The organism is Halobacillus sp. K22 (genome assembly GCF_052246795.1).
Taxonomy (GTDB): domain Bacteria; phylum Bacillota; class Bacilli; order Bacillales; family Halobacillaceae; genus Halobacillus.
Window position 1 is genome coordinate 1 of record NZ_JBQQCN010000028.1, and the last position, 57,001, is coordinate 57,001.

A 57,001-nucleotide genomic window follows, 5' to 3' on the forward strand; every position below is an offset into this window, starting at 1 on the left:
TTTCCCCTTACGCCAAGTAAGTAAGATCCCTCAGAGACGATGAGGTTGATAGGTCCGAGGTGGAAGCGTGGTGACACGTGGAGCTGACGGATACTAATGGATCGATGACTTATCTATCCTTTAAAAAGAAGTCGGAAGAGACGTTCGCTCGTCCGATGGTTGAATGATCCTTATCCAGTTTTGAGGGTTCACCTCAAACTGTATATGATGTGGTGGTGAAGGCGAAGAGGTCACACCTGTTTCCATGCCGAACACAGAAGTTAAGCTCTTCAGCGCCGATGGTAGTCGGGTCGATCCCCGTGAGAGTAGGACGCCGCCACGTTGTATCAATTTTTTATCGAGAATACTTTTTCCTTAACTTGGGAATAATATAAGTATGACTCACACATTAGCATAATTTTATGGGAACATTTTTAATAACTTCCCACACTATCGCGGGGTAGAGCAGTCTGGTAGCTCGTCGGGCTCATAACCCGGAGGTCGCAGGTTCAAATCCTGCCCCCGCAACCAATTAATATTGATGTACTACGTCGAACTTACATCCTTGTTCATCAATAATGGTAGCACTGTAAGTGCAACCAAATAATTTCAACTAACTACGTAGACAAATTTTATGTGAAACTGCCTTATTCTTCAACTACTCTGTTTTAGTTGATTTTTTTAAATTTTATACATATATTTACTTTTACTGGTCCGGTAGTTCAGTTGGTTAGAATGCCTGCCTGTCACGCAGGAGGTCGCGGGTTCGAGTCCCGTCCGGACCGCCACTTTTAAATTATTTTTCCAACCTTAGGAAGCATTCCTAAGGTTTTTATTATGGATTTTTTTATAAAAGGTGTTCTCTTGGTATAATAGTTAGAAGGAGCTATGCTATATAGGAGGCACAACATGGACGAATGGCAATTTATTAAATCAATTCAGCCCAGTTATTACCGTCAGTCCACACTAATTAAAGGTGTGAGTGATGATGCTGCGGTTTTTAGACCGACAGATAAAGATGTGGTTACCGCTGTAGATACGATGGTGGAAGGGGTTCATTTTTCAAGAAAAACAATGGAGCCTTATCATATCGGGTACCGCGTGCTGGCAGCCAACTTAAGTGATTTAGCTGCGATGGCCAGTACTCCAGCTTTTTATTTAGTTTCTATCGTGATCCCAGAAGGGTGGAGCGAATTGGAATTGAAGGAGCTCTATTCTGGTATGCAGGATTTAGCCTCCTTTTATAAGATGGACCTGATTGGAGGGGACACCGTGTCTGGCAGTGAGCTCTCAATTTCGGTTACAGTGATTGGTTACGTCGAGAAGGAGAAAGCGAGGTATAGATCTCAAGCAGAGCCCGGGGATATTGTATTTGCAACCGGGACCCTTGGAGATTCGAGAGCCGGGTTGGAAGTTCTGTTGAACGGTTTATCTAAAGAAGTAGCTTCAGAGGAATTTTTCATTGAAAGACATCGGACACCGGACCCTCGAGTTTCTTTTGCGCTGGCGCTTGATAAGATTCCAAGAACCGCTCTTAATGACATTAGTGATGGTGTTGCCAATGAAGCAAATGAAATAGCTGAAGCCTCCTGTGTTGATGTACACTTGGATATGGACAAACTTCCCTTTACGTCCGCTATGAAAGAACTCTTTCCAGATACATATAAAGAATGGATGCTTTCCGGAGGAGAAGACTTTGAACTGGTTGGAGCCGTGGAGAAGTCCTGGTGGCCGACAGTCCAACAAATTGCAGAAAAGACGGGAGTAAAGGTAAGCAAGATTGGATCGGTACAGACTATGGAGAGAAAAGAGCCTTGCGTATATTTACATGAAGATGGAAAGAAGAAGGTATTAACGAAATCCGGATACACACATTTAAAGAAAAAGGGTGAGTAGATGGCCGTACATCAATGGAAAAGTTCTTCTCCTGAGGAAACGATGGCTTTTGCTGAGAAGCTGGGTCATCGACTTCGTGCGGGAGATGTATTAACATTAGAAGGAGACTTAGGTGCTGGTAAGACAACTTTTACAAAAGGTCTGGGGATAGGCCTTGGAGTGAAGCGTACCATCAATAGTCCAACTTTTACTATTATGAAAGAATATATGGGACGCCTGCCTTTTTATCATATGGATGTCTATCGTCTTGAAGATAGCGATGAAGATTTAGGTTTTGAAGAGTTTTTTGAAGGGGAGGGCGTATGCGTCGTAGAATGGGCGCATTTCATTGAGGAATTTCTTCCTGAAGAACGGCTGGATATAACCATCTCATACGATAGTGAGTCTAGCCGGACCATTTATCTTAAAGCTGCTTCTGCACATTTTGACGAGGTTTGTAAGGAGATTACGTAATGAATATATTATCAATTGATACTTCTAATTATGTTATGGGAGTAGCAGTCGTAAAAAGCGGCACGGTCGTAGGTGAATATACGACGAACATTAAAAAGAATCACTCGATCCGTCTAATGCCGGCGATTGATCATCTAATGAAGGAAACCAATACTCGACCGGAGGATCTGGACAGAATTGCCGTAGCTCGTGGACCTGGATCCTATACAGGAGTAAGGATAGGTTTAACAACGGCTAAGACGATGGCGTGGGCACTGGATATATCGGTTGTAGGTGTTTCAAGCCTTGAAGCCGCAGCCAGACAAGGTGTATTTTTTGACGGTTATGTATGTCCTTTTTTTGACGCGAGACGGGGCCGTGTGTACACCGGTCTTTATAATAAAAACATGGAAATTGTAAAGCCGGAGACAAATATTTTGATGCAAGACTGGTTAAAAGAAGTACAACATCTGGATAAGCCAATTTTATTCTTGAGTCAGGATGTACACGTCTATGAAGAGATAGTCAAAGACACGTTAGGAGACCAGGCGGTTATCCCGGAAAGCCCTTATAACTTTGCCAGGCCTTCTCTTATTGCTCTGGCAGCACAAATAAAAGAACCTGAGAGTCTTCATGAGCTCGTACCTAATTACCTTCGCCTGCCGGAAGCAGAAGCTAAATGGCTGGCCCAGCAGGAGAAGTAAGATGACTTCTATACGAAAAATGACCTTAGAGGATATTGATGAAGTAATGGAAGTGGAACGTGCTTCCTTTGCTGTACCCTGGACGGAGGGTACGTTTCGGCAGGAAGTTGAGGATAACCCGTACGCGCATTATTATGTGATTGAAAAAGATGATCATGTGGTGGGTTACTGTGGGCTCTGGCTCGTTATTGATGAAGCACACGTTACTAATATCGCCATCCATCCAGAGGCACGCGGGAATAAATTTGGGGAACAGTTATTTAAGCACTCGTGTGACGAAGCAATCCAGCATGGAGCGATTCAGTTATCTTTGGAAGTAAGAGTTTCGAATACGGCTGCGCAGCATATGTACCGGAAATTCGGTTTAGTCCCAGGGGGCATCCGGAAGAGGTATTATACAGATAATGGAGAAGATGCGCTAGTCATGTGGGTGGGATTAAAATGAGTGAAGATCAGTATATCTTAGCTATTGAAACGAGCTGTGATGAGACAGCTGTAGCCATTGTGAAAAATGAAAGAGAGCTCATTACAAACGTAGTGGCCTCTCAAATTGAAAGCCATAAACGTTTTGGCGGCGTAGTTCCTGAAATTGCGTCTCGCCATCATATTGAGCAGATTACAATTACACTTGAGGAAGCTTTGAGCGAAGCAGACCTTACGATAGACCATATGGATGCTATTACAGTCACAGAAGGACCAGGATTAGTGGGCGCGTTGCTGGTAGGGGTAAATGCGGCCAAATCCATCGCGTTTGCCAAACAGAAACCGCTTGTCGGGGTGCACCATATTGCTGGTCATATTTACGCCAATCGTTTGGAGAAGGAATTCGAGTTTCCTTTACTATCTCTTGTCGTTTCCGGAGGTCATACCGAGCTGATTCTTATGAGGGAGCACGGATCCTTTGAGATCATTGGAGAAACACGTGACGATGCAGCAGGCGAAGCTTATGATAAGGTAGCTAGAACATTAAAGCTTCCTTATCCCGGCGGACCAGAAATTGACCGTCTCGCTGCAGAAGGGGAAGAATCGATTGATTTTCCAAGAGCATGGCTTGAAAAAGGGTCTTATGACTTCAGCTTTAGCGGATTGAAATCAGCAGTCATCAATCGTCTCCACAATGCTGAACAAAAAGGAGAAATATTAAGACCGGAAGATGTGGCTGCCAGCTTTCAGGCAAGCGTGGTGGACGTGTTATCCACAAAGGCTTTCCGAGCCGCAGAAGAGTATGGTGTAAAACAGCTAATTGTGGCTGGAGGAGTAGCGGCTAATAAGGGACTTCGCAAAGCACTTGTTGATAAGTTTGAAAAATCTGAAACGGAGCTGTTAATTCCGCCCATGCATTTGTGTACGGACAATGCGGCTATGATTGCTGCCGCAGGAGCCGTGGCTTATAATCAGGGACATCGTTCAGGCTGGGACTTGAATGCCAATCCTGGGTTTGATCTAGAGCAATATGGCGAGCGGAAACGTACAGCTGAAAACTCTCCTTAAGTTCATTAAGGAGAGTTTTTTATGGGGAATTATAAGATAAGTTATGCACAAATGTATATTTATACTGTTGATAAGTTAGAAAGGTTCTATTAATAAAGACAAAGAAAACGGTGCCAAAAATGTGGATAACATTTCGTTTATTTGTGGATAATGTGTATAAACCTGTTGAGAACTATTAAAAACGGTGCACAACTGTTGAAAAATGTGTGGATAAAATGTATTCAATCATACACGCCTATACAAGGGTAATTTGGATAAAAATAGGCACCTCAGGTCATCCAGTTTCTGGATGACCTGAGGTGCCTTTCATTTTCTATTCTTTTAGTTAAGTTATTCGTGGAGAGATTCCCATTCTTCCATCAGCTTTTCCACACGCTGCTGGGTTTGTGTGCTGCTTTCTGTAAGCTCAAGGGAGCGTTCATGGTCTTGATAGACTTCAGGGTCGCATAACAACTCTTCGATTTCTTCAAGTTTAGCTTCCAGTTCTTCAATTTCTTCTTCAATTTCAGCTATCCGGCGGTTTTTCTTGCGCTCTTCCCGTTTCACTGCTTTATCTTCCTGAAAGCTGTTTTTTGCCTGCGGCTCTTTAGTCTGCGGTTCATTTTCCAGCCGTTCAGCTTCTTCTATTTGCTGAAGCTCATACTCTTCCTGCTTTTTATTCACATAATAATCATAGTCACCGAGGAACAGACGAGTTTCTTCCGGCAGCATTTCCACAACGTTTGATGCGATTTTGTTAATAAAGTAACGGTCGTGGGAAACGAACAGCAGGGTACCCGGATAATCAATAAGAGCTGCCTCCAGCACTTCTTTACTGTCTAGATCCAGGTGGTTGGTCGGCTCATCGAGTACAAGGAAATTGGCTTCAAGCATCATCAGTTTCGCTAATGAAAGACGGGCTCTTTCGCCGCCGCTCAAAGCGGAAACCGGCTTCAGCACATCTTCACCTGAGAACAGGAAGTTTCCAAGTACGGTACGAATATCTTTTTCATTTTTAAAAGGATAGTCATCCCAGAGCTCCTGCAGTACATTCTTCTTAGGGTTAAGCTTGGTCTGTTCCTGATCGTAATAGCCAATTTGGACATTGGTTCCAAGCTTGATATCACCTTTAGCGGCTTTTAATTCGCCAAGGATTGTTTTAAGAAGGGTTGTTTTACCAACACCATTGGGCCCAACGAGCGCAACCGAATCCCCGCGGCTTAAGTCGAAAGAGACATTATCAAATACGTAGGACTCTTCATTGTACTTGAAACCAAGGTCTCTCAGCTTCAGAACATCATTACCGCTTTTTTTAGAAATCTGGAAGCTGAATTTCGCCGATTGATTATCATCTTTAGGCTTATCCAGCTTGTCCATCTTCTCAAGCTGCTTCCGCCTGCTTTGTGCTCGCTTACTCGTGGTCGCACGGACGATGTTCTTTTGAATGAAATCTTCCATCCGCTTAATTTCTTCTTGCTGCTTTTCAAAGTGCTTCATTTCAATCTCAAAATCGGCTTCTTTTTTCTTCAAATAGTCACTGTAGTTCCCTGGGTACTTCTTAGAAGATTGAAAGGCGATCTCATAAACGGTGTTTACGATCTTGTCCAGAAAATAACGGTCGTGGGAAACAATGACGACAGCGCCTTTGTAGCCTTGTAAGTATCCTTCCAGCCACGAGAGAGTATCGATGTCCAGGTGGTTGGTTGGCTCATCGAGAATTAGAACATCTGGACTGGTCAATAATAACTTACCAAGAGCGAGACGAGTTTTCTGCCCGCCGCTTAGTGACGTAATCGGTGTGTTCCAGTCAAAATTATGGAAGTTCAATCCATTCAGAACGGATTTAATTTCCGTCTCATATTGATAGCCGCCCGCCGTTTTAAAATACTCCTGCTTCCGGTCATAGCTGGACAGGAGCTGTTGATAGCGCTCGGGGTCATCCATAAGATCTGGGTCAGCCATATCAACTTCCATGGCACGCAGTTCGTCCTCCAGACTCTTCAAATGAGAGAATACCTTCTCCATTTCGTTCCATATTGTTTCCTCGGACTGCAGACCTGTATCCTGAGCCAAGTAGCCGACAGTTGTTTCCTTTGGTTTAAAAATGTCCCCGGAATCATAACTCATTTCACCGGCCATCATCTTCAGCAACGTTGATTTTCCTGTGCCATTTCGGCCGACAATCGCGATGCGATCATTCATTTGTACTTCCAATTTAATATTAGATAAAATCAATTCCGCTCCAAATCGTTTGGTTAATTGATTTAATTGCATGAGAATCATGTCGTTTCACCTCAATGAGATAAGTGTATCGTATCGGGGATTCTTCTAGCAAGGTAATGACCCTGAGTTTGTGAAATCTTTAACGTCTAGCCGTTGATTTTTTGTTAGAATAAGAGTAATGTAACTAACAGTTAGTTTGTGAATTTGTTCGAAAAGGGGAAAGAACATGTCAGAGTTTACACACTTTAATGAACAGGGACGCGCCCGTATGGTGGACATCTCTAATAAAGGAGAAACGGTACGTACGGCAGCGGCCTTCACAAGTGTACAAGTCAACGAAGAAATTTATCATAAAATTACCAATCAGGAAATGGCCAAAGGCGACGTACTCGCGGTGGCGCAAGTGGCAGGCATTATGGCTGCGAAGAAAACATCGGACTGGATTCCCATGTGTCACCCGCTGTCTTTAAGCGGGGTCGATGTTTCGTTCAACTGGGAAACAGGCAATTCTTACACGTTAGAGATTCAAGTGGCTGTCAAAACAAAAGGAAGTACAGGCGTAGAAATGGAAGCGTTAACTGCTGCTTCCGCTACAGCATTGACGGTTTATGATATGTGTAAAGCTCTTGATAAGGGAATGGTTATCGGGCCGACCTATCTAATCGAAAAAACAGGCGGCAAAACCGGTGATTATCAACGAGAGAGCCGGTAAAGGAGGCAGAGTCATGGATTTAGAAGAACATACTAAGATCCCTCAAGCTACAGCAAAGCGATTGCCGTTGTATTACCGCTTTTTAAACAATCTGCACAGCCAGGGAAAAATGCGCGTCTCATCGAAAGAGCTGAGCGAAGCGGTGAAAGTCGATTCCGCTACGATCCGCCGCGATTTTTCCTACTTTGGAGCCCTCGGGAAAAAAGGGTATGGCTATAATGTAGAGTACTTATTATCATTTTTCCGAAAGACGCTTGATCAAGATGAAACCACGAAGGTTGCGTTAATCGGAGTAGGTAATCTGGGGACCGCATTCTTGAATTACAATTTCACAAAAAATAATAATACGAAAATAGAAATTGCCTTTGACGCCAGTCGTGAACGTGTAGGAAGCGAAGTGGGAGGCGTCCGTGTCGAACACATAGACGATTTGGAAGCGAAGATGGGGGACCTGGCTGTTGCCATTCTTACCGTTCCAGCTTCTGAAGCTCAAGGTATTGCGGATCGTCTCGTGGATGCAGGAGTCAGCGCGATTCTGAACTTTACTCCGGCGCGGATTACTGTGCCGTCCCATGTCCGTGTGCACCATATCGACCTCGCTATCGAACTGCAGGCGCTCGTTTATTTTCTAAAACATTATCCTCTGGATGAGGAAGAAGAATAATGAAGAAGAACAGTCCAATGATGATTGGGCTGTTTTTTTGTGGGAGAGAGGGGCCTGGCTGACTAATAAGATAGGCTCAGAGTTCTTCACCCTGAGCCAGATCTAATTAATCGGTAGTTTTTTTCCATTGATCATCGATCAGCATTTTACCTGGCCACGTGTAAGCCATAATGCCGCCATCTACTGTAATATCCTCCCCGGTGATATACGAGCTCTCGTCTGAGGCTAAGAACAGCGCGACATTTGCGATTTCTTTAGGATCACCCAGACGCCCCATCGGAGTGACCCACTTATTGGCTTCACGGAATTCACGGCCCTGCTCCTGTTGTTTCGAACCGGCAAGTTCATCGATCAGCGGTGTTTCAATCGTACCTGGAGCGATAGAGTTCACGCGGATGCCTTCACGTGCATAATCGATGGCCGTGGCTTTCGTGAAGTTCGTAATCCCGCCTTTAGCTGCATTATATCCGGAGCGGTCCAGATCAGCGGCCCTTCCGGACATCGATGACGTATTAATAATCGATCCGCTGCCTTTTTCCAGCATGAGTGGGAGTAAGTATTTGCTTGTTAAGAAAGTACCACGCAGATCCACTGCGATAATTTGGTCGAACAGCTCTACGGGATATTTGTGGACTTTTCCACCTTCTTCGTCAATCCCGGCATTATTGAATAAGACATCTATGGATCCGTATGTTTCTTTTACGTGATTGGCTAAGCTTGTTACGCTTTCTTCTTTTGATACGTCTACATATACAAATTCGGCTTTTCCACCGTTTTCTTTCACTTCATTAACAGTGTTTTGAACTTCATCTTCGTTTACATCCGCACAGACTACCGTCGCACCTTCTTCAGCAAAAAGCTTGACCGTTGTCTGGCCGATTCCTGTAGCAGCCCCTGTTACCACGGCTACTTTTTGATCTAGTCGTCCCATTTTTCGCTAACCTCCTTCAAATCGTTCTTCTACTGCATACCCCCCTTTTTTATAGAAAAAACTCTCCCTATCTCTTTAAAACGCTTCCAACCGGCTGAAAATGTTTTTTTAATTTCTGAAGTGGAATAATCTAAAAGGAGCTTTGAAACGCCTGTGAAAAAGGGTAAGCATACACGTGGAGAAACACGATAATCAGTGATATAGTTATAAAATAATTCGAGTTCCGAAGTAATCAAGAGAGGAGGCATCTGATGAGTAAACTGCCAAATAAATGGCTGGTAGTTGTATCAGTTCTATTCGGTACATTCACAGTCATTCTTAATAACAGTATGTTAAATCCAATCCTTCCGAAGTTTATTGAGATCTTCGACTCCAATGCGGTAGCTGTTGGGTGGATCTTAACCATTTTCATGGTCTCTATGGGAATGACAATGCCGCTGACGGGTTATTTTGGAGACCGTTTTGGCAAGAAAAAAGTGTACGTGACCGGACTTGCCATTTTTATTGCGGGTTCGCTGTCCGGCTTTTTTTCAGAAACATTAGCCATGGTTATCATCTCCCGTGCCATACAGGGGATGGCTGGCGGATTAATGCTTCCTATTGCGATGGCGTTAATCTTTAATTCCTTCCCTAGACATGAGCGTGGTCTGGCTGTGGGGGTATATGGCATCGCTGCGATGGTCGCACCAGCGATCGGACCAACGATCGGTGGCTTCTTAATTCAATACCTTGAATGGCCCTGGCTGTTTGCGTTTAACATCCCATTCGGATTAACAGGATTAATACTATCTTCTAAATTCCTGGAACGAACAGAAACGCATCCCGAGAAGAAATTCGATTTAGTTGGATTCTTAATCATCACTTCGGGCATTGGCGCGGTTCTGTTTGCCCTGGGGCGGGGACGAACCGTCGAAAATCTATTCGATCCTCTAAATATAACTTTGATTGTCGGGGGACTGGTTGCCGTTGTTTTATTCGTATTCTATGAAAACCGCCAGGACGATCCGTTACTGAACTTATCTGTTTTCAAAGTACCTACGTATTCGGTATCTATCATTGTAACGAGTGCAGCTTCCATTGGGTTGTTTTCAGGTATATTCCTGCTGCCTTTACTCATTCAAAACGTTTATGGAATGAGTGCGGTCATGACCGGACTGCTCTTCCTGCCGGCAGCGGCTGCGAGCGGTGTCTTCATGTCTCTTGGGGGACGGCTGCTCGATAAAAAAGGACCCAAGTACGTCGTGCCACCGGGTCTCACGATTATGGCACTTGCGACACTTGGATTAAGTTTTCTGCAGCTAGGTACGCCTTACTGGCTGATTCTTGCGTTGAACACAGTCCGAGGCATGGGTATGGGAATGAGCAATATGCCAGCGACGACTTCCGGTATGAACTCGATTCCGGAGCCGCTCGTAGCGCAAGGGTCTGCAATGAACAACATTATCCGGCAGATTTCTTCTTCCTTAGGTATCGTGTTCTTTTCCATTTATTATGAAGTGAGACGCGCTCAGGTGTCGGCAGCTCCTGACATTGATATGCAGGCGGCTACCTTGCAGACACTGAATGAAGCTTTTCTCGTATCTGCGATCGTGCTGCTGATTGCCCTGCCATTTTCCTTTATCTTAAAAGGGGTGCAGGACGATAAAAGTACAGATCAGCAGGAAAAAGAAGCCTAATAAAAACGCAGGGATAAGACAATGAAGTCTTATCCCTGCGTTTTTTGATTCCAATCTTTTCGTAATAGTCCGTACAGCAGCATATCGTAGGCCCGTCCATCACGGAGAATAAACTCCCGGTGTGAACCTTCGTGTACGAAGCCAAGCTTTTCATATAAACGGCGGGCCGCGGTATTGTATTCAAAAACGGTAAGCTGCAATCGATGCAAGTTAAGCTCGTGGAAGGCAAACTGGATTAAAAGCTCCATGGCCTCTGTTCCATAGCCCTTACCGTACATATCCGGGTCACCGATTCCAATAGTCAGCCAGGCATTCTGCTGGGTCCAGAGAATGCCGTCAAGCTCGACAAACCCGATAAACTGATCAGCTTCCTTAATCGCAAAGAGGAAATGGCTGTCGTGCTCGTGCGCTTCGTCCCGCCATTTCCGCAAGTCTTCCGCTCGTTTCGGCTTTGCAGGAAGGGCATCCAGATGCCTCGCGTAATCGGTTGTATTGTACCATTTCGTCATGTGATCAATATCATGATCGTCGAGCAGTGTCAGCCTGACACGTTCGCCAGCAAGTAAAGGTTCCAACGCCATTCCCTCCTTAGGCTTCATCATTTATTATTCGACTTGTTCATACGAACATGCAGATTATACAAACGGATCGCCACGATGAAATTTACTGTAGCGACACCCGATAGGACAATCGTGGTAACGTTCCAAATCGTTTCCACTGCGGCCTGGGAAGCGAGAAACATAAATGCGATTCCCACACCGAAGTAAAGCACAGCCATAAGCAGTGGTGAAGTCCTCATATTATAAAAATCCTCCAATAAAGATGGTTTCCAATTGTTCCTGCATTCGCCGGATATCTTCCTCATCCACAAAGTATTGTGTAATGACAACAAACGAGTTCATGGCCATATGAGCAATGATTGGGGTAATAATTCGTTTAGTTTTCACATATAGGAAGGCGAATACGACTCCCATGGAGAAGTAAACAAGCATGTGCTTAAAATCAAAGTGAAAGGCACCGAATACCAGCGCAGAGACTAAGACGGCAAGCAGGAAATTCGTCCGCTTATAGATCGAACCAAAAATCACCTTCCGGAAAATGATTTCTTCAGTAATCGGAGCGAATAATACAGGGAGCAGAATAAACAATGGAGATTCACGGGCAATCTCCATAAGCCCCATCGTATTTTCTGAGCCAGGCGCAATCCCGAATAATTCTCTTTCAATAATAGCGGCAGTACCCTGGGCCAGTAAGGCTAAGAAGACCCCGAGGATGGACCACAGGACGATACCACCCGGTCCTGCCTTATCTTCCCGCATCGCGGTTTCTTTCATATCAGGTTTAAGCAGAACGATGATAATGATCGTTGCGGCTAAAAAGCTCAGCACGGACCAGATCGCAATCGCATCATAATTGCTGACGCCAAACAGCTTGACGATCGGTACACCAATTAAGGCAGAGAGCTGAGCGGCGACGTACGTTAAAATAATATACCAATAGCGATTTGGCATAGGTGAACGACTCCTTTTATCTATATATATGATGAAAGTTCATGCATGCGATATTCAACAAAGCTTACGCCTTAAAATATCTCACAATTCATACTTTATGTATTTTATCATAGTTTCAAAACCATCCCTAAGGATAAAGGGTTATCGTACATAATTTGTCGAAAAAAGATGTGAAAATTTTCTAGGTTTTCTACTTGAAAAATGAAAGTGAATTGATTATGATAAGAATTGTGTTAGCACTCATGTATCACGAGTGCTAATAAACGACAAAAATTGAAATCAACCTTATCAAGGAGGGTGTCCTAATTGTTAAAGCCACTTGGTGATCGTATTGTTATTGAACTAATCGAAGAAGAACAGACTACTGCGAGCGGTATCGTACTTCCGGATTCTGCGAAGGAAAAGCCGCAAGAAGGTAAAGTCATTGCTGTCGGTACAGGCCGCATCACGGATAACGGAGAGAAAATTGCTCTTGAAGTCGCACAAGGCGACCGTGTGATTTACTCGAAGTTTGCCGGTACTGAAGTTAAGTATGAAGGCAATGAATACTTGATTCTGCGCGAATCAGATGTACTAGCTGTTATTCAATAATTACAACCATCTCATACTTATAGATGAAGAATCGGTACGATTTTAATAAGGAGGGCATTTTTAATGGCTAAAGAAATTAAGTTTAGTGAAGACGCACGCCGCGCGATGCTTCGCGGAGTAGATACATTAGCAGATGCTGTAAAAGTAACACTGGGACCAAAAGGACGTAACGTTGTTCTAGATAAGAAATTCGGTTCCCCACTAATTACAAACGATGGTGTAACCATTGCTAAAGAAATCGAACTTCAGGATCACTTCGAAAACATGGGCGCTCAGCTTGTGTCCGAAGTAGCTTCCAAAACAAACGATGTTGCCGGTGACGGTACAACAACTGCAACGGTTCTAGCGCAAGCGATGATCCGTGAAGGTCTGAAAAACGTAACATCCGGTGCGAACCCAGTAGGCATTCGCCGCGGAATTGAAAAAGCAACAGAAATCGCTACTCAAGAACTACGCAAGATCTCTAAGCCAATTGAAGGCCGTGAGTCCATTTCTCAGGTTGCTTCCATCTCAGCATCCGATAACGAAGTCGGCCAGCTGATTGCTGAAGCGATGGAGCGCGTAGGAAACGACGGCGTTATTACTATTGAAGAATCTAAAGGTTTCAACACAGAACTAGAAGTGGTTGAAGGTATGCAGTTCGACCGCGGCTATGCTTCTCCATACATGGTTACAGACCAGGATAAAATGGAAGCGGTTCTTGAAGATCCTTACATTTTAATTACTGATAAGAAAATCAACAACATCCAGGAAGTACTTCCTGTACTTGAGCAAGTGGTACAGCAGTCCAAGCCATTGCTACTGATCTCTGAAGACGTAGAAGGTGAAGCACTTGCTACACTTGTTGTGAACAAACTGCGCGGTACATTCAACGCTGTATCCGTAAAAGCACCTGGATTTGGTGATCGTCGTAAAGCTATGCTTGAAGACATCGCAACTCTAACAGGTGGCCAAGTTATCACAGAAGATCTGGGTCTTGAACTGAAGAATACAACAATTGATCAGCTTGGACGTGCGTCCAAAGCGGTCATCACGAAAGAAAATACAACAATCGTTGAAGGGAACGGAGATCCACAGCAAATCGCTTCCCGCGTAGCTCAAGTCCGTGCCCAGGCAGAAGAATCTACTTCTGAATTCGATAAAGAAAAACTACAAGAGCGTCTTGCGAAACTAGCAGGCGGCGTAGCTGTTATCAAAGTCGGCGCAGCTACAGAAACAGAATTGAAAGAGCGTAAACTACGCATCGAAGACGCCCTGAACTCTACAAGAGCAGCTGTAGAAGAAGGAATCGTTGCCGGTGGTGGTACAGCTCTAGTAAATATCATCAACTCTGTTGAAGGACTTGGCTTAGTTGACGACGAAGCAACTGGCGCAAGCATCGTACTTCGTGCTCTTGAAGAGCCTGTACGTCAAATCGTCCACAACGCTGGTCTTGAAGGATCCATCATTGTCGAGCGTCTGAAAGGCGAAGAAGTCGGCGTAGGATTCGATGCAGCTACCGGCCAGTGGGTTAACATGGTTGAAAAAGGTATCGTAGACCCTACGAAAGTAACACGTTCTGCACTTCAAAACGCAGCTTCCGTAGCCGCTATGTTCTTGACTACTGAAGCCGTAGTCGCTGATCTTCCTGAGGAAGACAACGGCGGTGGCGGCGGTATGCCAGACATGGGTGGCATGGGCGGAATGGGCGGCATGATGTAATCATGCCCCCACAGCCCTTGATATCAAGGGTTTAGCTTCACCCTGAGAGTCAAAATGACATACTTTTGACATACCTGGCGGGGAAAACACTATAAATCTAATGAGCCTCTCATAAGTTCACTGAACTTTTGGGAGGCTTTTTCTTCCATGTTTTCAGTTATATGTGCGTATATATTCATGGTTGTGTTTATATCACCATGACCTAATCGCTGCTGAATTTCTTTAATTCCTACTCCAGCTTCAATTAATAGAGATGTGTGCGTGTGTCGTAAGGAGTGAGGGGTAAGTTCCTTATCGATACCACTAATCTTTAGTAGGCGTCTCATATGGGTATTTACGGTCTTTAAGAATTCAGGGTATCCAAGGTTCTTAACTTCCTTAGCAAAAACAAAATCCAATTGAGTATATTTCGTTCTTCATTTTTTCAATGAGATCATCCTGGTGTTCCTTGTGTTTTTTGAGGACCTCCATAACTCCAACGTCCATTTTTAGCGTTCTAATCGATCCTTTAGTTTTGGGAGTCAGTAATTGATAATCTTTTGTTCTATTGTTGGGATTGTAATACGTTTTTGTTACTCTTAAGGTTTTTTTATACATATCTATATCCGACCATTTTAAGGCGATCAGTTCACCTACCCGTAACCCACTATAAGCAAGTGTCAGAAACATGGGGTAGTCTTTATCAATGCCACTTTCCTTGGCAGCATTAAGAAAACGAATAAGTTCTTCTTTTTCCATAAATTTAATTTCACCTTTACTGCTTTCTACCTCCTCAACGGTTTCCACTTTACGTGGAATTTTTGCAAAATCGCAAGGACTGTCCTTAATGATGTTAAACTCCACAGCTTTTCTAAAAACCATTCTACCTGTTGCATGAATGCCATCCAAAGTATTAAACGCATAGCCTGCACTATGCAGCGAAGCAAGCATGGCTTGATACTGTTTACGCGTGATATTTTTTATTTTTTTATTTCCAAAAAATCTATTTAAGTGATCCAAGTTATGCTTCCGATTTCTCACTGAACTAATTTTAGCGGTTTCACTATAAGTTCCGATCCATTCTGCAGTAAATTCTTGAAAAGTAATGTTCTGTTCCTGAACATATGTGTTTTCAAATACTTCTTTTTCTACTTCAACCGCAGCCATTTGAGCTTCTTTTTTTGCCTTAAAGCCCCCTTTAGATGTGAATTTCTTTCGGCCTGTAGTTGGATCAATACCTGTATATATTTGAAAGTACCAGCTACTTCCTCTTTTTCGGTAATTAGCCATAATTATCCCTCCTTTTTTATATTAATAAATTTAGAGTTAACGGACGGTACAATTCGACTTTTAATTTTCTCTAAGCGTTCAACACAAACATTCTTTGGGATCACAAAATCTCGTGACAACTGGTCAACAATTGTTGGGTTAGCGATGTTATATTCATTAATCATATGAATAGGAAGTGAAGCGTAAAGAGTGAAATGCCGGGCGTCTCTTTCCTGAAGTTCGTAAAAAGAGTAAGGCATGATAGATTGACGACCTGCATGCCTTACAGCGTGGCATAGCTCATGAAAAAATTGTTCTCGTGGTTGTATATACGGTAGACGACTATCCAAGACAATTTCCTGAAACTTCCCTACTTTCATGTAACTAGCTTGAGTAGGTCTAGAAGTGACAAAAATTTGTGACTCTGTTCCAATGCTATATACATTTAGATCATTCGGTTCTGTAAATTTGTGTTTTTTATACCACTGAGTTATTAGGTCTTCTAGAATTGTGGTTGTGTAGTAAGGAAACCTCAAACTAATCACCATCCTTACAAGCATTATACGAACGTGTGTTCCGTTAATCAACAACTGGTTACAAAAAAATGGGATAAAAAGTAGGGGTAATCGTAAATGGGAATTTAGATTTTTTATTTCAAAAAACCTTAAGTATTGGAATTCATCTCCAAACAGAAGAGGTGGCTATTGATCAATTAAAGAGTTATTTGGTTGAGGTGGGCGAACACCTAAAACCTTCTAGTCTTGGACATGAGGTTCGTTTCCTTCGATCTTTTTTTCAAGTGACTACATGAATAGGACGTTACCAACGAAAATCCCGCGATTAATTTAAAAGAACATTAAGTTGGTAAAAGAATCCCTAAGTTCCTATCAGATGGAAATTGAACAATTTAGAGAACCATACTTAACATACATGAAAACGGCTCTATTCGAATTTTTTATTCAATTGCGTGTGGTATCCGGAAGTTAGTAAATCTGAATTGCGAGGATATCAATTTTTTAGCAAGTACGGTTATTTTAAAGCGAAAAGGAGATACCACTATCTTTATATGAGTTATAAAAACCGGGACGCTTTATTATCATGATGTCCGGAATAAAAAGAATAGTGTACAAGACGGATAAATACTTGAATTTAGACAGGATTAAGGAAGGTAAAGTGGCTAAAGTATCCTTCGACTCTCACTATTGTTTAAATAAGTATAGGGCTATATTGCCTCAATTGATTTATTATAATAGAATTAGACATATTACTCGATTATTTTATTAGGAGGATGAAAATGGACGATTTAACAATAAACAAAAATCCAGGTTTTTCAGCAAGAAGTAAAGTAGCATTTGTAAAATTAAGAGGATCAGAAAGAAAAATTGTAGAATTTATTGAAAAGCATCAAGATGAAATAATCCATCTATCAATTACTGAAGTAGCTGAAAGAAGCGAAACCAGTGAGTCTTCGGTTGTTCGTTTATGTAAGAGGCTTGGTTATAAAGGTTTCCAAGACTTAAAAATTAATTTAGCTAGAGAAGTAATTAAACCAGAGAAGCAGATACATGAAGTTATTGAAAAAGATGATGATGTTATTTTAATTAAAAGAAAAATTTTCCAGTCAAATATTCAAGCTTTATATGACTCTGTAGAAGTATGCGATAATGAGGAACTTATTCGTGCTGTTGATGCTATTTCAAAGGCTGAATTTATTGAATTTTACGGTTCAGGAGGGTCAGGAACAGTTGCATTAGACGCTCAACATAAATTGTTAAAACTTGGAATAAAGTCTTTTGCTTACAATGATTCAACTCTACAAGCAATGTCTGCCAGCGTTTTAAACGAGAAAGATGTAGTTATTGCCATATCTCATACAGGGTCAAGCAAAGAAGTTTTAAATGCTATAAAGTTAGCAAAAGACGCTGGCGCTACTGTTATATGTATTACTAATTCTTCAAAGTCACCTATCACTAAGGTATCTGATATAGTGCTTCAAACTGCATCTAAAGAAACGCTATTTCGTACAGATGCAATTTCCTCAAGAATTGCTCAATTAACGATCATAGATATCCTTGTAGCTTCAATTGCAAACACTAAATACGATTATTACCTTAACAATTTACAGAATACAAGAAAATCTACGATTGATAAAAAGCTTTAGTGGTTATATGAAGGAAATATTCATTTTTTTTACAAAAATGTTGAAGGAAATTACCACCATATGTTACGATACCTTTAACAGATTAGTTATCTGAAATTTCAAACTAGGCACGTTTTTTAGACCTTTTTATGAAAGCGTTGCCAAAAAGGGGAGGAAACCTTGAAGAATTATTTTTTTGCAATTTCAATCGTATTTTTTCTAATGTTTTTGGTAGCCTGTGGAAATAGTGAGGATGCTAGTAGTTCAGAAGGTGAGGGATCAGAGGGTAATGAAGAAACGGTCAGTTTTAATTTATCAACTCCAGATCCTGAAGAAGCAAATGTAACAGTGGCCGCAAAAGAATTCGCCAAGGTTGTGGAAGAAAAAAGTGAAGGATCTATTGAAATAAAAGTCCATCCAAATGGAACGTTGTATGGTGGCGATCCATCAGCAGCTGTAAAACAACTAGGGTCGGGAAGTCTTGATATGTTGGTTTTATCAACTTCTTTATATGCCAACTTTGAGCCAAGGTTTAGTGCAATTAGTGTTCCATACTTATTTGATGATACCGAACAGTTTGTATCTTTTTTGAACGGAGATTTAGGTGAAGAGTTGTTAGGGTCAGTATCTGAACTTGATATTAAAGGACTCGGTTATTGGACTCGTGATTTTAGACAAATAACAAATTCTCAACGTCCAATAGAAGAGCCTGAAGATTTAGACGGTCTTAAATTGAGAGTTCCAAACAACCCGCTATGGGTTGAATTTTTCAAAGGAGCCGGTACTGCAACTACTCCAATGGATTTTGGAGAAGTATATAATGCGCTCCAATTAGGAACAATTGATGGCCAAGAAAATCCTCTAGGAGTGATTTCTTCAGCTAAAATGTATGAGGTACAAGAATATTTAACTATTTCTAATCATATGGCAGATGGGTGGCTAGTTGGAATAAACCAAAGTAAATATGACCAATTAAGTGATGATCAAAAACAAATTTTAGAGGAAGCAACAAAAGAAACACAAGGGTGGTCATTAGATTATAACCAAGAGCAGGCTGAATCTATAATCGAAAACCTTGAAAAAGAAGGAATGAAGGTTAATAGTTTAACTGAAGAACAACAACAAAAGTTCATTGAACTTTCACAAGAGGCTTATCCAGCCTTTAAAGAGGTTGTGGAAGATGAAGAATTCTTTGAGAAAGTACTGAAATCTGTAGGGAAAGACTGATTTATCTTAAATGGCGGCCTTGAAATATATAGGCCGCCTCATAACTAGAAGGAGACAAATCATGAAAAAGAGAAAATTAAGTAAGTTGGATAAGCTTTTTCATATTTTTAATAAAATAACTTTTATTTTTGCGATATTAACCTCAGCATCAATTTTTATTGTTGTTATATGGCAAATCGTAGGAAGATTGATAGGGCACCCAGCTCCATGGACAGAAGAACTAACTCGATTCATTTTTATTTGGATGATATTTTTAGGGATTGGGATTGGATTTAGAAAAGTTGAATCTGCTAGAGTTACAGTTTTCCTGAAAATATTACCTAAATTTATACAAAAGATTTCGGTGTGGATTTACTCAATTGCTACCATTTCATTTTTTACCTTCATGGTTGTATATGGAGTGGAATTCATGTCGCAACAAATATCTACAAACGAAACAAGTTCTGTTGTTTCATTACCTATGTGGCTCATGGGGATGTCTGTTCCAAGTGCAGGTGCAATAGGTATCATTAATGTAGTTCAGTCTCTAGTTTATGACCGAGAGCTAATATAGGAGGTACCCCAAGTTATGTCTATATTCCTACTAGTAATGTTTTTCCTTCTAATTTTCATAGGAGTTCCAATAGCTATATCTCTCGGGCTCTCCGTAGTAACGACGATAGTATTATTTACTGATGTACCAGTTAGTATTGTTATTCAATCTATGTATAGTTCCATGAATAGCTTTATTATGGTAGCAGTTCCTCTATTTATCCTTGCCGGAATTATTATGGATGAGGGTGGTATAGCTGAGCGGATTTTTGACTTTGCGAAGAGTATTGTAGGCTGGATAACAGGTGGATTAGGGCACGTTAATATATTTGCAAGTCTTATCTTTGCAGGAATGGCTGGATCCTCGGTAGCAGATATCGCAAGTACTGGGAGAATAACTATAAATGCAATGAAACGTGATAATTATCCCTTAAAATATGCTGCGTCGCTTACACTTATCACTTCAATATTAGCTACTATTGTCCCACCTAGCATTTTAATGATTGTAGCTGCCTCTACTGCGGGGGTATCTATTAGCGCTGCATTAATAGGTGGACTTGTTCCAGGGGCTATCATTGCGGTTATCTTTATGGTTTATAATTATCTTTATAGTAAAAAGCATGGACTTGGTACAATTCAAAAATTTGAATGGAAAAATGTAAAAAAAGAGTTTATTCGGGCTTTCCCGGCGCTTCTTGCGCCTATTATACTAATCGGAGGTATTCTAAGTGGGTATTTCACCCCTACTGAAGCCGCAGCGATAGCCGTTTTATATACTTTACTTATAGCTATGTTTGTGTATAAAGGTTTGCCTTTTAGAAAACTTCCTAACATCTTTCTTAGAACAGTAAACCTTACAGGGACCATTTTATTCATAGCAGTTGCGGCAATGCCAGCAGGATGGGTGTTTGAATATGATGGACTACCAACTAGATTGGCGAGTTTCATCAGTGGATTGAGTGACAGTTCTCTAGTGATTATGCTTCTACTCTTTGTTTTTTTAATTATTGTTGGAATGTTTATGGATGCAACAGCCGCAATATTTATCTTAGTTCCAATATTAATGCCAACGGTTATGGTAGCTGGGATTGATCCTGTATTTTTTGTCATTTTCATGGTTATATCTCTTTCAATTGGCTTAATCACACCACCTATCGGTGTTTGTCTATATGCTGCTTGTAACATTACAGGTTTAAAAATAGAAGAATTAAGTAAGGCAACATTACCTTGGTTAGGAATTACCTTTGGAACATTAATACTATTTGTGTTGTTTCCAGAGGTGATTATGACTCCACTTAGTTGGCTAGGATTCTAAATTAAAAAAGAAAATTATTTTCTTTTTTTTAAATTATTTATGGAGGAAATCACCACCATTCAAAGAAGAAAGTATATTGAAAAGGATGGATGTATAATGAAAGCTGCAGTATTTCACGGTCCTAATGACCTGAGAATGGAAGAGGTTAAAAAACCAGTAATTAACGAACATGAAATTTTAATGAGAGTTAATGTAAGTGCAATTTGTGGAACGGACGTTCGTATTTATGAGGGAAAGAAAACTAAAGGAGTGAGAACCCCTTCGATTATTGGACATGAGCTCGTGGGCACAATTGCAGAAAAGGGATCTGAAGTTTCGGGTTTTACTGTCGGAGAAAGAGTGGGAGTCATTCCTGTTATACCCTGCGGTCGTTGCTATTACTGTATGAATGGTCGGGAAAATGTTTGTGCAAATCGAACAGCAATTGGTTATGAATTTGATGGGGGTTTTGCTGAATACGTAAAAATACCGAAAATTGCTTTGCAATCTGGAAACTTAGTTAAGTTACCAGATAATGTATCACTTGAAGAAGCAGTTATAACGGAACCTCTTGCTTGTTGTTTGAATGGTCAACGCAAAGCTAACGTCAAAACGGGAGACACAGTCGTTGTTATTGGAGGTGGTCCAATTGGCCTTATGCATGTACAGTTAGCAAAAATAGCTGGAGCAAAAAACGTAATATTAAGTGAACCCATTGTTCATAGAAGAGAAAAAGCATTGTTAGCAGGTGCAAATTTTACAGTTAATCCAGAAACGGACTCACTAGAAACAGTAGTATTAGATAATACCGACAATTTAGGTGCTGATGTAGTAATCATGGCAATTGGCGTTCCGGCTCTAGTGAATTCTTGTGCGAAATTATTAAAGAAGGGAGGGACATTAAACTTGTTTGCTGGTTTTACTAAGGGTGTATTGGGTGAAATTGACCCGAATGTTATTCATTACAATGAAATCACTTTGAATGGAACGTCAGCTCTAACGCGATCCGATTATTATAATTCACTTTCTCTAATTGCTTCAGGACAAATCAATACAGAAGTATTAACGACCACAGGTTATAAATTAGAAGATATTCAAAAAGCAATATTGGATGTCCGAAATGGTAACGGTATGAAATCCGTTATTAATATATAATAAAGGAGAGAACACAATGGGACTATTAGGTAAGGAAATTAGAATGAATCGTTTAATCAATCAGGATTCTGGTAAGTTGTTAGCAGTAGCTGTGGATCAAGCAATGGCTAGAGGTGTTTTTGATGAGTTAATGCCTATTGACAGGAAAGTAAATGAAATTATTGCTGGTGAGCCTGATGCAATAACTATGCATAAAGGAATTGCTGATACATGCTTCAGAAAGCATGCAGGAAAAGCAGGATTGATTCTAAAAGCTTCTACTTTCTCTCCTTGGCAACCTAATTACGATACATGGGTTACAGAGGTAGAGGAAGCAATAAGGTTAGGTGCTGATGCTGTTTCTATGGGATGTATTGTAGGAGGAGATGATCAGCCTGAGCAATTACGTAATTTAGGAATCATTTCTGGTCAAGCTTCAAAACATGGACTACCTTCAATTGCTCATATTTATCCAAGAGGGAATCAAATTCCTGAGGATGAAAAAAATGATTGGAGACATGTGGCTTATGCAGTCCGTGCTGGTGCAGAGCTAGGTATTGATATCGTTAAGACAAAATATACGGGGGATCCAGAATCTTTTCATAAAGTTGTATCTTCTACTCCAGGTAAAGTTGTTGTTGCAGGAGGAGATATAGGAAATAATGTAGAGGACTATTTCCAAATGGTGCATGATGTGATTGAAGCAGGAGGGGATGGAATTACGTTTGGTCGGATCGTTTGGAATAACAATAATCCAACAGCAATTGTGAAAGCATTCAGAAACATCATTCACGAAAAAGGAACAGTAAAAGAAACTATTGAACTTTACAATGAACTAATTAATCAACCAGCAAACTTTTAAAATAACTAACCTATAAATTATTAGGGTGGTGTGTTTATGTCTCATGTGATTGGAATAGATATAGGGACAAGTGGAATTAAAGTAGGAGGAATGAATGCAAATGGGGAGCTAGGGTTTATTGAGTATGAACCCTACCCTCTTCACCACCCCAAAAAGGGATGGGTTGAAATTGACTTAGAAGATATATGGGGAAGAACCAAAGAATTGCTACTGAAAGTTATGAAGAAAATACATAAAGATGGGTGTATTGAAGCTATCTCTCTATCTTCCTTTTGCAACTCTTCCGTTTTTCTAGATAAGGACGGTGAACCGCTCTATCCAGGGATTATGTATTTGGATCAAAGAAGCAAAGAAGAATCAGAATGGATTAAAGAGGTCGTTCCAGAAGATAAAATCTTTGAAATTACTAAAAACAGATTAGAACAGGGTATGTATTCAATTACATCACATTTATGGTTCAAAAACCATCAATCTACTAAATATAAACAAACATATAAGTGGGGGAATTTATCCACTTATATATTGAATAAACTTACAGGTAGTTTCGTCATGGATTGGACCCAGTCCTCTTTTTCCGGAATGTATGACGTTGAAAAATATGAATGGTCCAAAGAAATCTGTGATGAAGTTGGAATAGATATGGAAAAACTCCCTGAGGTGGTTGATCCATGTTCGATAATAGGTTATTTAAATTGTTCGGATATTCCAGTAAGTGGAGTGCCTGTAATAGCAGGAGGCGCAGATACAGCTTGCTCTACATTGGCTTTAGGCATTCAACCAGGGGGAGTTTTTGAATCAGTTGGAACTTCTAATGTGCTGACCGCATGCACCGAAGACCTTTCTCTACTAGATAAGAGGTTCTTAAATAGATGTCATATTATTAAAAATCAATGGTTATCACATGGTGCTATGTCTTTTCCTGGCGCTGCTATTGAATGGTTTTACAAAGAATTCCTTAAGGAAGAAAATGACTCTAAACAAATTCTTGAAAGCCTTCCGATGAGATCGAAAGTTGGTTCTAATGGAGTGTTTTTCCTTCCTTATATGCAAGGAGAAAGATCACCGATATGGGACCCTAATTCCAGGGGGACTTTTGTAGGTATATCTTTGAATACAACTAAAGCGGATATGCTCAGAGCTATTTTAGAAGGTTGTTCTTTTGGAATAAGACAAATTCATGACATCTTTACAGAAACTTATAAATTTAAATATGAAAAACTTCAATCAATAGGAGGCGGTTCGAAGAATCAAACTTGGGCACAGATAAAATCTACTATTTTAAATAAAAATATTGAAATCAAAAGCGTTTCTGAGACAGGAGTTTACGGGGCATGTTTAATCGCAGGGACTTCTGTTGGTTATTATAAATCATTAGAAGAAGCGTCCTCTCTTATAGAAAATAAAACAACTCAGCTCATCAAGCCCAATTTAGATGAATTGAACACTTATAGTGATCATTATAAGGTTTTTAATGAATTGTACCCATCTTTAAAACAATTTTTCGCTAAGAGTATGGAACTCTAAAATCGATTCAAAAAGAATTGAGAATATAATACAAGATAAGTCACTTGATTCTATATAAAGGATTGTTCAATTTTATTTTAATTTCATATAGCGGTGTAAAAGTATTGCCGCGGACGAGGGAATAAGTTCATTAAAATTTCACATTGGGGGATTAATTAAATTGACTCGTAGTTGTAGTAACGATGTTAAAATTTTTTCATTAAATTCAAATAGAAGTCTAGCTGAGGAAATTGTGAATATCTTAGGGTTTGAACTTGGAAGAAGTTCAGTTACCAAATTTAGTGATGGGGAAACGCAAATAAATATAGAAGAAAGTGTTAGAGGAAGTGATGTCTACTTAATTCAGTCCACTTCCGATCCGGTTAATGAGAACACTATGGAACTCTTAATTATGGTTGATGCTTTAAAAAGAGCCTCAGCTAAAACTATAAATGTTGTCGTACCTTACTATGGATATGCAAGGCAAGACCGTAAAGCGCGAGCACGTGAACCTATAACTGCTAAATTAATTGCAAACCTGTTAGAAGTATCTGGCGTTAACAGGGTTTTATCTATAGACCTTCATGCACCCCAAATTCAAGGATTTTTTGATATCCCTGTCGATCAACTATTAGGAGTTCCTATTCTGTCATCTTATTTTGAAGAAAAGGGACTAGAAGATATAGTAGTTGTTGCTCCAGACAATGGTGGTGTAACGAAAGCCAGGAAAATGGCAAGTAAACTTAACGTCCCAATAGCTTTCGTAGATAAACGAAGGCCATCCCCTAACGTGGTTGAAATGATGAATATTATCGGAGATGTTGAAGGTAAGAATGCAATTATTATTGACGATTTGATAGACACAGCAGGGACTATTACACAAGCGGCTAATCTTTTAATTCAAAAAGGAGCAAAATCAGTATGCGCGTGTTGCACTCATCCCGTTTTATCTGGTCCTGCTATTAAAAGAATTAAAGATTCTACCATAAATGAATTAGTAGTAACTAATACTATTCCGTTGCCGTTGGATAAGGACATCGATAATATTACTGTATTATCAGTAGCGCCACTATTAGCTGAAGCTATTGAAAGAATACAAAGTGAAAAATCAGTTAGCGTGTTGTTTGATTAAATTATATACATTCAACCAAATGATTTTAAAGGATACTAGTTCATAATATACCCGCCCGTGTTTTACTAAATAAAAGAGAGTTTGGTATTGTTCTTTTCAAACACGTCGAATAATCTTCATCCTTACTCGTGGATCAGACGACAAAAAGATTAGCAATAATGAATAGAAACCTTGACGGTAGAAATCCATAACCCATCCTATAGGAGTGAACTTTCCCTACTTAAATGGCGGATATTAGGTTCAACAGATCTTGAAACCTCTGAATTTGCTTGTAATATCCTCATTAATTTCTTATTTATCCCAAAGCTAATTAATGTTTAAAAGTTTACTTAAATAATGCTTTTGAATAGGAGGCCAAAATGTGAAAGTAGTTATAGCCTCAGACTCCTTTAAAGGATCTGCTTCTGCAAAGAAAGTATGTGAATCTGTGAAAACTGGAATTCTAAATGTGATTCCCGGAGCACAGGTAACTTCTTTACCTCTAGCAGATGGTGGAGAAGGAACTATGGAAAACTTCGTTTATTCCTCGAATGGAAAAGTAATTAATGTAACAGTTACTGACCCTATTGGTAGGGCAGTGAGTGCAGCTTATGGGGTTATGGGGGATGGGGAGACAGTAGTTATTGAAATGGCCCAGGCATCCGGTCTTCCATTACTTGAAAAAGAAGAAAGAGATCCGATGAATGCTACAAGCTATGGAACAGGTGAATTAATTAAGCATGCATTGGATGCAGGGTTTCGTAAGTTCATCGTAGGGCTGGGTGGAAGTGCAACAAACGATGCTGGTGTGGGAATGCTTAGGGCACTGGGGGCTGAATTTTTTGATATAAATAAAGATAGACTTCCTGATGGTGGATTTCATCTAAAGCGTTTGGCTACTATTGAAGAAAGCAATATAGACAGACGTATCAAAGATTCATCTTTTGTTATTGCAAGTGATGTAACCAATCCTCTTTGTGGTCCACGAGGAGCATCGGTTATTTACGGTCCCCAAAAAGGAGCTAGTAAAGAAATGGTTGAAGAGCTGGACCTTTCCTTGAACCATTTCGCAAAAGTCGTGTTGAAAAATAAAAAGATAGATATGCGGAAACTGGAGGGGGGCGGAGCTGCAGGGGGAATGGGCGCTGCATTATTAGCTTTTATGGGTGCCGAATTTAAATCGGGAATTAACTTAATGATGAAAGAGATTCATTTTGAAGAAGCCATTATAGATGCTGACCTAGTGATTACCGGGGAAGGGAAACTTGATGATCAAACATTATCAGGGAAAGTCATAGATGGAGTTGTCAAGCTTACTAGCAAATTTAATGTTCCAGTCATTGCTTTGTGTGGACGAATGAACATTGAAGCAGAGAATCTTAATAATCTAGGGTTATTATCCGCATTTTCTATCGTTCCCGGACCTTGTTCTTTAGAAGAGGCAATTGAGAAAGTGGATTACTGGACTATTCAAAGAACCGAAATGATAATCCGTCTATTTTGTTATCATGGCGTCTGCAATAAAGATGATGAGGAGGCGAGTGTATGAAGCCGAAAGTGTATATTACAAGAAAGATTCCAAGTAGTATAGTAGAAAAAATTGAAAATACTTGTGATGTAGAGATGTGGCAGGAAGAGAACATCCCCGTTCCGAAAGAAGTTATTGAAAATAAGATACAAGAGATAGATGGTTTGTTTTGCTTGCTGACAGAAAGTATCGACGAAAATTTGTTAGAGAGAGCGAATAACTTAAAGGTAATTAGTAATATGGCAGTAGGTTACAACAATATAGACATCGAAGCTGCCAAGCGAAAAGGAATAACCGTGACGAATACACCAGGAATACTAACGGATACCACAGCAGACTTAACTTTTGCTCTGCTAATGGCTACAGCACGACGGTTAGTGGAGTCGTCTGATTACTTGCAAAAAGGAGAATGGGATACATGGTCACCCATGCAATTAACTGGTCAGGATATTCATGGAGCAACTTTAGGTATAATCGGTATGGGGAGAATCGGTGAAGCTGTTGCCAAAAGAGCTCTAGGATTTGATATGAAAGTTATCTACCATAACAGAAGCAGAAAATCGGATATTGAAGAAAATCTCCATATAACTTTTGTAGAAATGGATGAACTTTTAAAATCATCTGACTTCCTTTGTATCCTTACTCCATATACAAAAGAAACTCACCATTTAATTTCAAAAGACGAACTTTCTATCATGAAAAATACAGCTGTATTGATCAATACAGCCCGAGGGGGTATTGTGGATGAGCAAGCACTATACCAAGCGTTGGTAAATAAGGATATTTGGGCAGCGGGATTGGATGTATTTGAGGAAGAACCAATACCTGTAACTCATCCCCTACTATCGTTACAAAACGTAGTAAGTTTACCACATATAGGAAGTGCAAGCGTAAAAACACGCTTGAAAATGTGTGAAGTAGCTGCTGAAAATCTTACTAGAGGATTAAATAATGAAAAACCTAAACATGTGGTAATATAACATTAATTTTAATATTATGGGAAACAACAGAATGAAGGTGTTCTTTTTAACGTAATCGTAAGAAAGTCAGACCTTGAGGAAGGAACAAAATTTAAAAAAGAAATCATAAATTAGCTTCAATTTTACAATAAATCAGGTGAAAGAATTTCATATAAGTGTTTAAATAAACGTTAACGATGGATCATTGTTTTCAAGTGTAGTTATTTTAAATATAATAGTACACTACTCCGAACAATGTTTATATCTATAACAAAAAACAGGGACTTCCTATAAGTGAAGTTCCCTGTTTTTAATTATTTTCTTTTTCCTCGAGCTCTTTAGATTTTTTCACTAAATATTGAAAGTAACTTTCCAATTCCCTTATCTGCTCTGGACTCATTGATTTCCACTTTTCCAATACTATGTCACATAGTATTCACTTAAATATAACTTTACAGTGAATGAGGGTAAACAACTTTATCATGAAGAGGATTTGAATTTATATTTTTCCCACTATTTCTGTTGCAAATGGAAGAATATTAAATAATGCATAATTACTAGGGAGGACATTTATATGGGAAATAAAGCAAAAGAAGAATTCAGGTTGTTTCCAGGTTTCCATTTTGCTATTACCACACTTATTGAACATTTAGGAAAAGAAGATAGAAAATTTTATGCTATAAAAGCTAATGAAGAAAAATTCTATGAAATGCTTTCAGGTGAAGAAGAACAAATTAATAAAACACAAAAAGAATTGGAACTAATTAAAGAGGAAGAAGAACAAAAGATGCTTTCATTAGAAGCTTTAAGCGGATCCCTTCTACAAATTCTAAAAGCAAATATTTATACCAATTATAGAACTGCCCAAAACTCTCCAAAAGGACGCTTTATATTTTCTAGACTTCCAAGTGACCACCCTATCTCTGTTAGGGATATAATATTGTCTGGTAGAATTCAATACAATCATCCTGAAAGGATTGACGACGAACAAACAATTAATGTTTTTAATGCTCTTGCTTTGAATTTTGATGAGGGAATAGAAGATGAATCTAAAAAAATGTTCACTTTAGAAGAGGGAAAGGTTTTAGCTTATAATATTGTAAGCTTACTTAACTGGACAAGCTATAAAGGTGAGTTTGAAAAAGATATGATCTTAATATTTGACCCGAATTTTGAACGAGTTAAGAGAGCGATTCTAGGGGATAAAAGATATTTATACGAAGATCGTAAACGTCTACTATCCTATTTAAGATGGTTTGCTATGTATAAAAATAACAACAATATGGAAAGCACTGAAGAAGTTTTGAAGGTTCACGACGCGATTGGGGTTAAAGCAGAACTCGTACTAGGAGAGATTAAAACCAATCTCCTAGGAAAGAGTGGAAATAACAACAAACAAAAAAAGGAACTAGCAGAATTGTTGAAGATTTGCGACCTTAAGCAAATGGCTCAAAGTGTATATAAGTATAATTAAGGCTTGTATGGTTAATTTTTACAATATTTCTATTTAGATATAGAAGAAAACAAGGGAATAATAATTTATTTCATGAGATTCTCAGCGATTTATTAAGTGGGGGGGGGACGTTTATAGTGAGAAAAAGTTTAAAGGAATGGTGTTGGGAAAGTAACCGAATGGACATTTTAGAAGAGTGGCATAAAGATAATAACATAGTATTATCACCAGATACAGTTAGTTATGGCTCTGAAAAAGTAGTAACCTGGATGTGCTCGAAATGTAAAAATGAATGGGAAGCAATGATTTGTAGAAGAACTAATAAAAATGGAACGGGTTGTCCTAAATGTTCTAAAATAAACCAAGTAAAAAAAACAAATAGGGCTAAGCTATTAAAATCAGGTTCATTCCAGGAGAAGTTTCCTCAACTTTTAAACGAATGGGATTATGAATTAAATAAAGAAATTGTTCCATCTGACTTTTCTTCTGGTTCGAATAAAAACGTTTGGTGGAAGTGCACAAATTGTAAAAAGAGTTATAAGTCTCGTATTTCTTCCCGTACTCATGGGTCAGGTTGCCCTAAGTGTAAAGTGCTTCGTAGGAATAAAAGTTTTATAAAAAGTAATGGAAGCTTGTATAGTTTTCATCCAGAGTTGGAAAAAGAGTGGCATCCAACGAAAAACAGAGAATTAACTATTAAAAATATAACAAGAAACTCAAACAAAAAAATATGGTGGTTATGTGAAAATGGACATGAGTGGTCCGCATCAGCAGCAACAAGAAACAAGGGCCATGGTTGTCCATATTGTGCAGGAATATACCCGACGAAAGAAAATAATTTACTATTAAAAGCTCCGGATCTTGCTAAAGAGTGGCACCCTACAAAAAATAGAGATCTTATTCCTGCAAATGTTTCGCCTTTTTCCATGAAAGAAATATGGTGGAAATGCGAAAGAGGCCATGAATGGAAGGCAAGTGCTAGTAATAGGTATCAAGGGCGGGGGTGTGCTCAGTGCTCTGCAGAGTTAAGGAGTTCTTTTCCAGAACAGGCTATTATTTTTTATTTATCTGAATTTTTTAAGGTTGAAAGTAGAAGTATTCATAATGGTTGGGAAATAGACGTTTTTCTACCTGAATATAATTTAGGAATCGAATATGATGGAATTGCTTATCATAATAAGCAACATCATAAAGATCGCGAAAATAAAAAAAATAAAGCTTTTCAAGATATTGGTTTGGACCTCATTAGAATAAAAGAGTCATATAATACTCAGGATGTGTCTGGACAGACAATATTCTTTATTGTTGACTATTCATATAAATATCTCCCTAAAGCTTTAAAGCAATTATTTCAGCTAGTAGAATTTAAAACTAAAAAGAACATTGATGTTAAGGTTGATATTGAAAAAGATAGAATTGATATTCTTAGTCAGTACGTTTTGATTGAGAAGAAGAATAGTTTTGCTGAAAAATTTCCTAACCTTATATATTTGTGGAATGAGAAGAGAAATTTGAATTTAAGACCTGATTCTGTTTTATCAATGAGCAATAGAAAAATATGGTGGGTATGTGAAAAAGGACATGAATGGGAAGAAACAGTAATTAACGTTGCTAAAGGAAACCGTTGTCCATATTGTTCTAACCATAAAGTGTTAACTGGTTTTAATGATTTTCAAACTGAATACCCAGATCTATCAAAGGAATGGGATTATGAAAAAAATAATCTTAAACCTTCTGATGTGACTTCTGGAAGTAATCAAAAGGTATGGTGGATTTGTGGAAAAAATCATGAGTGGAGAGCTACAGTGGCTAGAAGGACCAGACGATCAAACTGCCCGTTTTGTAGCGGAACGCATAAAAAAACTCCTTTAAACCATACGCAATGGATGCAAAAATATAAACAAGCAAAAGACTATTATTTCAAACATAATAACCTTGATGTTAAAGCGACATACGTATGTAATAACGGATTTAAATTAGGAAACTGGATTAGAACTCAACGAGTTAGTTATAAAAATGATGATCTTACACAAGAAAGATATAAGTTGCTTGAAGAAATTGGTATGGTTTGGAGCTCATCACCTGGAAGCAAGAAAAAGTAAATCCCACAAGCCACTCATGGATTGTACCTTGGCTCATATAGGTTAAAGGTTTAATAGCAAGGTTTCTATTATTGCAACTAGTCTTGCAATTACGTTGAGGTCATATCTCCGGGATTTGTCTCATGTGGGTTTGTTAATAGTAGTCAATATCCTAAAAAGGGTTAATTTGTAAGTGTTTAAATCATTTTGAATAATAGCGATTTTACATGTACCAACTTCCTTCTAATCTGGAGGTCGTTATTTGCCGGTTAGAGGAGTTATTTCGACTGGATATTGACTGGGTTTTTTTAATTAATACTGATACCGTATTTAATCTCATACTAATATCGTAAAGTGGAAAATCCGGGTATATATGGTTTTTTACATCTTATCTTACATTATTCAGTCGATACAGTGAATGGGCGGCATGATGTGTAGCCCCAAAACCCTTTTAACATAGGGTTTGAGAACAATTTGACTGGATTTTGACTGGTTTTTAAAATCGACTACTAAAAATCAACAGGCCACTCAAGAGTTTATAAACTTTTGAGTGGCCTTTCTTTTATTGCTTTCTTTTATTGTAAGAGAAGCATGTGGTAAAGGGCTGATTTTGAAATAATTGCTATTAAGTGACAGGACGATTATCTAGAAACTGAGTCTTCAAGTATAGGGCAGGTTAGTTGAAGACTCAGTTTCGAGATAACGGAAAATAAATTTAAGTTTATTTGTTAATTAGTATTATAAAGGTCCTTCAAATAAATCAAAGAGCAATTTCCCTGAGCAAGTAGAGGGGCTTTTTTGAAGGAGGTATTTTAATTAAGGAAAACAATTTTAAGCATTGTAAATATTGATAATTTTCTTATGTATAAATTTGTATGGCGTCGTTAGCTAAGCATTGGTCAAAAAATAGGTGAAGTTGTTGCATAAGTATGTTACAGTTTATGGTATAATGTAATAATTTTGAATATTTTGTAAATTTAAAACAAAGGAGAATTGAAATGGCTCATAAAAAAACAATTTTTATCGCTTTTGCAATTGAAGATGAAAAACAAAGAGATTTCTTAAAAGGACAATCACTAAACACAAATTCACCATTTGAATATATTGATATGTCAGTTAAGGAACCTTATGACACAGAATGGAAAAAACGTGTTAGAACAAGAATTAAAAGGTCTGATGGTGTTATTGCACTGGTTAGTGAAGATTCATTAAATTCCAGTGGACAGAAGTGGGAAATTTCTTGTTCCAAAGAGGAGGAAACGAAAATATTAGGAGTTTGGGCTTATAAGAATGATAGAACAAATATTGAAGGTTTAAATACAAAAGTATGGACTTGGGATAATATAAGAAACTTTATTGATAGTCTTTAGAAGGAGGAGTATTTATGCGTGCAGCATTAATTGTAGGTATAGATTATTATAAACATGTTACTCCATTATTTGGTTGTGTAAACGATGCACATAGCGTAAATGCTATATTAGAACGAGATGACGGTGGTAGTTTGAATTTTGATTGTAATCTACTTACTGGGACAGGGCCGAATAAGTTAATACAAAAAAATGAGCTTAAAGATAGTATTGAAGATCTATTTAAAAAAGATATGGATGTTGCTTTGTTTTACTTTGCTGGTCATGGATATATTGAATCCTCTGGAGGGTATATTATAGCTAGTGACTCTGATCGTGGTGATAATGGTATTTCTTTGTCTGATATATTAACTTATGCCAATAATTCACCAGCAAAGAACAAGATAATTATATTAGACAGTTGTCATTCTGGAAAAATGGGAGATTCCCCCGATAAAGATATAGCTAATTTAGCAGAAGGAATAACAGTCTTAACTGCATCATCCAAAGATCAATATGCATCAGAAGAAAATGGAAGAGGCGTTTTTACATCGCTTTTAGTTGATGCATTGTATGGAAGTGCAGCTAATCTTACTGGCGACGTTACCCCAGGCAGTATCTACGCACATATTGACCAGTCACTAGGAGCTTGGGAACAAAGGCCGGTTTTTAAAACTAATGTAAAACAGTTTGTCTCTTTAAGAAAAGTGTCACCAAGAATATCAACAAATGATTTGAGAAGAATCGCTGAGTTTTTCCCTGTTCCAGGATTTGAATATTCTTTAGATCCAACTTATGAACCGGAAGAAAAGGGACGGGATGAGGGCATGCCCTCTCCAATAACAGAAAACACAGAAGTATTTGCAATTCTTCAACAATATAACAGATTAAATTTATTAGTACCTGTGAACGCAAAGCACATGTGGAATGCAGCAATGGAAAGTAAATCCTGCAAGCTCACTGCATTAGGGGAACACTATAGAAGGCTTGCAGAGAAGAAGAGAATATAAATAACTAAGAAACTAAAGTATATTCATGAAAATGTTAGAAATGTTTTCTATTATAGATTGTGATCAGCAACCGTCATTTCAATATCGTTTTCATAGGGTATGTGACCATCGTGGTCACTCTCGCATACCCTTCGTAGAAGGAGTAGTGGCGCCAACAAGGAATCTTTACTAGATACACAGCCGAAAAATATGAAAAAGGCGGTACGACGATGATTGTCAGAAGAGGACTCGGGAATAGCATCACTCCTAAACGTTCCTTTAAGTGGCCTGAAATTTTTTTTAAATTTAAAAGAACATAAAAGGGGGCGCATCTGTTGCGTCCTCTTTTATGTTCTTTTGTTGCAAAGTAATTTTAACGAGGTACTGTGTAACATGAGGGTCTCAAATTTGGACGCCTATTTTGAATGGATTAGTTTATACAAAAGGTTTTTGGAATAGGATATTGAAATAGGTATTATGATGAGGTGATGTGAATTGGACAATCTGATATCAGCTATAGCGTTATAAAGAGGACTTCCATAAAATTGGAAGTCCTCTTTTGTAGGTAATATCAGCACTAAACTTTAACAGAGCCTTTTTATTAGAAAATTGATCACGTGGTCACACAAATGGTCACACAATGGAAAATAGTCACTAAAAGTGAGAATACTAAAACCTAAATGTTGCAGGGTTTTAGCTTAATTATTATGCTTAATCAAAGAATAGTAAATGTGATTAAAAAGGTAACCGCAGACGAGTCAACTGAGGCAATCCATAAATTCTAACTGCTTAAATTTTTGACGAACGTTCCACAACGACCAAAAATTGATCTTAATTAAACCTAAAACGATTCGGTTAACCACTTAAGAGTTTCCATTTTAAAGGAATTTGTGGAAGATAAAAATACAATATCATATCGGTACCATCTTCGTGATTTATTTATCTTATGGCTCATTTTTATATCTTTTCAACCTATCCATGTGGAGTATCTAAAAATTGACATACTTTTTGGCATACTTTTACTCACATTTGGTCATAACATTATTTATTCGATATGGTAGATTAGCCTAACTTTGCCTATAACCAGCATTGATTTTAGCACTATTATTCATTATTTATCTTAAGGAACCTATGGGCGGCATGATGTAGGAGAAAATCCTGCACTTCCCCTATCCAGCTAATATGAAGCTGTCCAATGTATAAATAGTTAGTAATTAAAGGATTACTTCCTAAATAAAGGAGGTAGTCCTTTTTTGCTTTTAAAATTTGCATTTCAGGTTTTTTAGAAGACCGTAAATTCTAGCCTTGTAAAAACATTGCTAAGAGAGTGGCAAAACTATGGTAATAATGCTGGAGCGATAAATACAAAATTACAACGAATCAGGGCATTTTTAAATTATTTGGTTGAAGAAGGTGTCATTAAGGAAAATGTAGTTTCTCAATTGCTTGGTATAGATTTCAGAGGCATAATGGCCCCATAGGAGAGCTGATATTTCGTGAGGATTTATAAAACTATCTAAGTAACAAATCCTTTTCATAGGAGCTGTATTTAACTTCGTTACAATCCAAATAACTTTTTCCAAAAGGATTTGTTTTTAATTCCCTCTACTTTATTTCGGGCATCTGGCCATCGTAAACCGAGTGAACGATGGCACCTGCCACTGTTCCGAACGCCAACAGAAAAAATAGCAGATATTAATAATATCTAAAGTCCCCATAGCCGAATGGTTTACACATTCAAGAAACCCGGGTGTGGAAAAGAACTAATGCACACCTAGGTTTCCTGACAGTTCTTTTATCATTCATCGGCAGAAGACTCCCTCTTCAAGCGCCGTGTCGAAGACCGGTGGTAAGGGGGAGATGAATGCCGTCGCCGTAAGGCGAATGCCTTTGAATATTCTCCCCTCCGTGATATCCTAAAGTAAGAACGTATGTTCCTAATTAGGAGGTGGAAAGGTTGAGGCATAAAGCGTATAACTTTCGTATCTATCCAAATAAAACCCAAGAATCGCTCATCGCCAAGACAATCGGTTGCGCTCGTTTTGTCTTCAATCATTTCCTCTCCGAATGGAGCAGTGCCTACAAGGAAACCGGAAAAGGTTTGAGTTACTCTACTTGTTCCAAACAACTACCCAAGCTTAAAAGAGAATTCCTTTGGTTAAAGGAAGTGGATAGCACGGCCCTCCAAACTTCGGTCAAACATCTTTATGACGCTTATAAACGTTTTTTCAAAAAGCAAAACCAAGCTCCATGGTTCAAATCAAAGAAGAACAGAGTCCAGTCTTACACCACAAAATGCACAAACGGAAATATTGCCATCCAGGATCGCAAAATCAAGCTGCCTAAGCTGGGGCTTGTGAGACTTGCCAAGAGCCGTGAAGTGAAAGGTCGCATCTTGAGTGCGACGGTTCGCCGCAATCCGACCGGAAAATATTCTGTATCCATTCTTGTTAAAACAGATATTCAGGAACTTCCTAAATCCAACGCTTATGTTGGCATTGATCTCGGATTGAAAGGCTTTGCTGTTCTCTCGAATGGCACCACCTATGAAAACCCACGATACCTACGTAAGACCGAAAAGAAACTAGCAAAAGCTCAACGTATCCTTTCCCGAAGGGAAAAGGGATCTTCGAATTGGCATAAGCAACGTATTAAAGTAGCTAGACTTCACGAGAAGATAGCGAACTCCCGCAAAGATTATCTGCATAAGATTTCTACCGAAATCATCAAAAACCACGATGTGATCGGGGTAGAAAATCTCCAAATTTCCAATATGCTCAAAAACCGAAAACTATCCAAATCGATTAGTGATGTGAGCTGGTCGATGTTCACGTCTATGCTCGAATACAAAGCAGAATGGTACGGAAAACAATTGATACCGGTATCGAAAATTTTTGCGAGTTCGCAACTGTGTTCCTATTGTGGATACCAAAACGGTGAGGTGAAGAATCTCGCTGTTCGAACGTGGAACTGCCCGAATTGCGGCTCGAACCACGACCGCGATCTAAATGCGAGTTTCAATATACTAAAGGAAGTTCAACGACTCCTTTCAACCGTCGGTGCGACGGGGCTAGCCTAATCATTTGAACGAACCGTTAGGATCGTGCTCTTAGGAATCCTCCAACTTCAAGGAGCGTCAGCGAGTAAGTGGGGGTAGTTCAATAGTTTTTGTTCAAAGTAAAGAATGTATAACTTTTGACAATACTACAGCCCTTGAGGATGTGATATTGTACTTGTATGGAGACGAATAATTTACGAAGAATTTTCTTTGATGAACATCAACATTGGGAATCCTTTAAGAACAAATATGAAGCTAAGATCCGGTCAGTCGTGCAAAAGAAAGTGGAGAAGTTTCGAGATTGTGGAAATTTTAAAAAGGGTATTAGGCTTTTAGTATATGAATAGCTACACTAAACATACTGTAAAACGAATTGAGGTGACCGAGTGGAGCGTACAGAGGACTTAATTGAGTTATGTTTATTAATGGGGAAGATAATGCAACAAAATGGAGCGGAAACCTATCGTGTGGAAGATACGATGACGCGGATTGCCCAATCTTTTGGACGGGATGAAGCACAAAGTTATGTAACACCTACTGGGATTGTGTTTACGATTAGCCCTGGGGCCCCTGCAAAACTAGTAAGAGTTTCAGCACGAGAGACAAATCTAGAAAAAGTAAAGCTCGCGAATAACGTCTCTAGAAACATTACCAGTGGAGACATGTCTACTCACGTAGCGTATAAAGAGCTTAGAAAAATTGAAACCAGTCCTACAGATTATACTATACTCATGCAGATCATCGCTGCCACGTTAGCGAGTGGTTTCTTTAGTCTCATGTTTCAGGGGAGTTGGTACGATTTCCTGCCAGCCTGCATAGCAGGAGGGCTGGGATTTATTGCATTAATGAACTTTATTCGATTATTTGAAATTAAATTTGTTGCTGAATTCGTTGCTTCGTTGTTGATTGGTTTTACAGCCTTTTCCCTTTTTTCATTAGGTATTGGGAAGGAAGTTGATAAGGTAGTTGTTGGTTCTATCATGCCGTTGGTCCCTGGCCTGCTCATCACCAACGCTGTAAGGGATTTGATGGCAGGTCATCTTATCTCAGGACTCGCCAAGGGGGCGGAGGCCTTTTTAACGGCTTTTGCAATTGGGGCAGGTATTGCTGTTATGTTTGCACTATTTTAGAGATCGTGAGGAATGACTATGTTGATTGAATATGCCATAGCAAGCTTTTTTGCATCAGCTGCCTTTGGAATCATCTATCAGGCGCCAAGAAATACGATCATCAAATGTGGTCTCGTCGGCATGATTGGTTGGGTCATTTACATATCCTTAGTATGGGCAGAAGTCGACAGTGTCCCAGCTACACTCATCGCCTCCTTTGTTATTGCCATTGTCAGCCAGATGCTGGCAAGGATATACAAAACGCCTATGATTATATTTAGCGTACCAGGGATTATCCCACTCGTACCAGGAAGTCTCGCGTATGACGCCATGCGAAGCTTTGTGCAAAATGACTACAGCGTCGCTATCTCCATTGCAGCGAAAGCTTTTATGATATCTGGTGCTATTGCTTTTGGGCTCGTGTTCTCGGAAGTGCTTAACCAGATTATAAAAAAGATGAGAAAAACAAAAGCGCAATTGAGGTAATGGGTGAGCCTCACTTGCGCTTTTGTTTGTCTTTATAATCCACTGGATTAATCCTTGTTTTGGCATTCAGCTATAAAGTCATTTGCCGTGATATAAAGGGCTGGATGGCCTTGTGTAAGGACTTCTACTGTCATGGAAGTGGCTAAATGCGTTTTCCCTACACCAGTTGGGCCTAGGAGGATAATATTCTCACCATGATGTATGTATCGCCCGGTTAGAACTTCTTTAATACGCTTCTCATCTAGACTTGGTTAAAAAGCAAAATCAAAATCGCCCTACAACTCAAACAGTACTCATCTCAAAGCAGTGTTAGATTGATTCCAGGTTTAATAGGGGGAGTTTAATAAAATATTAATACAATAGATTAGATGGAAATACAAGAATAGGAGGAAGCCAGAATGCCCAATGATAAGATTGCCGTAATAGAAGCTGTCCAATCAATAATCAACAATCCAGAGAAGACAGAAAACGACCTCCAACGTTTCTTAGAACAGAATACATGAGTTTATCCCTTTGCCTTTTATGTTAAATTACCGTCTTCATTTTAATTCTGTATTTGCTGCCACTTTATCAACCAAGTTTTGGTGTTATTTACGACGAATACTTTGTAGATCTTATAGTGATAGGTCTTTCATTTAGAATAAAGTCTGTTCCAAAGACATGAAAAAATCATCTAGGTGATGTTAGGGTGACTGGATACAGTTCATAAAGTATTAAAAGTTATTGTATTTTATAAATTAACTTTGCGATGGAAACCATAGTATAATTAGGTTTTGTAGGTCTTATTATTGTCCTATTAAATAGCTGAGTGAATGGGCGGCTTGATGCAAGCTGTCCTCAACCGCTTTGCTAAACAAGGGATTTAAACCCTATAAATGAATATTGATCTGTATAGCCTCCCAAAAGTTCTAGTAACTTTTGGGAGGCTTTCTGATTTATACTGGAGTATTGTAATGTCTGTTGTGAATTCATATATCAGTGGCCTCCTGCCGCACTGTAGGGTCTTCCCTAAGATAAATGATTGAAAGAATGTCAGGAATTAGGCCGGTCATTTCCATTTACAATAAGAAATCCGAACGATGGTGAACCTGATGAAAAACTGACACCGTCGTTCGGATTTTAGAAGGGCACACATGCTTTCGTCCCAGTCTATTTAGTTAAGAACTATAATAGGTTTTCTCCCTATTGTAGGTCCTTTCTATTTCTGCTTTATCTTTTCTCAGAGATTTATATAAGGAATAAACCATTATGATCATAATGAATGAAAATGGAAAAGCTGCGGCTATCAAGGCGTTCTGGAAGGCCTGCAGACCTCCTGTGTAAAGCAGCACGGCTGCGATAGATGAAAGCGCTACGCCCCAAACTAACTTCACTTTTTTCGGAGGAGTCAGCGACCCATTCGTTGTTTGCATTCCTAACACAAAGGTAGCGGAGTCGGCTGATGTAATAAAGAAGGTTCCAATTAACATCATGGCCAGAATTGATAACACTGTGCCAAGTGGGTAATTACTGAACGTGCCGAACAGGATTTGCTCTGTTGCTAAATCTCCAATAGCTGCTCCGCCTTTTTGTGCTTGAATCGCTGAAATTCCAAATACAGTAAACCACAAGAAACTGACTAAGGACGGAACGATCAAAGCGCCTGATAAAAATTCACGGATGGTTCTGCCTTTGGAAACGCGGGCAATGAATATACCTACGAATGGAGACCAGGCGATCCACCATGCCCAGAAATAAATGGTCCAATCCTGAATCCATTGTTGTTCATGGTCGTTATTTGGTGCGATTTTCAAGCTTTGGGATGGAAGACTTTCCAGGTAGGCACCAAGCGTATCGGTAAATGAGTTCATAATATAGACCGTGGGACCAATGATTAACATGAACGCAAATAACAATACAGCCAGGACCATATTGGCGTTACTTAAATATTTGATTCCTTTATTAAGACCAGAGTAAGCCGAAATCATGAACAGAATGGTCACAACGATAATGATGAGCAACTGTATCCAGAATTGCTTTTCTACATCAGCGAGGTATGTAAAGCCGCCATTGATTTGAGCTGCCCCATAACCAAGCGTAGTGGCTATGCCTACGATGGTGGAAAATACGGCTATGACGTCTATGGTTACTCCCCATGGACCTTTCATTTTATCACCGAAAACGGGGTGCAGAGTAGCGCTGATCAATCCAGGCATGTCTTTTCGAAATTTGAAATAAGCAAGGATCAATGCCACTATGGCGTAGATTCCCCAAGGATGTACACCATAAAGAAAAAAAGTGACCTTCATAGCTTCGTTAAGAGCTTCGGCTGAGTTAGGCTCAGCTGAAGGGGGATTGACTGCATATTGGGATAGAGGAGCAGCTGCTCCGTAGAAGACAAGCCCAATTCCCATTCCTGCACTGAACAACATAGCAAACCAGGTGGGATAATTATAATCGGGTTCGTCATCAGGTTTACCCAATTTGATTTTTCCGTAAGGACTTACAATCATATATAAACAAAAAACAACAAACAGGGAAGCAATTAATAAGTAATACCAGCCTAGATTAATCGAAATAAAGGACTTGATCGCTCCTGTAATTCCCTCGAGATTTTTGGGAGCAAAGGATCCCCAGAATACAAAAAATATAGTGATCGCTAAAGTGATCCAGAACACGGAGGTAACCTTTTTCATAATTTGACTCCTTTCAGAATAAAACCAGTAATCTTTACATGGAAAATAATTGGTGCTTTTGGGACTATAAACCATTTCCCTGCCGATAATTGATTAAACTAATTTGAACTTTCCAAAAGGGAGCTTTTTAATTCTGTTTCTCTTTTAATTCATACAGTAAACTTCTTCGACAAGATGTGATTTCAAGGCGTCTCAAGAGTTCATAAACTTTTGAGAAGCTTTTCTTTTATTCTTAAATATAGCCGAGGAATACAATTGTTTACACCAAGATTAATATGGGAGGTGTTTACGGCGAAGAGAAGAATACTTTAATAAATATTGTTAGCTATGATACAAGGGTATAGAGAGGAGGCACGGCCCTGAAACTTCTACTATATTTCATACTAGAAGAAAAGGATCTTTAACTTCTCCATCTTCATTTAATAAAAAGTTTATAAGTAGGATTTTACAAGATCGAACAAGGAAGCATATGAATAAGATAGTAATAGATAAAGAATAAAGGAAAAGGGTTTGGAATTTACCAAACCCTTTTCCTTTATGTTTGCATTAGTTATAAATCATTCTTCATCTTCTTTTTGAAATATTCAATAGTATAGTCTAAACCAGTTTTTAAGTCATATTGAGGTTGCCATTTTAGACAGTCCAGGGCTTTCAAATTTGATAGTTGGCTGTGTAAAATATCTCCTTCCCGTTTTGCTTTGTAATTTGGTTTTTGCGGAGATTGGAGTTGGTTTGAAAGTAGGATATAGAGTAGATTGACGGATGTTTGGGTATGGCTGCCGATATTGATGGTTTGGTTGTTTGCATTTGTAATGGCAAGAAGATTTGCCCGTGCTACATCATCTACGTAAACAAAGTCGCGTGTTTGGTTTCCATCTCCAAAAATGACAGGTGCTTCATTGCGTAGTAATTGTTCAATGAAAATGCTTATCACTCCGCCTTCGCCATCCGATCGTTGTCTGGGTCCATAAACGTTGGCATATCGAAAAATGGTGTATGGAAGATCATAGAGTGTATTAAATAATTTGATATAATTTTCAGATGCTAATTTAGAGGTGCCATAAAAGGAAATCGGATTAGTAGAACTCCCTTCATAGATAGGTTCACTTGTATATCCATAAACGGCACTAGAAGAGGAGAATATGAATTTTTTTACGCCAAATTTCATGCTGTACTGTAGCAATTTTACGGTTCCTAATACATTGACTGCCGTATCTTCTGCAGGGTTTTCAAGTGATTTAGCTACGCTCACTTGAGCAGCGAGGTGCATGACGATGTCAGGTTTTTCTTTTTCGAAAATCCGTTCAACTTTTTCGGATAATAGATTTATTTTATAGATTTTGACTCCACTTGGCACGTTTTCCTTCCTGCCATTAGAGAAGTTGTCTAGAATGATCGGGGTGTGGCCTTGAGCGAGCAGTAGATCTACGAGATGTGAGCCGATAAATCCGGCACCACCTGTAACTAAAATTTTCATGTATGATCCTGGATCAGTTCATTCTCCCTCATGGTGAGGCTCCTTTCTTTAAAGATATGTTTGATAGATCTGTTCAAATTTTCTTGTCATAACCTGACTGGTGAAGTTTTGACGTGCATAAGATTCAGCAGCCTTAGCAAACTTATTACGCTCTTCCTTATTCGTTATGAAACGCTTTATCGCATGAGCAAGTTGTTCCACGTTACCAGGTTCACAAAGTACACCTGTTTCTTCATGGTGGACCATTTCGGGGATTCCGCCACATGTAGTGGAGATGACAGCCTGGCGGGAAAGCATTGCTTCCATGATAGATAGGGGAAAGTTATCATTTACAGTAGCTAACACGTAGATGTCTGACATGGAAAGGACTAAAGGTATATCATGTCGTTTACCAAAAAAGATTACGTTATTCAGTTTAAGTTCTTTCGCTTGTTCCATCAGTTTTTCCTTCATAACACCATCACCAACAATCCATACTTCTACGTTAGTCAGGTGTTCACGAATCTTGGATAACGCTTCTAAGAGAAATCCATGACCTTTACGTGGGGATAGACGAGAGACACACGTTAGGATAATATTTTCATGATTTTTATGAGGCAGTGGGTTAAAATCGATACCCGTATGAACGGTGACAATCCTTTCTTCTCTTGCACCGAAATCTATTAAGTTAGGTCGAAAGGAATCTGAAATCATCACAATTTCAGTACTTGCTTCAATACCTACTTTCTCAATTTCAGTAAAGTAGGCTTCTTCAATGGATCCTTTCTGTATCTTATTGAATTTTAAACGACTTTTCGTAAAGAAACCGTGTGGCGTAAAGATTAAGGGTTTTTGGTACGTTTGGTTTAAATGGCCTAGGATGAAGAGGGCAAATAAGTCTTGAGCGTGTATGATGTCATATTGTTGAAGATTTTTTTCTTTGAGGAACAATTCAAATACATGAAGGTAACTGAGATTTTTAACGATTTTTTCATTGATTAATCCGTAGCGTCCATTCATAAACTTACGGGCTTCAGAGTCAGCCTCTGGAATCCATTCTTTTAGCTGTTCTGAAGACATGTGATTGGGCGCCAGTACATCTACACTATGACCAATCTTTTGCATACCGTTTTTTATAGAAGTGATGTAATGAGATAATCCACCCGTATGAGGGTATTGAAAAAATGTAACATATAAGATTTTCAAGGGCTTTGCATCTTTATCTTGTTTCTTCTGACCAAATGGTTGGAGAGTGAGAGGTTTCTTATCGTCTCTTTCCTTATTATAATACTGATCCATGACGGCAAGAAGTGAGGGATGGATGCTGAAAGAAGGCATTCGACTCAAGTTTTCTCATCCTTTCATATCTATTTATAGATTCCCAGTTCACTTCCCCAGGTTGATATTTTTTCTAAGTGATAGGGAAGCAACTCACCTCCACGGTTATCAAAGATACGTCTCAACTGAGTGTGTAATCCTTTTTCGAGGGTTCGTTGAAGGTACGCCATTTTGTATAAATGAATAGGTTTTGTTTTAAACTTGATTCCATATTTCTTCATTTCATTCGTGTACACGTCGACGGCATGGGTTCGAATTTCTTCTGCATTGCTTTGCCAATCTTTCCGAAAACCTAACAAGATTTCTACCAGAACAACCATATCAAACCATGTCGGAGCATATTTGGCAGATTCCCAATCGATAAATTGAATCGCCCAGGGTTCATTTTTGCTGACATCTTTAGAACAGATATTCTGCATATGAAGATCTCCATGTGTAATAGAGTATCCGCTTGCCAATAGTTCTGGAAAGAAGTCAGGACCGTTACTGTATAAGTTTTTTAGTGGCTTATAATGTGGTTTGATTATCTCCCTTAATTGTTTATCCTGCTTGGCATCGTCTAGAAATGTCATTGTATTGGAGATGAATTTTTCCCGATCTTTTATCACTTTTTCCGAGTTGTAAATGGGAAGCCAATTTTGAAAAGTGCTTCTTTCTTTCTTGAAATTTTCTTCGTGCGTGTGTGCGTGAAGCTTAGCAAGGGTTGGGATGATATAATCAAAATGCTTGGGCGTAAAGGTCAGCTGTCCACGAATTTGCTGGACAAACTCCATGAACACCCAGGTATCATTTCCTTGTTTCTCCATCAGGTAGATTTCAGGAAGAAACTCTTTTAAAAAAGGATAGGCTTTACTGTAGACATTAATTTCGATTTCATTTTTGTATTTGTTAGAATGATAGATTTTAAAAATAATAGGAAGGGTGTCGGTGTTTTTTTGAAGCGATAGCTGATAAATACTGCTTCTTTTAGTTGATTTAAGGTTTTGGATGGATGAAGCCTGAATGGTCACTTTATTCCCCAGGGATGTAGAAAGTTTTTCTTCGATTCCATTTTTATGGAACATAGATTTCAGTTCTTGTGGTGTGTACATACTCAATCACTCCTTCGCTTTCTTTTCCACGCATTCCGCAGGTGGGACCAGGTACTCCTGATAAATGGCATAGGGTCATCATAGGCAAGAAGAGCGAATACTTTTTTTCCTCGGAGTCCATAAAAGAAGTCTTTTAAGCTCATTTCTCCATTTTTTCTCTTTTCAAGAAAGGTAAGGAAATAACGTACTAGATAAATCCATTGAATCCCGGCTGTTTGCTGTAATTTTGGTGATGGGTGTTGACCAGTAAGATACAAATAATATTGATGGGCAAAATCAACTCCGGCATGACCGGTTAAACTATGCGTCAGCCAAAACCTGGGATTTATTTCAATGAGCTTATATTGTCCATCCCGTGGATCTTTTTTATATTCAATCATGCCTACTCCCTTTAGTGTTAACTCTTTCAACAATGGAACCCCGACGTCGACCAGGTCAGGAATTCGTTTGCTCACGATATGCGCTCCCGTTCCGAATTGTGCAGGGAATTGGTGGTTTTTTTGGAGAGTGAAAAGAGCAAGTAATTCCATATCCTCCCCAAAGAATGTAGCCACTTTATAAAAACACTGGTTATCCCCAGGAATGATCTCCTGAATAATTAGCTCACCAAACTCGCGATAAATAGGATAGGTTTTCTTTAACTGGGCGGCGTCTTGAATATGAATGGCCTTCTTATTTACATGCTTTCTGAATTCATGGCCGAATACAGGCTTTAAGATACATGGAAATTCTAATTGAGTAATCGCCTCATCAAGCTGTTTTTCATTTTCCACAAAAAAGGTTTTAGCTGTTGGGACCTTATACTTCAGTGCTAATTCATAGGTTTTCTTCTTATCTAATAAATCCATAATTAAGGAATGATCAGGATATAAAAACAGGTAGTACTGGGATAATTCGTTCCTGTATTTTGATATAAAGACTACATAATCATCTGCACCGGCGTAAAGCACAGGCTTATACTCAAGCTTCATCGCTATTTCTTTTAAAAATAACAGCAGCTCTGATTCTTGACTTAATGGGCTTGGGCATATCCCACATGTGGCAAGTCTTGATTTTCCCCTTGAATAGGGACCCTCTGTATCAAATGCATATACATCAATTCCTTTTCGGGAAAGGGCATGAATGATACCAACTCCATTAGCGCTTAAATCAAGGACAACTGCTGGATGTGGTGCCAACATCATGCTTCCCCCGAAGCAATTAGATTTTGGTAAATCACTTCAACGTTGCTTACCATGGCCTCACGGGTGAGGTGACTTTTGGCGTAGTGATGCGCATTGCCGCCAAGTTTCTTTCGTAATGATTCATTTTCAATCAAATGTTTGAGTTGAGTTGCTAACTGATTAACATTGCCTGGCTCAACAATGATTCCAGTTTCATTATGATGAATAATTTCCGTAATACCGCCACAATCAGTTGTCAGAATAGCCGTACCGCCATGCATGGCTTCAATAACGGAAATGGGTAGGTTGTCATTGATGGTTGGAAGAACAAATATATCTGTTTTACTTAATATGGAAGGGATGTCGTCACGTTTACCTAAGAATCGTACGTTGGATAGTTTCAACGATTTGACTTGAGCTTCAAGCACTTCACGCATTTCCCCGTCTCCAACAATTAGCACCTCAGCCTGATGACTTATTCCCTTCAAGCGAGAAAGGGCATTAAATAAATCCGAATGTCCCTTTCTAGGTCCAAGTCTTGCGATGCATGAAATCACAATTTTTCCACTCGTTTTACCGCGATCGACGGTTTTAAAATCTATCCCTGTATTAATTGTTGTCAGATTCGCAGGTTTCGCTCCAAGCGAACTTAATGGATCACGGAAAGAGTCACTTAAAATGACCATATGGGTCGCATATTCAATTGCTTTTTTCTCAATTTCTTTGTAATACACTTCGTCTACTGACCCTTTTTCAATTCGGTTAAATTTGACTCTGCTAAAGGTGAACATGCCATGTGGAGTGAAAAGAAGAGGTTTACCTAAATCCTCATTGAATCTCCCTAATATATTAGCTGTGAATAAATCCTGCGCATGAAGTATATCGTATTTTTCCAGTTTTACTGACTTCATCATCTGTTCATAAATGTAGAGTAATCGACAACTTTGTATAATTTTGCTGGTATATGATCCGTATCGATGTTTAAAAAAAGTCTTTAATTCCGGAGCAATCACCTCACGCAGCTTATCTACTTCCATTTTTGAGAACTGATTTGGAGCAATCACATCCACTTTGTGTCCTAAAGACCTTAAGCCTTCTCTTAAAGTAGTAATGTAATTGGAGAGACCACCTGTATGAGGATAATCCCAAAAAGTCGCTATCAAAATGGATAATTTCTTACGTTTAGGTTTATCCTTCATCTTTGTATTCTTTAATTTCTTTTTATATTCTTTTTTTCGTTCAGAACCTTTACCCTCATCTTTTCTTTTTGCCTTTATGGGTTTTGACTTTACTCCATAATATTTATCGAGAGCAGAAACAATGTAAGGGTAAGGAAAAATTAGTTCCTTCATTTCCAGACCCTCCTTATAACTTCAAACGCTTCTGCATAAGGTACCCCGACCGTCATTCCTCGAACACTTGCCAGACATTTGACTCCCTCATAGGAACGAGGATGTGGAAAGTCTCGCATTTCCACTTCATAATGTTTGAGGGAAGCAATTTTCTGATCAATCACCGATGAAATGTTCACATAATAGTTTGGTTTAAATTGCTTATCATTTGTCTGAGTACTCCATTCACTAGAGGATACCGTTTCAAATGTGATCAATTCAATCGGTTGTCTGTCTGGAAGAGGACGAACTGCTGTTAACACTGCTTGAAACGTAATTTGGTGATCAATATTCACATCTCCGTAATGATGGGTAAAAACTTTAGTAGGTTGATAGATATCAATTAACTTTTCGATTTCCTTGGTAATTAGGTGAAGAGGTATCATTTCTAATTCCAGGTTAGGATTCTCCAGAAAAATAACTTCTTTTATCCCGATCTCTTTGTTTGCATTTCGGGCAAGCTGCTGGATATGATGGGCCTCTTCCTTTCTTCCGTTTGCTGTAATGATCGATACGACTCTATTTCCTTGGTGCACTAACCTTTTTAGCGTACCAGCGGTCCCAAGTAGTTCATCATCTGGATGTGCTGCTATGACCAATACAGTTTCTTTCATTCCCTTCACCCCATTCTAATCTCTATTACATTACTATATGTATCCTTTTATATTAGCGAAACAGACACTAGCACAGGGCTAGTGTCTGTTTCTTAGTTTTTCTTTTTCGTTTGACCAATACTAATTCCGCCACTCAGCATTTGTAACCGTACATATCCATCACTATCAATCCATATAAAGAAATCTGATCCGGCTGTTAAAAATGTTCCTCTCTGACCGAGTTTTTTACTTCCAGCATATACATTGATTTTGTCACCAATCGTGAAATATTTATTCAAAATCGTGTTAGAAAAGTTGTCTGCCTTGGTAAGAGAATTTGGGGTAGCCACATTTCTTGATAGCGGTGGAAAATCTTTATGTTCATAACCATTTCCAGAACTCGTGTTTTTTCTCATACTTTCACTCCTTCTTATATTTTGGGCAAAAGTTTACTAGCTTTTTTCAGATAAGTTCCTTTTAATTTTAACTGGTTATAATCTTAATCTTTTTTTTATTTGCTTCATTCTCACATTAGAGCCTGATGAGTATTGGTTTCGTTCAAGCCACTGATACATGATATTCAAGAAAAAAGCATTTTGCAGCTGTTCTATGGTAGAAGTAACAGTTTTTTGGTTTCTTGGTAGTTCACAAAGATGGATTGATTGTGAAGAGGGACGGAGGTAAGGCTCTTTAGCGTTATATGTTCATTAATAAAAAGATAACAATTGGGTATTTGCTTTAATCCATGTCTCTACAGCTATTGTTAACCTATTCAAAAGCCCGTTAAGAGTGAGTAGGAATTGGGGTGATATCCTAAAAATAGGCTATACATTCCGCTTTTACATACATATAGTGATTATGAATTGCAGACAGAATGCAAAGGAGTGGAAAACCTATGGTAGAAGAGTTTAATGATTTCACTAGAAAATATTACGCTCATCATGGTGCTGCAGAGCATGGTGAGGGAGCTCCTGATGAGCAAGATGAGTGGTACTTAGGAGACGCGGGTGAGCAAGAAAACTCAGGCAATCAAGATTTTCCTAAAACAGGTGAGAACTATGGGCACGATCATAATAAGCATTGTCCAAAGCAGGGTTTTGAAGGTCTTCCATATATACCAGTTGAAGGCGTGTTGAATTCAATGTTCCAGGTTGGAGATCATCTTGAGGTCTTCTTTGAAAATGAGATGAGTGACAGCGGGGGGACATTTGTGGAAGCTTTTGACAATATTCTCATTTGGATGGATTATGATGCAAATATCAATATCACAGACTTATCTGGTCCGATAAGTGTAAGGAAAATGGGCACCAAGAAAAAGAATAAACTGAGTTACAATGGCAAACACAAAAATAATACCATCCCCAAACGTGATAATCAAAATGATAAAAAGAAAAAAGATAAAGCGGAAAAGCCAGAAAAAGGTTCACGGAAAAAGGCTGTTAATAAGGAGCGGTACGTCGTTAATGAAGAACTGTTGAATTTTGCAAAGCTTGAGAGAGAAGAGCATGGGGCAGAGAGAGGTTCCCAGGAGGATCTAACTCTTCAACAATTACACGAAGATAACCAAACAACTGAAAATGAGAGCTTTTCTGTAGAAATTCTTGAGCCCTCTGATAGTGAAGAAAGTGTCTTCATACACGATTCATTTGACGGAAAAGGAGAGGTATATATTCAGGAACCCTCTGACGATACAGAAGAGGAAGCTGAGTACGCCCCGCAATTGGAAACAGAGGTAGTTCAATCCGAGAAAAAAGAGCTAGACCTGAACCAAGATCTTGAAGAAAAAAATTTCGGAAACGAAAGTGATTAACAACAGATGTTAAAGAATGAACTAGAGATCAACACACCAGAGGAACACCGTGCCTCTATCCTAAAAGACCGTATGAACAAACTTAACTTAAATAATGTTACTGCTTCAAAAGCTTATCTACCATTGTTTAGGAACTAAAAAAGACTGGAAGCTATCCAGTCTTTTTTCAATTTAAATTAATAGGTAATAGCCCTATCAATTCCGGTATTTATTAATATTAATATAGAGACTTGTGTGCGTTAAGAGAGAAAGGAGGAGGCATCATGGGGTTTTCTGAAGAACTGAATAAATCAATAAAGCTGGGTGATAAAATTGAAGTTATTTCTGGAGCAGAAAAAATAAACTGCGGCGGAACTTTTATAAAGGCTGAAGATCACTATTTAGTATGGTCTAATCGTAGTGGTGACGTTTTATTTACTCACTTGGATAGGGTAACAGTGAAAAAAGTCTAACCATCCTTGTTAATTATAAGTTACTTTTAGAGATAGTACTTTTTTATATGAGTACTATTCGTTTTTTGCTTCTGAGGGCTTGTCCTAAAACCTTTATTAAAACATTCTTTCCTTTTTTATAGGAAAGAACGCTCTTGTTTCTACGATATTATAGTGGGGAACTACTTTTGTTTCTTCCAGGCATTATGGAGATCAGGATCTAAGTTCTTTACGTTTTTCAAGAACTCGCCAGTTAAACCAAATTTCTTCATTCCTTTTAATAGCTTTATTGGAACAGGTGAGTTGGAGGTAAATGCTCGCTTATGATCAATCACTTTGAATTCGCCATTTTCATCTAATAACATGTGTCGAACCTCCGTATCCCAGCGTGTAAAACCTAATCGCTTGAATTCTTCTAAAACGAACAAAATTCTTTTAGTCATTTCTTCATCAATATAGCCGTGTCGTTTCATATGGCGTGCAAGGGATATTCCTTGAACAAACTCCATGACAATGTAATTGTTACCAAATTCATAAAGACGAGGCATAATGTTAGAAGTCTGCCCTATTTTCATAGCTTCTAGTTCCCGTTGATATGTTTCTTCCTTAAAAAAGTACTTTACTACTTTGTCATCTGCTAACTTGTAAATTTCCCCATCCTTCCCATCACCAATCATTTCAAATGCTTTCAGGTCTTTCTTTGAGATTTTCCCGTTAAAAAAGTTCTCCAATAATTCTCATTCCTTTATATAGTAGACTGTAACTCTATTTATTGTATGGAAATATTTTCAGTTTTGTAACCGAGCCAAATGCTGAAATTTCTAATAGATGATTTATGGTTTGAATTTTCCTGCCTGACGACCATTGCATTAACACTTTAATGCAGTAGAAAAAGTTCTATAACACAACGGAATTCACACGTGTTTATTAGGTGAAGATAATTTGCGATAGGGGATCAAGGAGAATTCAGGCTGTTGCACTGAATATTTATACCTTTTTATCCCCAGATAATAAGTGTCATTGACACAGATATAACCGGGCATAGAAGACTTAGCCCTATTCCGGCTTTCATATAATCCACAAATTTGTAGTTTCCAGGTTCATAAACCATCATATTTGTCTGATAGCCAATTGGCGTTAAAAAACTGCAAGATGCTGCGATTGCGACATTAATGATGAAAAGCTTTGGATCAACTCCTACACTTTCAGCAAGTGAAATACCGACTGGAAACATCATGACTGCGGCGGCAATGTTATGAGTGAATTCTGTAAGGATATTCGTAATAAGATAGCACAATATTAATGTTAAAAATAATCCACCAAATGAATACCAAGCAATTAATAGTTGGGAAATGAAAACATCCAGACTTATATTCTTGATCACCTTGCCTAAAACCATAGCAGATCCTATGAGTAAAATAACCTTCCAATCTACATAGCTTTTTGCTTCTGCGAGCGTAAATGATTTAGTTACGAAAAGAAGTGAGGTAAATAGAAAGGCAGCAGTGAATATTGAGGTGGTTTGAGTAGAGGTTAAGACAATAAAACCAACAAACATTACTGGAAACAGCCAGCGGATCCGTTTTTTCTTTCTGTAGTCTGGACTAAATTCATCGAGTATCTTGGCTTTTTGCGTAGTTGAATGGAAAGGTAAAAAGTGAATTCCAATAAAGCTGATGTAGAGAATTCCTGTAATGGTTAAGGGAACACCTATCCAGGCAAATTCGAAGATACCAAAACCATCATATCCTTTCTCAATTAGCATATTATGGAGGATAAGGTTTGTAGAAGTCCCTAATAATGTGGTGGTGCCTCCCAAAATCGCTGCATAAGAAATGGGAATTAACACTTTCGAGGGAACAATGTTTATTTTGGTCCTCATCTTTTGAATAGTAGGTATGAACATAGCCACTACAGGGGTGTTGTTAACAAATCCAGACACTATTGAGACTTGAGTCATCAACTTTAACACAGCGTTTGATTGAGATTTTCCGTTATTTAACCATAGACTACACCATCTTACGAACCAATTATTCGAAGCCATACAATTTCCAACTATAAATAAAAATATTATGGTGAGGACTGTTTTATTCAGGTAGGAACTAATAAACTCTGAAAATGAAACCAACCCTGTGAAGAAGAAAAAGACTGCAGTGATGCTTAAAACCAAAGATGGATGAAACCTTCCACTAAGGAGTCCAAACAACATACATGTGAAAGCGAATATGAAAATAAAGGTTTCCATTCATTTTCCTCAAATTCTCAGTTTAATCTATGTTAGATAGCATATGCTTCCTATTCGGAGAGGTTATCAAAACGAACGTATGCGCATTTATTGGGTATTCCTAACAAATTACCTTCTTTTGTTCACTTATAATATAGAAGCCAAGAGAAAGGTTGATTAAAGTGATTCATTTTAATAAGGAAGATTTAGATCAGGAAAAACTCATTTGCTTTATCCACGTGCCCAAGACAGGAGGAAGAACGTTGTGGAACCTTCTGGATAAACAGAAGGTGGATATTATTGTTCGTCATGGCACGTTCTTTAAAAAGCTTAATAAGCCTACTACCTATTTTACGATGTTGCGGGACCCGGTGGATCGTGTTATTTCAACATATTTTTATATGAAGAGCTATGAAAGGGAACCACTACTTGAACAAATGCAGAATGTCACCTTGAAAGAATTTGTTGACTACATGGGGAGAGAAGATCTGGGGGATCGTCCATTCCATAAGAAGGATTTACGCAATATTCGTTTTAGAACAGTTAATATGGCCACGCGTTATTTATCAGGTGGGGATCCGAACGATTACAAAAAAGCCTTGAAAAACATGAATGATGAAATGGCTTTTGTTGGAATAACCGACTATTATAACGAATCTTTATATATGCTTGAAAAGCAATTTGAATGGTTTCATGTGAAAGATATGAAAAAAGTAAATGTAACATCGAAACGTTTAAAAGTGAATGAAATACCAGACGACCTTATTAAGGAAATAAAAAGACTCAATGATTTAGATATTAAACTTTACAACAAGGCAAAAAGGGACTTCATAAGTAAATTGGAAAGTTTTTCTGCTGATGAATTAAAACATCTTAAAAAGTGGAAAGCTGCTAAGGGTTTGTAGAAAGTATGGTCCTGAAAATATGCTTTAGGCTTATTAGTTAATAAACTAAATGGAAGGATTCTCGAAAGCTTGACCTCAGGGGTGCGCGGGGTTCGCTGCCATAGAAGAGTAGAGGGAGTCACTCTTCCAGCTCTAAGTACCCCGCTCACCTAACCTTTTTGAAACTGAGTATCCATTGTGTACCTTATAAGATTTATTTGCGTTAATTAAGGCATGATAAAAAACTATCGGTCATATCGTTAATCGATAGTTTTTTTAGTAATAAAAAACTCTTTAGTTAGATTCATACTTTTAGTAAATCACCCATTCTTTACATACTTCAGACAAGTAGGCGCGAGTCTTTAACCAATATCTTCTTTTTTAATATCATAAAAAGTAACAGTATAGGAAAGAAGGAAATGGTGTGTACTTTAAAGAAAAGAAAATTTTGGTTATTGGAGGCACTGGCACAATAGGTAAATGTATTGTGAAACATTTATTGAAAGATCATCCCAAACATATCCGGGTATTCAGCCGTGATGAATATAAGCAGCAACAACTTCAAGCCGAACTAGATAATAATAAAAAAGTACAATGTATCATTGGAGACGTTCGTGAATATGATAGTTTATTTACTGCTATGCATGGAGTTGATTATGTGCTTCATTTAGCAGCAATGAAGCGTGTCGACTCTTGTGAAACCAACCCATTTGAAGCGATAAAGACAAATGTCCAGGGGACTAATAATGTAATTAATGCTGCCATTGCTCAAGGGGTGAAAAAAGTAATTTTTACTAGCTCCGATAAAGCTGTTTCTCCTACCAATACGTATGGTGCTACAAAGCTCATAGGCGAAAGGTTAATATCAGCTGCTCAAATCAACCATGCTGACACGCCTACCAGATTTGCAAGTGTTCGGTTTGGCAATGTAATGGGCTCAAGAGGATCTGTCATTCCGATTTTTAAAGAAGGGATACTCTCAGACCAGAAAATTACCATTACAGACAAAAGCATGACACGCTTTATGATGACTTTGGAACAGGCAACTGAGTTAACTATAAAAGCTTTAAAAGAAGCCCAGGGCGGAGAAGTATTTGTTCTAAAAATGCCTGTCATTATTTTAGGAGACTTAGTAAATATGGTCTTAGAAGAAACGTGTAAAAATCATAGTATTAATCCTGAACACATTAAAGTTAATGTTATGGGAGCAAGACCGGGAGAAAAAATGTATGAAGAACTAATGACATATGATGAATCAAAGTCAGCGTTAGAACTGCCAGATATGTATATTATTCCTGGAAAAATATTCGAGACAGAAAAGTATAGTAACGCTAAAAAGGCGAGCGTAGGTTCTTATGATTCGATGAACAGAGAAGCAATAAAGACTAGTGAATTAAGAAAATTGTTGAAAAAAACAGGCTTATTGTAAAACCCGAGCATGTTATAGGAGGTAGTAATGGATAATTTTTTAAGAAACTATTGGTCTTTATATCTGAAGTTCATTAATGCTTTTAAGAAGTTGTCTTATAAAGGTTTTTCTACTCCAAATTTATGCCATTTACAAGCCTTCGTTTTATACAATAAAAAAATCATCAACAAATTGTCTGGAAAAAAATATATAAATAAATCTGGAAGACAGGTAGATATCCAGAAGCAGTTTCCAGGTGTTTTCTTTAAGTTAATTGGCTCATATATAAAAGCCCCATCCATAAATTCCCCGCCTCGTAAAGTTGCTGTTCATATTAAGAAATCACTCCGTTATCCTTCTAATATCTTTGTTAAGTATTTGAATTCACCAAAGACCATTAAACTAATTTTTGTAGACGACAAAGAAAAAACTGATAAAAATAAGGATAAAGATAGTCTTTCAAACCAAAATCATCCTCTTAAAAAGTTTAAATCGAAAAAAATAAGATCGATCTCGCTATCAAGTAATATTGTATTGAATAGGAAACATGTACAAAAAAGGACTGGAGAGAGTAATGAAGTTCTATAGGACAATTAATTTACTCTAATAAATATTTTCAACCCCACTGGACTCATACAAGCGAGTCTATAGTATAGATTAAAACCGGTAAGACACTGCTTAATGCAGATTCGTTTGATTAAGTAAGTTTATGATAGAAGTGTGATTTTTAATTTAGTACTAACGTGAAAGGTGCAGATTAATGAAGAAGAAAAAGAGTAAGACGCTGAGAGAAATCCACGAGTATTGGTCTACGGGAACATCAGGTGGAAACTCTCCCCAGAGTTATGTCCCTCATGTTCAGAGGAGTAAAGTTTTAGCGGACTATGTTAATAAGTATATGGAGAAAAATGGTGAGGTGCTTGAAATTGGTTGTAATGTTGGGAGAAACTTAAATTATCTTTATGAACAAGGCTTTCACAATTTGACAGGAATAGAGATTAGTGAAAAAGCAATCGATGAAATGAAGAAAACTTATCCATCGTTAATCGATAACTCCACTATAATTAACTCCCCTGTGGAAAATATAATTAAAACGCTCCCTTCTAATGATTATGATTTAGTTTTTACAATGGCCGTATTAGAACATATTCACCCGGATAGTGAATGGATCTTTAGTGATATTGCCAGAATTACCGGAGGATATTTAATTACCGTTGAAGCGGAAAAAGCTGAAAACTGGCGGTTGTTTCCGAGAAACTATAAAACAATTTTTGAGAAAATCGGGCTTAAGCAAATAAAAGAAAACGATTGCAGAGATATGGGATTAAGTAACTATACAATAAGGATATTTAAAAAACAAACGCAGTGAAAATAATTAAGTATGCTGATGCTAATTGAGCTATGGAATAGGATATTCCATAGTATTTTTTTATTCCTCCAAGGCTCTTTTAAAGTTCTGTTTTGATATCAAAGTTAAGCTCCCGTTACTGGAAGACTCAGTTTCGAGACTTTTGTTAGAATTAGGTTCTGCGGGGGACGATTTCGCTTTCCGTGGGCATGTGCTGAGCCTCCTCAGTCTTCGACTTCCGGGGTCTCACCGATCATGTTTATCCCACAGGAGTCTCCATCGCCCCCCTCCGGACCTAGCCGAAACAGCAACTCGAAACCACTTAACACACCGTTTGCTTAGGGAAAAAAGCATAGGATAAAGCGTTTATTTTCATGCTAGCACGATGTGGAAAAGCTTGTCATAGAAGCATTTAGGTCCTATTTAGAAGGAGAGCAATCTCTTTTGGAAGGGTCCGTTATTCTCCCGTGGCTGGGTTGGTGGGGAATTGGCGAGACTCCCATGGGAGAAGGAACTAGGTGAGATCCCGCAGGGAGTGAAACGAGCGAGGAAGCTCACCGTTCCCCCATAGGAAAGTGTTCAAATGTGCAATCACCCTGAAAGACACGACCAGCATAAGCCGAGCATCAAAAGGCTGGTG

At 38.6% G+C, this 57,001-nt stretch carries 49 protein-coding genes, 2 tRNA genes, 2 rRNA genes and 3 pseudogenes; 38 read left to right on the forward strand and 18 right to left on the reverse strand.

Translation table 11 applies throughout. From position 1 onward, the window contains the following. From ACTWPM_RS17015 to tsaD, 9 genes are all read left to right on the forward strand, one after another. Positions 1–117: ribosomal RNA gene (locus tag ACTWPM_RS17015) — 23S ribosomal RNA — on the forward strand; the annotation flags it as partial. A 91-nt stretch (positions 118–208) separates the two neighbouring features. Further along, a 5S ribosomal RNA gene (gene rrf, locus ACTWPM_RS17020) occupies positions 209–322 on the forward strand. A gap of 111 nt (positions 323–433) precedes the next feature. Further along, a tRNA-Met gene (locus tag ACTWPM_RS17025) sits at positions 434–510 on the forward strand. Between the two features lie 180 nt (positions 511–690). Further along, positions 691–767: transfer RNA gene (locus tag ACTWPM_RS17030), tRNA-Asp, on the forward strand. A 121-nt stretch (positions 768–888) separates the two neighbouring features. Beyond that, positions 889–1,875 carry a thiamine-phosphate kinase gene (gene thiL, locus ACTWPM_RS17035; protein ID WP_443134201.1) on the forward strand — a complete coding sequence of 329 codons (987 nt, stop codon included), beginning with the start codon at positions 889–891 and terminating at the stop codon, positions 1,873–1,875. Then, positions 1,876–2,328 (forward strand): tRNA (adenosine(37)-N6)-threonylcarbamoyltransferase complex ATPase subunit type 1 TsaE, encoded by a 453-nt coding sequence (gene tsaE, locus ACTWPM_RS17040; RefSeq protein WP_443134202.1) that lies wholly within the window; start codon positions 1,876–1,878, stop codon positions 2,326–2,328. Continuing rightward, on the forward strand, positions 2,328–3,011 hold the full coding sequence (gene tsaB / locus ACTWPM_RS17045; RefSeq protein WP_443134203.1) for a tRNA (adenosine(37)-N6)-threonylcarbamoyltransferase complex dimerization subunit type 1 TsaB: 684 nt from the start codon (positions 2,328–2,330) through the stop codon (positions 3,009–3,011). Before tsaE ends, tsaB begins: the two co-directional genes overlap by 1 nt. Before the next feature lies 1 nt (position 3,012). After that, a complete protein-coding gene (gene rimI, locus ACTWPM_RS17050; RefSeq protein ID WP_443134204.1) occupies positions 3,013–3,456 on the forward strand; it encodes a ribosomal protein S18-alanine N-acetyltransferase in 444 nt (147 codons plus the stop codon). Further along, a complete protein-coding gene (gene tsaD, locus ACTWPM_RS17055; protein ID WP_443134205.1) occupies positions 3,453–4,502 on the forward strand; it encodes a tRNA (adenosine(37)-N6)-threonylcarbamoyltransferase complex transferase subunit TsaD in 1,050 nt (349 codons plus the stop codon). The genes rimI and tsaD overlap by 4 nt, the downstream gene beginning before the upstream one ends. 330 nt (positions 4,503–4,832) lie before the next feature. Here tsaD and ACTWPM_RS17060 read toward each other — a convergent pair whose 3' ends face one another. Continuing rightward, positions 4,833–6,764, reverse strand: a complete 1,932-nt coding sequence (locus tag ACTWPM_RS17060) for an ABC-F family ATP-binding cassette domain-containing protein (RefSeq protein WP_443134206.1) — start codon at positions 6,762–6,764, stop codon at positions 4,833–4,835. A gap of 166 nt (positions 6,765–6,930) precedes the next feature. Between ACTWPM_RS17060 and moaC the strand changes: the two genes are divergently transcribed. Both moaC and ACTWPM_RS17070 read left to right on the forward strand, forming a co-directional pair. Further along, positions 6,931–7,416 (forward strand): cyclic pyranopterin monophosphate synthase MoaC, encoded by a 486-nt coding sequence (gene moaC / locus ACTWPM_RS17065; RefSeq protein ID WP_443134207.1) that lies wholly within the window; start codon positions 6,931–6,933, stop codon positions 7,414–7,416. Positions 7,417–7,429: 13 nt separating this feature from the next. Next, positions 7,430–8,080, forward strand: coding sequence for a redox-sensing transcriptional repressor Rex (locus ACTWPM_RS17070; RefSeq protein ID WP_443134208.1), 651 nt, complete (start codon positions 7,430–7,432; stop codon positions 8,078–8,080). Between the two features lie 106 nt (positions 8,081–8,186). On the opposite strand, the gene ACTWPM_RS17075 is transcribed toward ACTWPM_RS17070, so the two are convergent. Beyond that, the gene (locus tag ACTWPM_RS17075) at positions 8,187–9,011 is read right to left on the reverse strand and encodes an SDR family oxidoreductase (protein ID WP_443134209.1); all 825 of its coding nucleotides are present in this window, start codon (positions 9,009–9,011) and stop codon (positions 8,187–8,189) included. Between the two features lie 251 nt (positions 9,012–9,262). Between ACTWPM_RS17075 and ACTWPM_RS17080 the strand changes: the two genes are divergently transcribed. Continuing rightward, complete coding sequence (locus ACTWPM_RS17080; protein WP_443134210.1) at positions 9,263–10,687, forward strand: MDR family MFS transporter; 1,425 nt, start codon at positions 9,263–9,265, stop codon at positions 10,685–10,687. Between the two features lie 29 nt (positions 10,688–10,716). Here the strand turns inward: ACTWPM_RS17080 and ACTWPM_RS17085 are convergent, their stop codons facing one another. The 3 genes from ACTWPM_RS17085 to ACTWPM_RS17095 are packed head-to-tail and all read right to left on the reverse strand — an operon-like array spanning position 10,717 to position 12,198. Beyond that, entirely contained in the window at positions 10,717–11,268 is a 552-nt protein-coding gene (locus ACTWPM_RS17085) for a GNAT family N-acetyltransferase (RefSeq protein ID WP_443134211.1), read from the reverse strand. 17 nt (positions 11,269–11,285) lie between these two features. Further along, positions 11,286–11,486: a YdiK family protein gene (locus ACTWPM_RS17090; protein WP_443134212.1), complete on the reverse strand. Its 201-nt coding sequence runs from the start codon at positions 11,484–11,486 to the stop codon at positions 11,286–11,288. A gap of 1 nt (position 11,487) precedes the next feature. Beyond that, positions 11,488–12,198 (reverse strand): lysostaphin resistance A-like protein, encoded by a 711-nt coding sequence (locus ACTWPM_RS17095; protein WP_443134213.1) that lies wholly within the window; start codon positions 12,196–12,198, stop codon positions 11,488–11,490. 306 nt (positions 12,199–12,504) lie between these two features. Between ACTWPM_RS17095 and groES the strand changes: the two genes are divergently transcribed. After that, the gene (groES, locus tag ACTWPM_RS17100; protein WP_014641699.1) at positions 12,505–12,789 is read left to right on the forward strand and encodes a co-chaperone GroES; all 285 of its coding nucleotides are present in this window, start codon (positions 12,505–12,507) and stop codon (positions 12,787–12,789) included. A 63-nt stretch (positions 12,790–12,852) separates the two neighbouring features. Next, positions 12,853–14,490, forward strand: coding sequence for a chaperonin GroEL (groL, locus tag ACTWPM_RS17105; protein ID WP_224895093.1), 1,638 nt, complete (start codon positions 12,853–12,855; stop codon positions 14,488–14,490). Between the two features lie 89 nt (positions 14,491–14,579). Here groL and ACTWPM_RS17110 read toward each other — a convergent pair. Both ACTWPM_RS17110 and ACTWPM_RS17115 read right to left on the reverse strand, forming a co-directional pair. Then, positions 14,580–15,759 (reverse strand): annotated as a pseudogene (locus ACTWPM_RS17110) (tyrosine-type recombinase/integrase). A gap of 2 nt (positions 15,760–15,761) precedes the next feature. After that, entirely contained in the window at positions 15,762–16,298 is a 537-nt protein-coding gene (locus ACTWPM_RS17115) for an ImmA/IrrE family metallo-endopeptidase (protein WP_443134214.1), read from the reverse strand. A 734-nt stretch (positions 16,299–17,032) separates the two neighbouring features. Between ACTWPM_RS17115 and ACTWPM_RS17120 the strand changes: the two genes are divergently transcribed. From ACTWPM_RS17120 to ACTWPM_RS17205, 18 genes and pseudogenes are all read left to right on the forward strand, one after another. Further along, on the forward strand, positions 17,033–17,899 hold the full coding sequence (locus ACTWPM_RS17120) for a MurR/RpiR family transcriptional regulator (RefSeq protein WP_443134215.1): 867 nt from the start codon (positions 17,033–17,035) through the stop codon (positions 17,897–17,899). 159 nt (positions 17,900–18,058) lie between these two features. Continuing rightward, a complete protein-coding gene (locus ACTWPM_RS17125) occupies positions 18,059–19,105 on the forward strand; it encodes a DctP family TRAP transporter solute-binding subunit (RefSeq protein WP_443134216.1) in 1,047 nt (348 codons plus the stop codon). Positions 19,106–19,166: 61 nt separating this feature from the next. Next, entirely contained in the window at positions 19,167–19,658 is a 492-nt protein-coding gene (locus tag ACTWPM_RS17130; protein ID WP_443134217.1) for a TRAP transporter small permease, read from the forward strand. A gap of 15 nt (positions 19,659–19,673) precedes the next feature. Next, positions 19,674–20,951, forward strand: coding sequence for a TRAP transporter large permease (locus tag ACTWPM_RS17135; RefSeq protein WP_443134218.1), 1,278 nt, complete (start codon positions 19,674–19,676; stop codon positions 20,949–20,951). 96 nt (positions 20,952–21,047) lie between these two features. Further along, entirely contained in the window at positions 21,048–22,085 is a 1,038-nt protein-coding gene (locus ACTWPM_RS17140; RefSeq protein WP_443134219.1) for a zinc-dependent dehydrogenase, read from the forward strand. A 16-nt stretch (positions 22,086–22,101) separates the two neighbouring features. Next, the gene (locus tag ACTWPM_RS17145; RefSeq protein ID WP_443134220.1) at positions 22,102–22,926 is read left to right on the forward strand and encodes a class I fructose-bisphosphate aldolase; all 825 of its coding nucleotides are present in this window, start codon (positions 22,102–22,104) and stop codon (positions 22,924–22,926) included. Positions 22,927–22,962: 36 nt separating this feature from the next. After that, positions 22,963–24,450, forward strand: a complete 1,488-nt coding sequence (locus ACTWPM_RS17150; RefSeq protein WP_443134221.1) for a xylulokinase — start codon at positions 22,963–22,965, stop codon at positions 24,448–24,450. 160 nt (positions 24,451–24,610) lie between these two features. Beyond that, positions 24,611–25,561 carry a ribose-phosphate diphosphokinase gene (locus tag ACTWPM_RS17155; RefSeq protein WP_443134222.1) on the forward strand — a complete coding sequence of 317 codons (951 nt, stop codon included), beginning with the start codon at positions 24,611–24,613 and terminating at the stop codon, positions 25,559–25,561. Between the two features lie 361 nt (positions 25,562–25,922). Beyond that, entirely contained in the window at positions 25,923–27,089 is a 1,167-nt protein-coding gene (locus ACTWPM_RS17160; protein WP_443134223.1) for a glycerate kinase family protein, read from the forward strand. Then, a complete protein-coding gene (locus ACTWPM_RS17165) occupies positions 27,086–28,048 on the forward strand; it encodes a 2-hydroxyacid dehydrogenase (RefSeq protein ID WP_443134224.1) in 963 nt (320 codons plus the stop codon). The genes ACTWPM_RS17160 and ACTWPM_RS17165 overlap by 4 nt, the downstream gene beginning before the upstream one ends. A 553-nt stretch (positions 28,049–28,601) precedes the next feature. Continuing rightward, the gene (locus ACTWPM_RS17170) at positions 28,602–29,501 is read left to right on the forward strand and encodes a hypothetical protein (RefSeq protein WP_443134225.1); all 900 of its coding nucleotides are present in this window, start codon (positions 28,602–28,604) and stop codon (positions 29,499–29,501) included. 116 nt (positions 29,502–29,617) lie between these two features. Then, positions 29,618–31,582 (forward strand): zinc-ribbon domain-containing protein, encoded by a 1,965-nt coding sequence (locus ACTWPM_RS17175; protein ID WP_443134226.1) that lies wholly within the window; start codon positions 29,618–29,620, stop codon positions 31,580–31,582. Between the two features lie 977 nt (positions 31,583–32,559). Next, positions 32,560–32,931, forward strand: a complete 372-nt coding sequence (locus tag ACTWPM_RS17180; RefSeq protein ID WP_443134227.1) for a TIR domain-containing protein — start codon at positions 32,560–32,562, stop codon at positions 32,929–32,931. Positions 32,932–32,945: 14 nt separating this feature from the next. After that, positions 32,946–33,917, forward strand: a complete 972-nt coding sequence (locus ACTWPM_RS17185; protein WP_443134228.1) for a caspase family protein — start codon at positions 32,946–32,948, stop codon at positions 33,915–33,917. Between the two features lie 1,927 nt (positions 33,918–35,844). Then, positions 35,845–36,975, forward strand: coding sequence for an IS200/IS605 family element RNA-guided endonuclease TnpB (tnpB, locus tag ACTWPM_RS17190; protein ID WP_443134229.1), 1,131 nt, complete (start codon positions 35,845–35,847; stop codon positions 36,973–36,975). Between the two features lie 158 nt (positions 36,976–37,133). Next, positions 37,134–37,298, forward strand: a pseudogene (locus tag ACTWPM_RS17195) (IS91 family transposase); the annotation flags it as partial. 81 nt (positions 37,299–37,379) lie between these two features. After that, positions 37,380–38,084: a threonine/serine exporter family protein gene (locus ACTWPM_RS17200; protein ID WP_443134245.1), complete on the forward strand. Its 705-nt coding sequence runs from the start codon at positions 37,380–37,382 to the stop codon at positions 38,082–38,084. Between the two features lie 18 nt (positions 38,085–38,102). Beyond that, positions 38,103–38,549, forward strand: coding sequence for a threonine/serine exporter family protein (locus ACTWPM_RS17205; protein ID WP_443134230.1), 447 nt, complete (start codon positions 38,103–38,105; stop codon positions 38,547–38,549). Between the two features lie 47 nt (positions 38,550–38,596). Here the strand turns inward: ACTWPM_RS17205 and ACTWPM_RS17210 are convergent. The 9 genes and pseudogenes from ACTWPM_RS17210 to ACTWPM_RS17250 all read right to left on the reverse strand — a co-directional run. After that, positions 38,597–38,788 (reverse strand): annotated as a pseudogene (locus ACTWPM_RS17210) (ATP-binding protein); the annotation flags it as partial. Positions 38,789–39,706: 918 nt separating this feature from the next. Then, entirely contained in the window at positions 39,707–41,224 is a 1,518-nt protein-coding gene (locus ACTWPM_RS17215) for a glycine betaine uptake BCCT transporter (protein ID WP_443134231.1), read from the reverse strand. Between the two features lie 550 nt (positions 41,225–41,774). Then, entirely contained in the window at positions 41,775–42,701 is a 927-nt protein-coding gene (locus ACTWPM_RS17220) for an NAD-dependent epimerase/dehydratase family protein (RefSeq protein WP_443134232.1), read from the reverse strand. 48 nt (positions 42,702–42,749) lie between these two features. Beyond that, positions 42,750–44,018, reverse strand: coding sequence for a glycosyltransferase family 4 protein (locus ACTWPM_RS17225; RefSeq protein ID WP_443134246.1), 1,269 nt, complete (start codon positions 44,016–44,018; stop codon positions 42,750–42,752). 29 nt (positions 44,019–44,047) lie between these two features. Further along, entirely contained in the window at positions 44,048–45,109 is a 1,062-nt protein-coding gene (locus tag ACTWPM_RS17230; protein ID WP_443134233.1) for a phosphotransferase, read from the reverse strand. A gap of 2 nt (positions 45,110–45,111) precedes the next feature. Continuing rightward, positions 45,112–46,290 (reverse strand): carboxylate--amine ligase, encoded by a 1,179-nt coding sequence (locus tag ACTWPM_RS17235; RefSeq protein ID WP_443134247.1) that lies wholly within the window; start codon positions 46,288–46,290, stop codon positions 45,112–45,114. Then, positions 46,290–47,624, reverse strand: a complete 1,335-nt coding sequence (locus ACTWPM_RS17240; RefSeq protein WP_443134234.1) for a glycosyltransferase family 4 protein — start codon at positions 47,622–47,624, stop codon at positions 46,290–46,292. Before ACTWPM_RS17240 ends, ACTWPM_RS17235 begins: the two co-directional genes overlap by 1 nt. Next, the gene (locus ACTWPM_RS17245) at positions 47,621–48,277 is read right to left on the reverse strand and encodes a PIG-L deacetylase family protein (RefSeq protein ID WP_443134235.1); all 657 of its coding nucleotides are present in this window, start codon (positions 48,275–48,277) and stop codon (positions 47,621–47,623) included. Before ACTWPM_RS17245 ends, ACTWPM_RS17240 begins: the two co-directional genes overlap by 4 nt. A gap of 92 nt (positions 48,278–48,369) precedes the next feature. Then, positions 48,370–48,672: a hypothetical protein gene (locus tag ACTWPM_RS17250; protein WP_443134236.1), complete on the reverse strand. Its 303-nt coding sequence runs from the start codon at positions 48,670–48,672 to the stop codon at positions 48,370–48,372. A gap of 479 nt (positions 48,673–49,151) precedes the next feature. On the opposite strand from ACTWPM_RS17250, the gene ACTWPM_RS17255 reads away from it, so the two are divergent. Both ACTWPM_RS17255 and ACTWPM_RS17260 read left to right on the forward strand, forming a co-directional pair. Beyond that, complete coding sequence (locus tag ACTWPM_RS17255; RefSeq protein WP_443134237.1) at positions 49,152–50,066, forward strand: hypothetical protein; 915 nt, start codon at positions 49,152–49,154, stop codon at positions 50,064–50,066. Positions 50,067–50,329: 263 nt separating this feature from the next. Beyond that, a complete protein-coding gene (locus ACTWPM_RS17260) occupies positions 50,330–50,518 on the forward strand; it encodes a hypothetical protein (protein WP_443134238.1) in 189 nt (62 codons plus the stop codon). A 161-nt stretch (positions 50,519–50,679) separates the two neighbouring features. On the opposite strand, the gene ACTWPM_RS17265 is transcribed toward ACTWPM_RS17260, so the two are convergent. Together ACTWPM_RS17265 and ACTWPM_RS17270 are read right to left on the reverse strand one after the other, a co-directional pair. Then, on the reverse strand, positions 50,680–51,228 hold the full coding sequence (locus ACTWPM_RS17265) for a kinase (RefSeq protein ID WP_443134239.1): 549 nt from the start codon (positions 51,226–51,228) through the stop codon (positions 50,680–50,682). A 266-nt stretch (positions 51,229–51,494) separates the two neighbouring features. Then, a complete protein-coding gene (locus ACTWPM_RS17270; RefSeq protein ID WP_443134240.1) occupies positions 51,495–52,742 on the reverse strand; it encodes an SLC13 family permease in 1,248 nt (415 codons plus the stop codon). Positions 52,743–52,903: 161 nt separating this feature from the next. Here ACTWPM_RS17270 and ACTWPM_RS17275 point away from each other — a divergent pair, with 161 nt between their 5' ends. From ACTWPM_RS17275 to ACTWPM_RS17290, 4 genes are all read left to right on the forward strand, one after another. Further along, positions 52,904–53,626 (forward strand): sulfotransferase family 2 domain-containing protein, encoded by a 723-nt coding sequence (locus tag ACTWPM_RS17275; protein ID WP_443134241.1) that lies wholly within the window; start codon positions 52,904–52,906, stop codon positions 53,624–53,626. Between the two features lie 403 nt (positions 53,627–54,029). Next, positions 54,030–55,034: an SDR family NAD(P)-dependent oxidoreductase gene (locus ACTWPM_RS17280; protein WP_443134242.1), complete on the forward strand. Its 1,005-nt coding sequence runs from the start codon at positions 54,030–54,032 to the stop codon at positions 55,032–55,034. A gap of 27 nt (positions 55,035–55,061) precedes the next feature. After that, entirely contained in the window at positions 55,062–55,601 is a 540-nt protein-coding gene (locus ACTWPM_RS17285; protein WP_443134243.1) for a hypothetical protein, read from the forward strand. A gap of 172 nt (positions 55,602–55,773) precedes the next feature. After that, a complete protein-coding gene (locus ACTWPM_RS17290; RefSeq protein ID WP_443134244.1) occupies positions 55,774–56,382 on the forward strand; it encodes a class I SAM-dependent methyltransferase in 609 nt (202 codons plus the stop codon). Positions 56,383–57,001: the final 619 nt, after the last annotated feature.

Coding starts and splice junctions, on each gene's coding strand:
- thiL (WP_443134201.1), top strand. CDS start 889: ATGGACGAATGGCAATTTATTAAATCAATTCAGCCCAGTTATTACCGT.
- tsaE (WP_443134202.1), top strand. CDS start 1,876: ATGGCCGTACATCAATGGAAAAGTTCTTCTCCTGAGGAAACGATGGCT.
- tsaB (WP_443134203.1), top strand. CDS start 2,328: ATGAATATATTATCAATTGATACTTCTAATTATGTTATGGGAGTAGCA.
- rimI (WP_443134204.1), top strand. CDS start 3,013: ATGACTTCTATACGAAAAATGACCTTAGAGGATATTGATGAAGTAATG.
- tsaD (WP_443134205.1), top strand. CDS start 3,453: ATGAGTGAAGATCAGTATATCTTAGCTATTGAAACGAGCTGTGATGAG.
- ACTWPM_RS17060 (WP_443134206.1), bottom strand. CDS start 6,764: ATGATTCTCATGCAATTAAATCAATTAACCAAACGATTTGGAGCGGAA.
- moaC (WP_443134207.1), top strand. CDS start 6,931: ATGTCAGAGTTTACACACTTTAATGAACAGGGACGCGCCCGTATGGTG.
- ACTWPM_RS17070 (WP_443134208.1), top strand. CDS start 7,430: ATGGATTTAGAAGAACATACTAAGATCCCTCAAGCTACAGCAAAGCGA.
- ACTWPM_RS17075 (WP_443134209.1), bottom strand. CDS start 9,011: ATGGGACGACTAGATCAAAAAGTAGCCGTGGTAACAGGGGCTGCTACA.
- ACTWPM_RS17080 (WP_443134210.1), top strand. CDS start 9,263: ATGAGTAAACTGCCAAATAAATGGCTGGTAGTTGTATCAGTTCTATTC.
- ACTWPM_RS17085 (WP_443134211.1), bottom strand. CDS start 11,268: ATGGCGTTGGAACCTTTACTTGCTGGCGAACGTGTCAGGCTGACACTG.
- ACTWPM_RS17090 (WP_443134212.1), bottom strand. CDS start 11,486: ATGAGGACTTCACCACTGCTTATGGCTGTGCTTTACTTCGGTGTGGGA.
- ACTWPM_RS17095 (WP_443134213.1), bottom strand. CDS start 12,198: ATGCCAAATCGCTATTGGTATATTATTTTAACGTACGTCGCCGCTCAG.
- groL (WP_224895093.1), top strand. CDS start 12,853: ATGGCTAAAGAAATTAAGTTTAGTGAAGACGCACGCCGCGCGATGCTT.
- ACTWPM_RS17115 (WP_443134214.1), bottom strand. CDS start 16,298: ATGCTTGTAAGGATGGTGATTAGTTTGAGGTTTCCTTACTACACAACC.
- ACTWPM_RS17120 (WP_443134215.1), top strand. CDS start 17,033: ATGGACGATTTAACAATAAACAAAAATCCAGGTTTTTCAGCAAGAAGT.
- ACTWPM_RS17130 (WP_443134217.1), top strand. CDS start 19,167: ATGAAAAAGAGAAAATTAAGTAAGTTGGATAAGCTTTTTCATATTTTT.
- ACTWPM_RS17135 (WP_443134218.1), top strand. CDS start 19,674: ATGTCTATATTCCTACTAGTAATGTTTTTCCTTCTAATTTTCATAGGA.
- ACTWPM_RS17140 (WP_443134219.1), top strand. CDS start 21,048: ATGAAAGCTGCAGTATTTCACGGTCCTAATGACCTGAGAATGGAAGAG.
- ACTWPM_RS17145 (WP_443134220.1), top strand. CDS start 22,102: ATGGGACTATTAGGTAAGGAAATTAGAATGAATCGTTTAATCAATCAG.
- ACTWPM_RS17150 (WP_443134221.1), top strand. CDS start 22,963: ATGTCTCATGTGATTGGAATAGATATAGGGACAAGTGGAATTAAAGTA.
- ACTWPM_RS17165 (WP_443134224.1), top strand. CDS start 27,086: ATGAAGCCGAAAGTGTATATTACAAGAAAGATTCCAAGTAGTATAGTA.
- ACTWPM_RS17170 (WP_443134225.1), top strand. CDS start 28,602: ATGGGAAATAAAGCAAAAGAAGAATTCAGGTTGTTTCCAGGTTTCCAT.
- ACTWPM_RS17180 (WP_443134227.1), top strand. CDS start 32,560: ATGGCTCATAAAAAAACAATTTTTATCGCTTTTGCAATTGAAGATGAA.
- ACTWPM_RS17185 (WP_443134228.1), top strand. CDS start 32,946: ATGCGTGCAGCATTAATTGTAGGTATAGATTATTATAAACATGTTACT.
- ACTWPM_RS17200 (WP_443134245.1), top strand. CDS start 37,380: ATGGGGAAGATAATGCAACAAAATGGAGCGGAAACCTATCGTGTGGAA.
- ACTWPM_RS17205 (WP_443134230.1), top strand. CDS start 38,103: ATGTTGATTGAATATGCCATAGCAAGCTTTTTTGCATCAGCTGCCTTT.
- ACTWPM_RS17215 (WP_443134231.1), bottom strand. CDS start 41,224: ATGAAAAAGGTTACCTCCGTGTTCTGGATCACTTTAGCGATCACTATA.
- ACTWPM_RS17220 (WP_443134232.1), bottom strand. CDS start 42,701: ATGAAAATTTTAGTTACAGGTGGTGCCGGATTTATCGGCTCACATCTC.
- ACTWPM_RS17225 (WP_443134246.1), bottom strand. CDS start 44,018: ATGCCTTCTTTCAGCATCCATCCCTCACTTCTTGCCGTCATGGATCAG.
- ACTWPM_RS17230 (WP_443134233.1), bottom strand. CDS start 45,109: ATGTACACACCACAAGAACTGAAATCTATGTTCCATAAAAATGGAATC.
- ACTWPM_RS17235 (WP_443134247.1), bottom strand. CDS start 46,290: ATGTTGGCACCACATCCAGCAGTTGTCCTTGATTTAAGCGCTAATGGA.
- ACTWPM_RS17240 (WP_443134234.1), bottom strand. CDS start 47,624: ATGAAGGAACTAATTTTTCCTTACCCTTACATTGTTTCTGCTCTCGAT.
- ACTWPM_RS17245 (WP_443134235.1), bottom strand. CDS start 48,277: ATGAAAGAAACTGTATTGGTCATAGCAGCACATCCAGATGATGAACTA.
- ACTWPM_RS17250 (WP_443134236.1), bottom strand. CDS start 48,672: ATGAGAAAAAACACGAGTTCTGGAAATGGTTATGAACATAAAGATTTT.
- ACTWPM_RS17255 (WP_443134237.1), top strand. CDS start 49,152: ATGGTAGAAGAGTTTAATGATTTCACTAGAAAATATTACGCTCATCAT.
- ACTWPM_RS17260 (WP_443134238.1), top strand. CDS start 50,330: ATGGGGTTTTCTGAAGAACTGAATAAATCAATAAAGCTGGGTGATAAA.
- ACTWPM_RS17270 (WP_443134240.1), bottom strand. CDS start 52,742: ATGGAAACCTTTATTTTCATATTCGCTTTCACATGTATGTTGTTTGGA.
- ACTWPM_RS17285 (WP_443134243.1), top strand. CDS start 55,062: ATGGATAATTTTTTAAGAAACTATTGGTCTTTATATCTGAAGTTCATT.
- ACTWPM_RS17290 (WP_443134244.1), top strand. CDS start 55,774: ATGAAGAAGAAAAAGAGTAAGACGCTGAGAGAAATCCACGAGTATTGG.